Below are 47,878 nucleotides of genomic sequence, written 5' to 3' on the forward strand. Positions count from 1 at the left end.
GTACTTTCATTTTTCTTATTCATGTTCTTAGGTCATACGGATAAAGGTGCAAGTCTTTCAGCTATCCGTGAAGTCACAACTACGTTGGAAGCCAATTTTACAATTTCATTTTGGTCATTGATTCCACTTGTTTTAATGTTAGTATGTGCATGGCGAAAGGTACCAGCCATCTTAACCATTTTATTGAATATTGCTGTAGCAGTAGGAATGATTTTTATTCAAAATCCACAAACATCTGTGAATCAATTAGCTTCTGTAATTGAATCAGGATTTGTGGCAAATACTGGGAATGAGCAAATTGATGCGTTGCTAAGCCGCGGAGGAATCGAAAGTATGATGCCGACCGTTGCATTGATCATCTTGACTTTATCTCTAGGTGGTTTGTTAATTGAATTTGGGTTGATTTCAACTGTGATGGATGTTGTTTCTAAGCGAATGACCAGCACACCAAAATTGATTTTTACAACATTATTAACAAGTATTGGGGTCAATGTTTTCATTGGTGAACAATTCTTATCTGTCATTTTACCAGGAAATGCATTTAAAGATACCTTCAAAAAAGCTGGACTTGATCCAACCGTTTTAGGAAGAACACTGGAAGATGGAGGGACAGTTATTAATTACTTAGTTCCTTGGGGGATTGCCGGTAGTTTCGTGGCAAGTACGTTTGGTGTTCCAACGTTAACGTACCTACCATTTGTTTTCTTTAGTTTGTTATCGCCAGTCTTTTCAATGGTGAGTGCTTTCACTGGTTTAGGTATTTCAAAAATTGAAACAGAAGATGAAACAGAATTAGTTTCTGAATAAGAGCGGCATATTTAAAAACAGGAAGAATAGGTCGTGAAAAATAAGATTAGAGGGTAAAATCAAAAGTTGTTGATTTTACCCTCTAATTGTCTAGTAAAGTTGTGGTTCTAAGTGATTAGTTCCAAAAAAAAATGAGTGACTAGCAAAAATAGTTTTTTATATTTTGAAATGAATACAAGCGACATTGAGGAGTTACTTTTTAAACACCATTAAAGTAATTAGAAAAAAGAAGGATGACGAAAGGTTTGTCATCCTTCTTTTTTGTTAGGATTTATCAGATAAAGTTAAAGATTCCTTTGGTTTTCGATAGCTAAAGAAAATAATTAAGTAAAGTAAAGCAGTCAATAAAGTAACACCAAGTATATTGGTCATTAGGATACCAATGAAGATTAACGACAATGCAACTAACGCAAAAAGATTGAGGCTTTTATCGAACAAAGTACCTTTCTTTAGTGAAAGAACAAAAGCAGCAGAAACAATCATCAACCAAATGACTAAAACGGTGTAAGAAAGTGAGCCTGCTAGATAACCAAATAACTCATCACCAACAAAGTAAGAAAGGATGACACCAAGGTAAAGAACGCTGGTACAAAAGAACACTGAACGTTGAGGGACTTGATGTTTGTTTAAGACCGCAAATGTTTTTGCAGCACCTGTTTTATCCTTCAATCGGAAAAAGAGTGTACGTGAAGCTGCATAGACGCCTGAATTGATGGAAGAAAACAAAGCTAAAACGATGACAAAATTGACAATGTCCGCAGCAAATGGAATATTCATTTTTTCAAAAACCATTACGAAAGGGCTGACGTTGCTGTCAGCAAGTGTGTTCCAAGGGAAAATGATCAAAAGTAGAAATAAAGGAATAATATAGAAGGAAACAATTCGTCCCATCACACCTTTGACTGCTTTTGGGATGGCTTTTTTAGGATCGTCTGCTTCACTAACCGTAATAGCAATCAATTCAGAACCACCGTAAGAATAAATCACAACTAATAAAGAATTAATGACCCCTTTCATTCCCTGTGGAGCAAAGCCACCGTGGTTCGTCATTTGTTGTAAGGTGGGGAAAACGCCATGTCCAAACATCTGTTGTCCAACTAAATAAAGTCCGAAAAGAATGAGTGCAATAATGACACTGATTTTAGCAAAAGCTAGCCAATATTCTGTTTCAGCAAAAAGTCGCACAGAATAAAGATTAATCAGTGTTGTGAGGAGCGCTAAAACCAATACGAAGATCCAAGCAGGGACATTAGGAAACCAAAGTTGTAAAAAAGATGCCGCTGCGACTGCTTCTGCAATAATATTGATCATCCATAGTGACCAGTAAACCCAGTCAATAAAGTCGGCAGAGTGATCGCCAAGATAAGGGCGGATCAACCCAGACAAGCCATGTTGGTTCTCACCAGCTAAGACAAGTTTTCCTAAACCAGTCATAACAATAAATAAAACAATCCCACCAATAGCAAATGCTAATAAAACGGAAGGCCCCGCGATGCTGATGGCTTCGCCACTTCCCTTAAATAAACCTGCACCAATCGCGCCACCTAATGCCAGCATTGTAATATGACGTGAACTCATTTGTTTTTTTAATTTTGTATTTTCCATAAATAACCTCTTTTCTTTACATATTTCATGAATGAAAAATAACATTGCTTAATAATACCAAATATTCTGACAATTTCAACTATTCTAAAAATTTCTTTGGATACTTTAATCAAATCATCATAAAATTAAAAGATAAAAATGAAAAGAATTGATAAAAAGAGAAATTAATTTTTATCAATTCAGAGCATAATACTCGCTTTTCTATTTCTATAAGAGCTATGATTAGGAAAATTATTTATGGAAAGTGAGGAGAATAAAATGACTGACAATCATGAAATTTTACTTGTTGCAAAAGACAAAAACTTATATTTTTTTCCCTTCATTGATTCATTTGAAGTGATTTCTGGGAAAGAGCTATTTGACGAACAGTTTCTGCAAATAAATGCTGCTAAATTTCGCCAATATCAACTGATTATTTTTTTGGATTTTGGATTTGAGGTAGCGATGGCTATGCAAGTTCGTCCATTGACACGTGCAAAAATTGTCGTCTTTTTTTGGAATCACTTTAAAGAGGAACATTATGAATTATTGAGGCAAATACAAAACGAATCAGTAATTGATGAAGTTTATCATTTTGATGCGCTGGAAGCACATACGTTAGGTTTAAAACATAACAGCTCTTTTTACTCTGCCAATGTTCAATTACCACAGGAACAAATCACAACAGATTTATTTTTTGGCGCGACTGACAATGGTCGAAAGGAAATTGCAAAACAGTATCAAGCAGAATTTTCGTCAAGGGCGGTAACCACTAATTATTTTATTTTACCATTGAGAGGTAACGAACAAGCTGGTTATTTAAGTTACTCGGAATATTTGAGATTAGTGGCAAAAAGCCGAGGAATTTTGGAATTATTGCGCGCAGGACAACAGGGTGTGACATTGCGAACGTTTGAATCTATATACTTCCAGAAAAAATTAGTGACTGGAAACGATGTGATTTTTGATTATCAATGCTATCATCCAGATAATATCTTTTTATTGTCGCAACGGTCTTTGGATGAGTTACCCGAATTCCTTAACCAAGCTTATCAACCAATTGCGCCAGAAATTCTTGATTTCTTTGATGCGCCAAACTGGGCACAGCGTTTCTTAACTATTGATGAATCAATTTTTGAGCGCTACGAGTATCAAGCAGATTTGTTGGCAAGGTTGAAAAAGTGAAGGTAATTAAAAAGATACATTAAAAAGAGCGTAAGCCACTTGGTTTACGCTCTTTTTTTTATTTTGCGCCCAAAAGCCCTTCTTTTGCATGAACGAGTTGTGTTAAGAAAGCACAATAGGGTGTTTGTATACCATATTTTTGTCCTTTACGCCAAACAGCACCGTTAATGTAGTCGATTTCGGTCAGACGGTGATTTTTGATTAAATCTTGATACATTGAAGGATAATGAAGACCGATATTGGCAGGATCATAAGTTGCTGCAATATGCTCGTTGACTTCTGGTTGGTCAAGTTGAATACCTTCTTCAGCGGCAACAGCGGCAAATTCTGCAACAATCGTTTCAACGATGGCATTTGCGACAGGTTGTTCACCAAAGCCAGCGATGTTGGAATCTAAAATCGTACATAAGCCATTTAACGTACCATTGACACAAGCTTTACGCCAAATCGAATAACGAACATTTCGGCTATAAACAGGATTCAAGTTTGCTTCATCAAAAATGCGAACGATCTCATGCGCAAACGCTTCGCCTTCAGGTTCAAGATTTTCTAATTCGATTTCACCATTGCCTAATAATGTTACTTTTCCTGGTCCATCCAACCCGGCAGTCCACATCGTGATACCAAATAAAATATTTTTCTTCGGTACATATTTTTCTAACACGTCTTCATGTCCTAAGCCATTCAATAAACAAAGAACGTGGGTTTGCTCGGTAATAATTGATTGAATCGCATGAAACATGTCGTCTAATTGATTTGCTTTTGTTAAGGCAACGATCAAATCGACTTGTGTGTGACTTTCAATCATTTCTTCAGGTGAATAAATAGGAATTTTGGCAACAACTTCTTCCCCATTGAAGTCTGCAACCAAACCATTTTTGCGAATAGCTTCAATATGTGCAGGCCAACGATCAATCAAAATCACGTCATTCCCACTTTGATGAAGCATTAGTCCGATTCGGCTACCCATTGCGCCTGCACCAGCGATAGCAATTTTCATGTCAAATCTCTCCTTTGAAATTTGTTTCTTAAACAGTTCTATTCTAGTATATAGAAAAAGTGTAAAAATTAGGATTGTTTTGTTTGATAAAAACGAATAAAAGTGTCTAACTGAGAGAAAGAGAATCCCAAAATCGTACATTAGGAGGCGAAAGTAAATGAATATTTTAGTTGCAATTGATTCATTTAAGGGAAGCGCGACTTCATTTGAATTAAATCAAGCAGTCGCTCAAGGTTGGCAAGCTGTTCACTCAGCTGACCAGTTGGTGAACATCCCTATTGCAGATGGTGGAGAAGGAACAGCGCAGGCTTTGTTCCACTCGTTAGGCGGAAAATGGCAAAATTTTTCTGGAATCGATTTGTTATTTAGAAAACATGAAAGTCGCTATTTGATTACACAGTGGCAAGGGAAAAAAATTGCGGTGATTGAGTCAGCTGAAGTGATTGGAATTGATTTACTGAAACAGGCAACCGATCAGACGATTCGGCTAGCTTCTAGTTTTGCATTGGGAGAAGTGATTAAGGACGCACTAGCGCAAGAAGTCGATGAAATGATTGTTACACTAGGTGGCAGTGGCTGTTCAGATGGTGGGTTGGGCTTACTGCAATCTTTAGGTGCAAAGCTAGAAGGCATAACAGATGGCAACCCATTGCTTACAACGAAAAAAGTCGATCTTCAAGCAAGTAAAGCACACTTTTTCCGTACAAAATTATGGATTGCTGCGGATGTAACTAGTCCATATACCGGTGAATATGGAGCAGCAAGATTATTTGGGAAACAAAAAGGAGCGTCATCTGAAACAATTGAATTTTTAGATAAACAAGCAAAAAAGCTAGCAGAACAATGGTCCAAGGAATATCAAATTGATCTTGAAAAAATTCCGGGAAGTGGAGCAGCTGGTGGCATAGGTGGTGCGTTATTTTTGCTTGGGGCACAGATGATTAATGGCTTTGAATTAGTTAGCCAAATGATTGGATTAGAAGAAAAAATCAAACAGGCAGATTTGATTGTTACGGGTGAAGGAAGAATCGATCAACAGACAATTCATGGAAAGGTTCCTTATGGTGTCGCTGTGTTAGCAAAAAAATACAATAAACCGATTGTTGCTTTTTGTGGTAGTCGCCAGCCGGATCTAGGTGAATTAACCAACTATTTACCAGCAGTTTTTAGTATTCAATTAGGGCCAATTCGATTAGATGAGGCAATGGAACATGAACGAACAATGGAAAATATTGCTATTTTGGCAGGAAATATTTGTCACCTTATCCAATGTTAATTTTTTTGATTGACAAAAATTTAAATTCTATGTTAACGTAATAGGCAAATAAGCCAAAGTGAGGGATCCGTGCATTGAAAAAATAAGTCAATTGATTGAAGCTGCATTCAGACTGTACCTTGAGAAGACAAGGGAGCAGTGTGCAGATTTTCAGGATTGGCTAGTTTTTCAATGGAGGGGTCTTTTTTTGTGCCCATACCCTTGTGCCCAGTTCTGAGAATAGGACTGGGCTTTTTTTACGAGGTGAATGATTGATGTCTAAAATTGAAATAAAACAACTAACTTTTGGTTATGATAACCAAGAAACAACTATTTTTAATGAAGCGAACTTAAACTTCGATACACAATGGAAATTAGGATTGATTGGCCGAAATGGTCGTGGTAAAACAACGCTCTTAATGATTTTACAAAACAAATTACCTTATCAAGGACAAATCACCCATCAACAGGAATTTGTCTATTTTCCGCAAAAAACACAAGATACTAGTCGCTTAACTTATTATGTCTTGACTGATGTGACTGACTTTGAGATTTGGGAAATTGAACGCGAATTGAATTTGATGGGAACAAATCCGGAAATATTGTGGCGTCCATTTGATACTCTTTCTGGTGGAGAAAAAACAAAAGTCTTATTGGCATTGTTATTTGTAGACGAAGCGCACTTTCCTTTGATTGATGAACCAACGAATCATTTAGACTTAGCAGGTCGGCAACAAGTAGCAAAATACTTGAAGAAGAAACATCAAGGATTTATTGTGGTTAGTCATGATCGAACGTTTATTGACGAAGTGGTGGATCATGTATTGGCAATTGAAAAAACACAGTTAGAGCTCTATCAAGGAAATTTTACTGTTTATGAAGAACAAAAACGCCTTCGTGATGAATTTGAATTGGCGCAGAATGAAAAAATAAAAAAAGAAGTTAGTCGATTAAAAAAAACAGCTGCAGAAAAAGCAGAATGGTCTCGTTCCCGTGAAGGCGATAAAACGAAGAAGCGTGTTGGATTTGTTGATACGGAAGACCGCCGAAAAAACCTTGGAGCAATTGGGGCGGACGCTGCTCGAACAATGAAACGCTCGAAGGCAATCGTCAATCGAATGGAAACCCAGATTGGTGAAAAAGAAAAATTGTTAAAAGATATTGAATATATCGATGCGTTGACAATGAATTATCAGCCTTCCTATCATAAACGTTTGTTGAGTGTTGAAGATTTACAATTGGGCTATGAGTCACCATTGTTTAAAAAAATTAGTTTTGCGGTTGAACAGGGGGAACGAGTTGCATTAGCGGGACCAAATGGTGCTGGAAAGTCTTCAGTAATTTACTATTTGCTCGATCAATTTCAAGGAACTGCTGATGGAAAAGTGAGTTATCCTCAGAATCTTCGCATCAGTTATGTGCGCCAAAATTATGAAGATAATCGTGGAACACTTAGTGAATTTGCTGAAAAAAATCAAGTGGACTATCAAGCTTTCTTAAACAATTTGCGAAAATTAGGTATGGAACGCGAAGTCTTTCATAATAAAATCGAACAAATGAGTATGGGGCAACGGAAAAAAGTTGAGTTAGCGAAATCGTTAGCGCAACCTGCTGAATTATATATTTGGGATGAACCTTTGAATTATTTAGATGTGTTCAATCAAGAACAACTAGAGCAATTGTTACTCAGCATAAAACCAGCAATGCTCTTTGTGGAACATGACCAAACTTTCTTGAAGAAAGTCGCGAATCAAGTGATTACTTTAATGCCGATTAACTAGTTCTTATTTACTTGAAAGGTGGACGTTATTGCCAGCTTTTGGTATGTTGTAGGTAGTTTGTAAAAATCAAAGACAAAGAGCAAAGGGAGTTTTATGAGATGTTATATGTAACTAGGCATGGAGAAACTACTTGGAATGTTCAAGGACTTGTTTGTGGAAGAGCAGATGTTCCTTTAACAGAAAAAGGAAGACAGCAAGCAAAAGCATTAGCAGATAAAGTTGCGACACTTGAGGTGCCAGTAACTAAAATCATTCATTCGCCATTACAACGAGCAAAAGATACAGCACAAGCTGTTGCTGATAAAATAGATTTGCCACTAGTAGCTGACGCACGTTTGATGGAAATGGATTTTGGTGCATATGATGGCATGCCTAGTAATGAAACGATATTTCAAGAAGCACGTTTAGAATTTGGGGTACGATTTCCAGAAGGTGAGTCACTCTTTGATATGTACGCGCGTGTAGTACCAGTTTTACAGGAATGTCTAGCAGATGAAGAAAATACTTATCTGTTAGTCTGTCATAATGCGTTGATCCGGGCAATCAATGCTTATTTTACGCCAATGCCAAATGATAAATTTTTTGATTTCTTTGTGGAAAATACCGAATTACTATCTTACAACTAAATGAGTAAAAGTAGCGTGACAAAGAATAGTCACGCTATTTTTTTGTTTATTAAAGAAATAAAATTTAATTATTTTTACAAAAGCATTGAAATTTCATTTCTTAAGCGTTATACTCTGTTCATAGAAATGAAGACGGATACATAAAGCGAGGGATAAACATGTTTGGGTTTTCAATATTTATGAATGAGCCATTAACTCTGCAAAAGAAAGCGTACATTCATAAAATGGCAACTAGCGGTTTTATTGGTATCTTTACTTCGATGCATATTCCAGAAGATGACGTCAGTGCTTATCAAGCACGACTAAGGGAATTGGGTGAAGAAGCGAAAAAAAATCAGCTAGAACTAATGGTGGATATTTCAGGAGATGCGTTGAAGCGAGCCGGATTTTCGTTCACTGATCTAACACCACTAAAAGAAATCGGTGTAACCGGTTTACGAATGGACTATGAATTATCAAATGAACAGATTGCTGATTGGTCACATCAATTAAAGATTAGTTTAAATGCTAGCACGATCACACCAGAAGATATTAGCGAGTTAAAAAGGTATCAAGCAGATTTTTCTAATCTTGAAGCGTGGCATAATTACTATCCACGTCCAGAAACGGGCTTAGCTAAATCATGGTATCAAGAAAAAAATCAATGGTTAGCTGATCAAGGATTTACAATTCAAGGATTTGTTGCTGGTGATACTGATTTACGAGGTCCTTTATATCAAGGATTACCTACTTTAGAAAAACATCGTGGTGTACATCCACTAGCAGCAGCTCTAGAGTTAGCTGAGTGTAAAACGGATTTGATTTACATTGGTGATGCAGGTTTATCAGAAAGCGTGCAACGACAATTTGCAACTTATCAAAATGAACAAATGATTTCATTACAAGTAGAAGTAATTGATGAAAACTTGAGTGAATTAGTCCTAGGAACGCACGTTAATCGCCAAGACGAAGCAAGAGATGTCATTCGAAGTGCTGACGCACGATTTAAGAAAATCCCGCCAATTTCACCTAATCAAACGATTGAACGAACAGTCGGAAGCGTTACGATCGACAATGAGAATTATCTTCGTTACATGGGTGAGATTCAAGTAATCAAAAGAAATTTACCTGCTGATGAAAAAGTGAATGTCGTGGCTCAAGTGATTGCAGAAGACTTGCCATTGATTCAACAGATTCATGCAGGTACCAACTACCAACTAATTCGTAAAGAGGGAAGAAAAGATGAGCAAAATTAATTTAGAGAACTTAACAACAGAACGTAGAAACCAAGAAACATTTGGACTGGATGAGATGAGCGTAACCCAAGCGGTTGAATTGATGAATCGTGAAGATCAAAAAGTCGCAGAAGCAGTTGCAAAAGAACTAGGCAGTATTGAACCAGTGATTGCCCACACGATTGACTCATTTAAAAAAGGTGGACGTTTGATTTATATGGGTGCAGGTACAAGTGGTCGTTTAGGTGTACTAGATGCAGCAGAATGTGTACCAACATTTGGTGTTGAGCCAGAAATGGTGATTGGCTTAATCGCAGGTGGTGAGGCAGCAATGACCGTGGCTGTTGAAGGTGCAGAAGATTCATTCGAGCTTGGCGAAGAAGACTTGATCCATTTAAACTTAACGAAAAATGACATGGTCATCGGGATTGCCGCAAGCGGACGCACACCTTATGTCATTGGCGGTTTAGATTATGCACGTTCAATTGGTGCATTAACTGCAACGATTTCTTGCAATAAAAATGCTGAAATCAGTAAACATGCAGATTTCCCAATCGAAGTCGATGCAGGGCCAGAATTTTTGACTGGTTCAACGCGTCTGAAGTCTGGGACAGCTCAAAAATTGATTTTGAATATGATTTCAACAATCAGCATGATTGGTATTGGAAAAGTCTTCAATAATTTGATGGTCGATGTTAAACCAACCAACGAAAAATTAGTGGAACGTTCAAAACGAATTATCATGCAAGCAACAGAAGTTGACTATGAAACTGCTGAGCGATACTTTAATGAAGCAGAACAAAATGTTAAATTAGCAATCGTTATGATTTTAACAAATAGTGATAAAGAAACAGCGCAGGATAAATTAGTTGAGGCAAATGGTTTTGTAAAAGGAACCTTATAAGGGGGAGCAACTGATGGCTAAAAATGAATTGACTTTAGAAGAACTAGCAAAACGTATTTATGAAGAATCTGGTGGAATGGACAATGTTGAAAGCATTGTCCACTGCATGACACGCGTACGAATGAAAATCAAAGATGATGAACTCGTTGACATAGAAAAATTAAAAGCGATTCCAGGTGTCTTAGGTGTTGTTGAAGATGAACAACTACAAGTAATCATCGGCCCTGGGAAAGTAAACAAAGTTGCTCAACAAATGGTTGATCTCGCGGGTGTGAAATTAGGTGAAAAATTGCCAGAGCATGCTACAGCAGAACACGCAGCAAATTCAGGCAAAGATTTGGTGAACGAACGAGCACAAGCAATGAAAGCAGCACAAAAATCAAAACAGAAACCATCGAAAATCAAATCAATCTTAAAAGATATTTCTAATATCTTTGTACCAATGATTCCCGCTTTTGTTGGAACGGGGATTGTCGCGGGGATTGCCGCTGTATTGGCTAACTTAGTTACAGCAGGAAGTCTTGATGCAGCAACTTGGCAACAATATATCGATGTAATGAATATCCTGAAAAATGGAATGTTCAGCTACTTAGTCATCTACACGGGGATTAACGCAGCACAAGTTTTCGGTGCAACGCCAACTCTTGGTGGGGTAATTGGTGCCGTTGTGATGCTAACTGGAATGAATCCAGAAGCCCCATTGAAAAATTTATTTACTGGTGAAGCTTTGGCAGCGGGGCAAGGTGGGATTCTTGGTGTAATTTTTGCCGTTTGGTTACTTTCAATAGTAGAAAAGAAATTACACAAAGTGGTACCAGATTCAATTGATATCATCGTGACACCAACATTATCTCTGATCGCAATTGGCTTAGTGGAAATCTTCTTGATTATGCCATTAGCTGGATTTATTTCAGACGGCATGGTCGGCGGAATCGATTGGGTATTAAATGTTGGCGGAGCATTTGCAGGGTTTGTTCTAGGAACATTATTCTTACCAATGGTTATGTTTGGATTACACCAAATTTTGACACCAATTCATGTGCAAATGATTGATGAAACAGGTCGTACACTATTGCTTCCAATTCTTGCGATGGCAGGTGCTGGGCAAGTTGGTGCAGCGTTAGCTTTATGGGTTCGTTGTAAAAAAGATAAAGAATTAACAGAAATGATCAAAGGTGCTTTGCCGGTTGGTATCTTAGGAATTGGTGAACCACTAATTTATGGTGTAACTTTACCACTTGGTCGTCCATTTATCACTGCATGTATTGGTGGTGGTATCGGTGGTGCAGTGATTGGAATGATTGGTAATGTGGGTGCGATTGCTATTGGGCCTTCAGGTGCAGCATTGATTCCATTAATTTCAGATGGTAAATGGTGGGGCTATGTTCTAGGTTTACTTGCAGCTTATGCAGGTGGATTTGTGGCAACATTCTTCTTTGGAATTCCGAAAGAACAATTAGAAAAAGAAGCGTTAGCAGAAGAAACAAGTGGCAATGCAACAACAAATGAAGTTGTATTGACAGCAGTTGCTGATGGAACAGTTTTATCATTAGAAGAAGCAAGTGATCCTGTCTTTTCGCAAAAGATGATGGGAGAAGGATTTTTTGTTGAACCAACTAACGGACAAATTTATTCTCCAGTTGCTGGTACAGTTCAATCCGTCTTCCCAACAAAACACGCAATTGGTATTACAACACAAAATGGAATCGAAGTATTACTTCATATGGGAATCAATACTGTTGATCTTGGTGGGGCGCCATTTGATGTGAAAGTGACAGAAGGACAAAAAGTGACGACTGATACATTGGTAGCAAATGCTGATCTTGATGCAATCAAAGCTGCTGGAAAAGAAACGTCAATGATGGTTCTTTTGACAAATATGGATCATGTGGAAAATTTTGTTCTAGAAAAAACAGGTGAAATGAAGGCTAAAACAGCTGTGATGGATGTGAAAACAGTATAAGAAGGTTGTAGCTCCAAGCGATCAGCTCCGAAAAAATAATTGAGAAGCCACTCAAACTTTTTGATCTGAACAAACGTACAGTAATTCCAGCAAGCAACAAAGAAAAGAATCGCCCGACGACGCTTTTATAAGTGTCGTCGGGCGATTCTTTTTATCGTTAATTGGTTAAGTTTATTACCTAATCAATGTTCTTCTAGTTTATTGATTGTCAACAAACACTTGAGTCAATGTTTGATAGATTTGTGCCACATCAGTTGGTGTACCACGTAGTTCATAATCAGCTAAAAAAGGAAATCCAAACTGTTGCGCGTATTGTTTAGCTGTTAAACAATATTGATTATTGAAATTTTTGTTGCCGCTACCAACAACACCTAAACAATAGCGATAATTATTTTGAAATTCTAGATATTCACGCATCGTTTCAGTCAAAATTTCAGTATCACCATTATCAACTCCGTTCCCGCCTTCCAAATAAGTCGGAACAAATGTAAAGAAGGGTTCAGTTTCTTGTTCAAAATCACTATTTTCATGAATTTCTTTCAGCGTGATTTCAGGTAAAGTGTTATCTTCTTGATGTTGTTCTTGTGCATATTCCATCAAGTGACGAGCGAAAGCACGCGTATTACCAGAGATTGAGATATATAAAATGTTCATTTGAGTTCCTCCTATTCGTCTGTTTAGTATAGCATGTTTTTTAGGAAACAGAAGAAAGAAAAAGGCGAATGTTTATGCGGTGTTATGTGAATAATTAGAAAAAAATGTATAAAATAATAATTTTGTGAGAGTTTTGATGAAATGACGAAAAGCAACAGTGGTTTGTTATAATTTGATAAAAGCGGTTTTTTATTTGGAGGATACTTGCATGAATGAGATAGAGCGACAGAAAAAAGGGATCGGGCTAATTCCGTTAGCTGCCATGGTCATTGGTTCGGCGATCGGAGGCGGTGTTTTTGGTATCATGACGGACATCTCTGGTTCAGCAGGAGGTGCAGCGCTCTTTAGTTGGTTACTTGTCGGCTCGGCAATGTTGATGTTATCTTTGTCTATTAACAATTTGAACAAGAAACGACCAGATTTAGAAGGCGGAATCTTTAGCTACGCGGAAGCGGGCTTTGGTCGGTTCGCAGGATTTATCAGTGGTTGGGGCTATTGGCTGACTTGTTGGTTAGGAAATGTTGCCTTTGCAACGTTACTGATGAGTGCATTGGGCTATTTTTTCCCAGTATTTGCTGGTGGCCAAAATATTCCTTCCGTGGTGATGAGCACTCTTTTACTTTGGGGATATGCTTGGTTGGTCAATCGTGGCGTAGAAAATGCGAGTATCGTAAATGCAATCGTGACGATTTGCAAATTAGTTCCACTCTTTTTGTTCATTGTTGTAGCAATCAGTACGTTCTCGATTCAACAATTTATTGCAAACTTTTCAAGTGATATTATTTTGACAGCCAATGGGCAAGTTGTTCCATTTTCAAGTCAAATTTTAAGTTGTATCATGGTAATGCTCTGGGTCTTTGTCGGGATTGAAGGAGCATCTGTTGTTGGTTCGCGTGCAAAGAAAAAATCAGATGTTGGGAAAGCAACGATTTTAGGGATTCTTGGCTTAATTTTGATTTATGTGTTAGTTTCCATGCTTCCATACGGAACGATGCCCATGAAAGAACTTCAATCGATCCAAACACAACCAGCTATGGGATACGTGTTTGAGAAAATGGTTGGTAAATGGGGAGCCATCGTGATAAATGGTGGTTTGATCATTTCTTTATTTGGCGTATGGCTTTCGTGGACGATTTTGCCAGTAGAAACAATGCGTAATATGGCACAGGATGGTCTGTTGCCAAACAGTTGGGGCAAAGTAAATGCGCAAGGTGCGCCGACTTTCGCAATTGTTTTAACAACGTTATGTACAAATGTCTTCTTGTTATCACTTTTATTTACGGATAGTGCGTATAATTTTGCGTATACTTTGGGGACGGCAGCAATTTTCTTTACGTGGTTATTTCTTGGATTGTATCAAATGAAGTTGTCTTATCAACGTCGTGAAATCGGACAGTTTTTGATTGGATTATTAGCAAGTGCCTTTCAAGTTTGGGCAATGTTTGTTGTTGCTTTTAATGAAGTCATGCTCGTTTTAGTTCTTTTCTTGCCAGGTATTTACTTCTATCTTCAAGCTAGAAAAGAGCAGGAACAACCAGTCGACCATGTGAAAATCGATCGCTTCTTGTTGATTTTAGTCACTTTAGTAGGGGCCGTAGCCTTACTTCTATTTGGGACAGGAAAACTTCATGTGTAGTTGATAGCAAGTTCTTTAAAGAGTGAAAAAAGTTATGAATAGAAAGTCTTGAAATAATAAACAAAGAAGGTAGCTAAGGGGAAGAACCTTAGTTACCTTCTTCTTTGTTTAAAAGGGGAAAGCTACTTGCACACTATTAATAGCGTAATACAAATCAATAAAAATGATAGCTGTTTTTGACGTAACGTACGCAAATTGACCGAATTCATTTTTTTCTTTTTTAATGACCACTTGTCATTTTGATGCCAACGATACTAATCAATAAAAGTCCGACAAAAAGCCAAGTTGCTGTATTCAATTTGTCATGAAACAAGACAACACCGATGATAACGGAACCCAGCGCTCCAATCCCTGTCCAGATAGGATAAGACAAACTCATAGGTAGGTGTTTGATGGCTTTTGATAAAAAATAAAAACTGGCAATCATGCCAATAATCGTATAGATCGAATAATTGACTTTTGAAAAACCATCACTCCATTTCATCATTGTTGACCAGAATACTTCTAGAACCCCCGCTACAATTAATTCTAACCATGCCATAACCAATGCTCCTTTCTAAAATTTTGAACACAAAAAAGAGGAGGACCATTCCTTCAAAGACCTAACGGAATGATCATCCTCATATGCTACCCGGTGGCAGCTTTGTATTCGATTGATAGTGTCAGTATAGCACATTGTACATACGTTGGCATTTCTAAAGATAAAAAAACATTATCCAACAAAATTGTAAGAGAAATAATTGTTCTTAGAATGGTGACATTCCTTATTACTTAGTATACTTGACAAATGTTATTAAATAATGAAAATCGTTGGAGGTTCAAGAGTGGCTTTTAAAGGAATAAATAGTTTTCAATTAAAATGGTTCGCAATTGTTTTTATGGTCGTGGATCACGTAAATAGTTATTTTGGGTCACAGTTAGGTTTTCCCTTGTGGGTAGCTTGGTTAGGGAGATTTGTTGCACCATTATTTGTCTTCTTATTAGTAGAAGGGTTCAGGCATACACGGAGTCGAGCAAAGTATGCGAAGCGTTTGGGCTTGGCGGCACTTGTCACGGCAAGTGGAAATGTCGTGTATCAATTGCTGACAGGCGCTTATATTGATCCTTTGACACATCAACCTAATTACTTTTTGTTTTTAGGGCCGCATAATATTTTTCTTACGCTATTTCTTTTGTTTTGTATGATGTGGGTGCTAGCTGTCATGAAACAAAGCAGTGTAGGTCAAAGAACTATTTTGATTTTGACATTTTTAGTTTTGCTTGTACTCACGGCAGCATCAGAAGGAGGGATCTATCTGATTCCAATGATGCTTATGATGTTTGTTTTCCAAGAAGAAAGGCAAAGAAACAAATTATTCATCGGTATTTTTGTCTATACTATGATTTTACTTGGCCTAGCTATTGCTAGTTACGTCCAGATGCCGGTATATCAAAGTTTGTATGGTTATTTAACTTTTGATAACGAATTTATGATGGTGACAGTTATTCCATTAATTGGATTGTATAATGGACAATTAGGTGGAACAGGTAGTAAATGGAATAAATATTTCTTCTATGTTTTTTATCCTGTTCACCTTTGGATCATTTATTTTATCTTCTACTTGATAGGCTAAAGTTCTTATAAAAAACTGTAATCGTTGTGTGACTGATTACAGTTTTTTTGATTTTGACAACCAATTGACAGAATTTTCGCACATTGAAGTTTTTTCATTTGATTTCATCTATATTTTCATTCGGATTTGTTTTATAATTAAAAAATATCTTGTTATTTGGGGGATGAAAACAAATGGAGAATTATCTGAGCCTTTTAGGCGTTTTAATTGTTATTATTGGTTTTGCACTAAAATTAGATTCAATCTTGATTGTGATGGTTGCTTTAGTCGTGACTGCTTTAACAGGTGGTTTAGGGATTAATGGCATGCTTGAATTATTAGGAACCAGCTTTGTAAATAATCGAGGAATGGCTATTTTTATTATTATCATGTTAGCAACCGGAACGTTAGAAAGAAATGGGCTGAAAGAGTCTGCTGCCGCTTTGATCCAACGATTTAAAAAAGTTTCAGCTGGCATGATCATCGATATTTACGGAGTTTTCCGAATGATTTTTGCGGCATTTAATGTAAGCTTTGGGGGCGTTGCAGGTTTTGTTCGTCCAATTATTTTACCAATGGCATTAGGTACCGTTGAATCAAAAGGACTGAAAGTTCACCCAGAACACGAAGAAGAGCTTAAAGGAATGGCATCTGCTATGGAAAATATTTGCTGGTTCTTTGGACAAGTTTTATTTATCGGTGGTGCGGGCGCCTTGCTTGTACAATCAACACTAAAAGATTTAGGTTACGAAGTGACTTTAGGACAACTAGCCTTGGTTGAAGTACCAGTAGCCCTTACGGCATTAGTTGTTTCTAGCATTTATTTCTATTTAAAAGAAAAGAAATTAGCGAAGAAGTACTATTCTCAAGAAAAGGAGCAATAAGATGAATTTTTTTACGAATCCTGCTATTTTATTAAGTGATAAATTACTTGAAATTTTATATATCATCATGGGTCTAGTCTTGATTTATACAGGGCTACGAAATCTACTTGATAAAACGAATCCGCATCGCTATGGCTCGGCCTTTTTTTGGGCAACATTAGGTGTCGTGATTGCGGCTGGTCGATGGCTGCCACCGCTAGTAAGTGGTATCTTGATTTTTGCTATGACGATTCCGGCCATTGCGAAAAGAGTCAGCAAAGGTGACAGCCACTTGCCTTCAAAAGAATATATGGAAAAAATGTCAAGTAAACTAGGCATGAAAATTTTTATTCCAGCGTTAAGTATTGGGGTATTTGCAATTCTGTTTGCCTTGTTCACTAAGTTAGGTGCTTTAGTCGGTGTTGGTGTCGGCGTCTTTGCAGCGATGGCAATCTTGATGTTCTTTTCTCGCGACAATCAGCCTACCACGTTCTTAGATGATGCAGCTGATATGTTAGGAACAGTTGGTCCGTTGAGTATGTTGCCAATGTTACTTGCTTCATTAGGTGCTGTGTTTACTAGCGCAGGAGTAGGAACGGTGATTTCAAATGCTGTCGGTACGATTGTTCCTGAAGGAAACGTGAATATTGGGATTATTATCTATGCAGTGGGAATGGTTATCTTCACAGTAATTATGGGGAATGCCTTCGCAGCAATTACAGTTATGACGGTTGGGATTGGTGCACCATTTGTTTTTAGTCAAGGAGCAAATCCAGCGTTGATTGGAATGGTTGCTTTGACTTGTGGTTTTTGTGGGACACTCTTGACACCGATGGCTGCAAACTTTAATATTGTGCCAGTCGCTATGTTAGAAATGAAAGACAAGTACGGCGTAATCAAAAATCAATTATTTATTGCTTTATTTATGTTAGTATTCCAAATTGCTTATATGATTTTATTTAAATAATTAGGAGGAACAAAAGATGAAAGTATTAGTAACAGGTTTTGATCCATTTGGCGGCGATAAAGTAAATCCAGCATATGAAGCTGTAAAAAAAATGCCTGCAGAGATTGCGGGAGCAGAAATTATCAAATTAGAAGTACCGACTGTATTTGGCAAAAGTAGCCAAGTAGTTAGAGAAGCCATTAAAGAACATCAACCAGAAATTGTTATCTGTGTTGGACAAGCAGGAGGTCGCTCAGCCGTTTCATTTGAACGAGTAGCAATCAATCTAGCAGAAGCGCGTATTCCTGATAATGAAGGAAACCAACCATTTGATACGGTATTGGAAGAAGATGGACCAGCCGCTTATTTCACTACATTGCCAATCAAAGCAATGACTAAAAATGTTCACGATCACGGACTACCAGCATATATCTCTTATACTGCAGGAACGTTTGTCTGCAATGATATCATGTATCGTTTATTACATGTCCTTCACACAGAATTTCCGACCATTCGTGGTGGCTTTATCCATGTGCCATTTTCACCTGATCAAGTAATTGATCGCCCAGTAGGTACAGCTTCTATGTCATTAGATGATATTGCCGATTCATTAACATATGCGGTTGAAGCTGCAATTGAAAATGAACACGATATTTCTGGTAATGCAGGTACGACTCACTAATAATTAGTAATCAAATAGTAGAGGTAGAGGCTGGCAACTAACGAATCGTTAGTTCTCAGCTTCTTTTTTAAGGGGGAAACGTTATGGAAGAATGGAAAGCAGTGTTTGAAGAATGGTTTCCCAAAGAACTAAACAAAAAGAATTATCCAATCAAAGTATCAAAACAATATACCAGCAATCAACGCTTTGAAATTTATGAACGATTGACGAAACCACAACGCCAATTAGTTGATCAATATCGGCGCTATTTAATCAATTCACGCTTTATGGAAGAAAATTATTTAGCTGCTACAGACTGGGTATTTGCTGATTTTAAAATCAATCCTTTTTTTCGGACTTCCCGAAGACAAGAAAAGTTATATTGTGATTGTGGGCGAGAATTAAAAGTTCAATACATCGTTAAATCGCCAAAAACAGGAAAAATTCTAAAACTAGGAATCAATCACTTTGCCGAACATTTGCACGTTTCACCAACAATCGCGAGTTCAATCCATCAAGGGATGACAAAAGTTGATTTAGCATTGGATGAGCTACTATGGCTAAAACAACAAAATATCGAATTTCCAGAAGAGTTGTGGCAAGAATATCTCTTTTCTTTGTACCACAATCGACGAATAAAACGGCCGTATTTGCCAGACGTTCATCTGGCTAAACGAGTAGCAGATTTTCGACAAGCACAGATGCCTATTTATTTAGCAGACTATCAGGCACTAGCGCATGAAATCAAAAAAATGGGGGAACAGATTGCCAATCAACCAAAGAAAAGTCGAGCAAAGAAGGAATTATTTGAGGATTTTACAGAAGAACTAACGAGGGACGTTGAAGAATTTCTGACAAATTACCGTTCATTTTTGCGAAAAGATTGGCAAGTTGTCTTGCGAGATACAAAGGCGAAATTACCAGTCAGTTACTTTGACTCGTTGATTGCGGAACTGCGTTTGTTTAATCGAGAACAACCAACACATCAGTTAGCTGAAGCGAGGGAGTGTGCACAACAACAGCGTTTTATCCAACCGGCTATCTACACCTTGATTTGGGAAAAGTATGCTTGTTATGGATTTACAGAAGGTTTTTTTGATAGTTTGCCAAGAGTGATCCGTAATGGGTTTTTAAAAGCCCTACGTCGAGAATCCTCGCCGACCGCTAAAGTCAAATCAACCAGTAAACAGGTAGGCACACAAGAATGGAAAGGCCTTGCTCACTCGCTCCACAACCAAAAAATCGCTGAAGTGCTTGTTGATTTTGAACAACGAGAGTATGTTTTTTCAAAAGAACAAAAAAAAGCGTTAGATTATTATCAAAAACTAGAACATTCTCTTTACTTAGAAAAGCCAGAAGTTAAATCACTATTGAAAGAATTGTTATAAAAAAACTACTGTGACGAAAAAGTCACAGTAGTTTTTTTTTGTTTCAAGATGTTTTCAGAGTTGAACGTTTTGCGCCACAACCTTTATCCACGGTGTTCCCAAAACAACTCCTCAATATAGCTTGCATTCACATCAAAATATGAAAAGCTATTTTGAGTGTCTGTTCGCTATCTAGTCGGAGTTGAACGTTTTGCGCCACAACCTTATGCATGTTGATGCGTCTGATAATATTCTTCTTCCATTTTTTGCATTCTTTCACGTTCTTTTTGGTTGTACCAAGGAGAAACTGTAAAGGCCAAAACATCGTTTAATAAGTAAACAGAGCTGTTAACAAACATTGCTAGACTTGCAGAACCATGTGTAAACGATACATACCAAAGAACCATTTGAGCTAGACCAGAAGCTAACCACCAATAGTATTGATTGTTGTATCGCAAGAAGCTAATGATACCAGCTGAAAGACTGATTGAAAAAGCAATTGCATCAATCCAAGGACGAGGATCGTCAGTATAACGACCAATCAAGAAGCCTGAAACAAAATAAACAAGAATTGTGCCAATAATTGCGATGAACCAACTTTTACCAGTAAATTTACGAATTTTTGAAGCCATATTGTGGTTCCATTCTTTACTTAATAAAACCGGAATGTCCAAAGTCACCATATAAGCAATCTGTTCACCAATACTTAAATAATTTTTAGCTGAAAAGCCAACAATGATGAAACAAATGGCAGATAAAATGCCTAAGACACCATTCACAGATTTCGCAGCGTTGATCGATAGAATACATAAAACACCTAAATTAGTTCCGATAAAGGCAATAATCGATAGCCAAGTAATAGGGCTATTCACGAGTGTCATTATTTGACATCCCAGACTAAAAAAGAAAAGATAATAATTTTGTTGAGGCCAGCCTTTTAGCTGATGAGCTAGAAAATGAAAATATGATTTCATGTATAAGAACTCCTTTAGACACAAAATGTAGTGTCTCTAGATTTTTTTACCACAATCTATTGTATGCTTTTAAATGATAAAATCTAGTCTTACAATTAAAAAAAATCTGTGTTATGATATTTTTATTTTAAATTTCTGAAAAAAAGAAAACATTTCAAAGCATAGCTTAAACAAAAAAGCCAAGAGTCAATTACCTGACTCTTGGCTTTTCTTTTTATTGAAGTGAGAATGTCATCTGAACTGGATTATGGTCTGAGTAAGCAAACTGCGTATCAATTACTTGGATATTTTTGACTGAAAGATTGTCAGAAACCAAAAATCCATCAATTAACGTGACGAAAGTTTTGTTTGGCTGATAAGCTTCGTTTAAATTGCGTACAGAAGGAACTGCTTTTTCAGCTAAATTTTTGCGAACGATGTGCATGCCCTTCGGTAAAAGTTCTTCAGGGAATGCGTGTGTCCAACTTAGTTCTTCTTTTGCTTTGCCAAAAATTTTTTCGCTGTCAGGTAGTAGCGTATGATTATAGTCGCCTCCTACAATAACATAATTTTTTTCTGCTTGATCTTTTTTCAATTGTGCAGCTAGTTTTTTGATTTGTGCTTTTTGGATAGCAGGATCTTTTGTATAAGCCGAAAGATGTAAGTTATAAAGGGAAAGAAATCTGCCGTTTGCAACAGGAACCTTACTTACTGTAAATGCACGGTCTAAGTCAAAAAATTTATTGAATCCAGTCTCGATGGGTAAAGAATACCGTGTACTTTCAGCAATCATTCCTTTACTAAAAGTAACCAGACCGGATTGTGATTTACCAATCGGTTGCGTGATTGGATAAAAAAGATAAGCTGAGTTATAATTTTGACCATAAACAGATGAATAGTCGCTAAAATTTTGTGAAAGTGCGGTAACTTCATCCACGTTATAAGAACGAGTTGCCTTTTTGTCAACTTCTTGAAGGAAGGCAAAGTCTGGTTGTTGTTCTTGAATAACATCCTGAATTTTCTGTAAGTTATGTTGAACATTTTGTTTAGTAAATGCGCGTGACTCAGTGCCTCCATCCATGAAAAAACTATAATTAGGCGGATAGGCGGCATAACCAATATTATAGGTCATGATTCGATAATCTTGAGTTGTCTGGATATCTTTAGCTGCCCTACTTGACTGGATAGGGAGTACCTGATCATCGGCTTCTCGGTGATAACTTAGATACACATAGCCAACATAGACTGTTATAATAAGTGAAAGAATTGCGAGTATTGATAAAAGTATTTTTAGTGATTTTTTCATTTTTTCCTCCTTGAAACATCTTTATCTTAGCAGTAATTCAACTAAGAAGCGAGGAGTTTGTGATTATAATAAATAGATGAAATTATCATGATTCTAAAAGTTTTACTAACAAGTTTTTGTTTTAGTTAAGAAAGGAAAAAAAATAATGAACTTATCAACTATCCACCATGTAGCAATCATTGTTTCTGATTATCAAAAATCACGAGAATTTTACGTCGAAAAATTAGGCTTTGAAGTAATTCGTGAAAATTATCGTGCAGATAGAGATGATTACAAACTAGACTTAAGATTAGGAGAGACTGAATTGGAGATCTTTGGAATTGCTTCTGCACCAGCAAGATCCAATTATCCAGAAGCATGTGGGTTACGCCATCTGGCTTTTAAAGTCGATCGGATTGAACAAGTTATAGCTGAACTTCAGGAAATGGGGATTGAAACAGAGCCGCTTAGAACAGATACCTTTACAGGGGAAAAAATGACGTTTTTCTTTGATCCAGATGGCTTGCCACTTGAATTACATGAATAGATAACAAAACTGTCACTTCTTTTTCACTTGCTTCGATTTTTCCAAAAATAGAGTCTTGGTATACTGAAAAAAAATTGGGAAAAAGGAGTAAGCAAATGAAAAAAATCGTTCTTACTTTGGCTGCTTTAGTGTTCGTTGGTGTTGCGGGTGGAATGGGTTTGTTAAATGCGACTTTTCAACCAGATGATCTGAGTGAGCAAGATTATCAAATTTCTCTAGAACAAGCCATTTCAATTTTTGAAGAGGAAGCACACAGTCAGAAAGTAACAAGTATCGGCTTTTTTTTACCTGATGAAGTTAAGAGAACTGCTAGTTCAGCTTATAGTTATTTATTTGTAGACAAAGATCATGAAGTTGTTGTCAATCCAACGACAGGAAAAGCAACGATGAGAGCTGTTAGCCAACAAAAAAAACAAAATCAGAAACAATTAGATATAAAAAAACTGCGCAACGTCAAAAAACCACAAGTGGCTATGAAAGAGGCAATCGCTGTTTCTGGGAATAAACGAGCGAAAGTTCATGCTTGGGAAATTCTCGAAAAAGAAGGAAAGTTTTACTACAATATCCATCTTTTAGCTGAGAAAAAAATCCGACAATTTTTAATATCAACATAGTCCGAAAAGAGAAGGTTATCACTTCTCTTTTTTTGCATATAAGAGTAATCTAAAAGTGTGAAAACCGAAAGGAAGTTGAGATTATGGAAAAGATGGTGTGCCCACATTGTGGTAAAAGATTTGCGTATCATGAAGTTGGAAATGTTGTAGAACACGTGGATAAAGAGGTGCCAATTGTCTGTCCTTATTGTCGCGAAGAAGCAGCGAAACGAGTCTCTCACGGTTACTTTGTTACCCAAAAAATTGAAAATTATTTAAAATAACGAATTTTGCACTTTCTTTTTCCAAATGCTACAATGGCAAGAAAAGGAGAGAGAATAACTATGATTCGTTTTGCAAAAAAAGAAGACGGACCTGAAATTGCGCCGTTGATTTTGGTCATTTTGAAAGATATGGAGTTACCTTTTGTTCAAACCTTTGGTGAGCAAAAAACAATTGAAGTTTTAATTGATGCAATAGCTGATCCTAACTATCGTTATAGCTATACTCGTGGGATCGTTGAAGAAATAGATGGCAAAGTGGCAGGTATTGCTTTTGGTTACACAGATGAGGAAGAACCTGTGATTGATTTGCCTTTGGCTGATATTTTAGAAAAACATGGACTCCCACGTGATCAATATTTATTTATAGATAAAGAAACGCTTCCTAATGAATGGTATCTGGATACGATTTCTGTTTCTGAGAAATTTCGAGGAAAAGGAATTGGTTCTAAATTATTAGAGGCGTTGCCAATGTTAGCAGAAAAAGCGAACCGAGCAACCATCGGTTTGAGTGTAGACCAACAAAATCCACAAGCAAAAAAATTATATGAACGTCATGGTTTTAAGGTTGTTGAAGAAATGAAAATCAGTGGACATCAATATGAACACATGCAAAAAACAATATAAAAGTAGTTTGTAGATTGATTAGGTTTGAATAATAGAAAAAACTCCTGAGACACTCAGTATGTCTCAGGAGTTTTTTATTGAATGGATCTATTTGTAAATCGCACTAGTGTCTGTTGTGAAGAGTGTTTCGTTATCTGTTCCGATTATTGGATCAGTGATAACGTCCCACATAGCAGAATCGTATTTTAATTGTGCTTGGAACTCATATCCCATAGGTGCATCTGGGATTGGAAGCGTTGGGTATTGTGCTAAAAATCCACCGTAATCAATAGTGATATCGGCTGTTACATCTCCTTGACCAATCCAGAGTGAAGTTGGGACTGTAATCAAAATACGGTCTGAATAAGATTGAACGTTTTCTGGAGAAATTGGCTCAGTGTTATGTCCTAGAATTGTTTTTGCCGATACATTGCCTGTAATGTGTTTTGCAAAATCAGGTACAGAAGCCACGAACTTAAATTGTTCAGGTAGTTTAATCATTAGTACACCAATATCGCCATCAACAAAACCGTAGTTTTGAGCACTGTAGTGTAAATCCATTTTTCCTGTGAAATCTAGTCCTTCAATATAAGGAACCATTTGACCTTCTAAGTTTCCATTTGCAGCAACAATCAAAGTGTAAGGATCAATTCCAACGTCACCTTCTTTAACTGTTGATGTTTGAATAACGTTATTTTCTTGAACATCTGCGTGCACAAGTGGTGTTCCAAGTGTGCCAACTGCTAAAAGTAACCCTAATGAACTTGCTAAAACTGTTTTTTTCATTTCTCTACCTCACTTATTTTTTTGTTATATAAATTTTATTACATAACTGATGATACAGATGGTATGCGTTTTCGTCAAACAGCGATATATAACCATAACATCTGTGCTTTTACTAAATAAAAAGATTGTTGTGAAAAGAATAACATGTGCATTTTATGTTTTTTAAAATAACGTTTTTATTTTATGTTATGCTTTTTTTAGTTTATTTAATTTTGAAAATCAATCTTAAAAAATGAGGAATGTCAAGTGACGCAAGGAATCTAGCATTAAAATTGAAAAATAATAATAAAATAACTTTGACATTCATTTTTTTAAAAAATATTATTAAAGCATACTTAGTAAAGGGGATGAAAAAATGAAGAAACATTTGTATTGCAGAAGGATTTTGAAGGGTATTGTATCCGCAACAATGATTTTGACTTTAACGGGTCAAATCATCGGTAGTCAAACAATTATTACACACGCAGAAGAAGTTGTAGGTATTCAAAGTAGTTCGGGATTAACACAATATGTGGAAAATTTTACTCAGCTGAAAAATTATTTAGAGGGAAACAACAATATCACAAATGTGATTGTTAAAAATGATATTGTGATGACTTCTGGGATCTCAATCAGTAAGAATAAAGCATCGGTAACAATTGATTTTCAAGGACATAAGTTGACAGAAAAAAATTCCTCAAGTCTTTATGATACAATTCACGTTTCTTCTAATACAGGAACAAAAGAAGTTAATTTGAAAAATGCAGTAATTGAAGGAAAAAATTACTATGGAACGATTGGGATTGCTGAAATTGCTAAAAATGTGACAACAAATTTTGAGAATATTAGCTATACTGGACCACAGTTCCTTAGAAATTCTGGTGGAACTGCGACTTTTTTTGGAAATAATACGTTTGAAATCGCAAATGTTGATTCTGTTTCTCCAGTCAAACAATTTGCGGAAGTTGCAAATATGTCGATTGCAGGTAATTTTGATGTGAAGCATGTTGGAAATACAGATACAACCTTTAATTTTACTTCAGCTCATCCTTCCTTGACCATCAATGAAGATGCACAGGTGAATATTTTGAATGAAGGTGCCCAAGCATTCCAAAATAGTGCTGGCAACTTGGATTTAAGTATCAAATCTGGTGCACAGGTAAAATTTATTTCTGCTGCAGAACTTAGTAAAGATAATGGTTTTAGTACAGTAACAATTGATCGTAATGCGTTGCTATCAGTCAATCGTGAAAAAACAATCCACCCAGGATCACCAACACTCATTGTTAATAAAGAATTAGTAGCTAATCCTGAATCAAGTATTGTGATTGACCATAATGAGAATGTCCATGCAGATGTTATCAAAACTGGACCTGACGTGACTATGACTTTTAATGGAATGAAAAAGCTTGAATTAAAAGGGATTTTGGGGGATCTTGCGACGAACTTTGGCGAAAGAGGGATTCTTAATCTTACAACTGATCATATTGCTGGTTGGGAGACATCTATAACTGAAAAACCGGATTTCGCAGTTAATGAACACTTGGAAGCTAGCTTTAACATGAAAGGCGGTAGTATTGGAAGTGTGATCCAGTCGAATATCGCGGATATATTAAGTAAGCTAACGTACAAAAATCCTTATAAATTAGTAATTGGTGATGACATCGCAGAAGAAGTTCCTAAACCTTCCTTTAATGAAGTTTATGACAGAGATAACAAAATAACTGGGATAGGTGTTCCCGGAGATACGATCATCGCAACCATCAACGGTGTTGAGATTGGTCGAACTGTGGTAGGCTCGGATGGAAAATGGTCAATTGATATTACACCACAAGAGGCTGGAACGGTTATTACAGTGGTACAAGAAAAAGATGGGCAACAAAGTGAGCCTGTTGATCAAGTAGTGAAGCATTTAGATGTCGAAACAATTAATCACTTCAAATTAGGTTATTGGCAATCTTATGGTCTGATCTTGGAAGGATCCATTGATAATGCTGATTACGACTTGACGAATTCAGATAATGTTCATAAAGTGATGTCTTTATATGATGCTGAGAATAATGCGGTATTTTCAGTGAACTGTGTTAATACAGATTGGTATAATACAGGAGTGTACAATGGTTATCAAGCAATCATTACGAAAGATGACTTAGCTCAACTTCCATCAGGCACATATAAATTGGTTATCTCGATGTCAATAGGTGATCACTATGATTCAGAAGATTTAGATGTGACGCCAGGTTCTGGACAAAATCCAGATCCGAATTATCATACGATTTTTAAAGAAATTGGTTCTACTACATTACCAAGTAATACGACAGCGACACCAATCAATCAAGGAAATGTTGGTTATATCCAAATTGGTTGAGACGCATGCGTACGAAAACTAAAATGATCCACTTAAAAGATGTATTTGGAAATCTTCTACGGTTTCTGGATATGTCTTTTTGTTATTTTAATTTTGGGATAATCATATTATTTTCCAAAATTTTAATTGCGATTAAGAATTTAAAAAGGAAATCTGTTTTTTGATGGTGTTAAGATGTTCGACAGGATCAAAGAGGTAGAGAATTTTACGAGGGGGGAAAAATCATCATAGAGATTTTAGCATAAAGATATCTCTTATCCATATCTGAAAAGTTTGAGGAGTGTAACTATGTTTGTTTTACCAGATATTGTTTTTAATGCACTGAGTTTTATTTGTGTCTGCCTGATTATCTTAGTGTTTGGAAATTTGATTTTTTTTACAACATTATCTATTTTCGGCATAAAAAAACCAAAAAGAGATTACTCAATTGTCTCTCCAACGAAAAAATTTTTGTTTTTAGTCCCAGCGCACAACGAAGAAGATGTAATTGGAGATACGGTTCAAGCCCTATTGAATCAGCAATATGATTATGAACTTTTTGATATTGTCGTAATTGCTGATAATTGTACGGATAATACAGCGAAAGTTGTGAGTGAATTAGAAAATGCGTTAGTTTTTGAGAATCATTCAAAACCGGATGAACCAAGAGGAAAACCACATGCAATCGCGCGATATATCGAGACAAATCACTGGAAAAAGTATGATTATATTGCCTTTATTGATGCAGATAATATTGTTGATGAAAATTACTTAACCGAGATGAATTCACAAATTATTGCCCATCCAGAGTTTGTTGTTATCCAAGGATATTTAGGAATGAAAAATGTTGCAACTTCGATTACTGCTTCAGGCTATGCTGCTGTGTATTTTATTACAAATAGAGCTGTTCAATACGCTAATTATTTGCTCGGTTGGAATGCAGCAATTGGTGGAACTGGATTTATCTTGGATACGATCTACTTAGAACAACGTGGTTGGAACCCCAGAAGTTATACGGAAGATTTTGAGCTACAAGTAGAGCTTTCTATCGAAGGGAAAAAAAGTGGTTGGAATCATTTTGCAGTGGTTCATGATGAAAAGCCAAATTCATTTAAAGCTAGTCATAATCAACGGACAAGATGGGCACAAGGACATTGGTATGTTGCATTTTCGACAACATTCAAGCAAATTAACTCCTTATTTAAAGTAAAGTCAATCAATGAATTTATGAGCAAATTTGAAACGTTGTTTTATTCTTATTCAATGGTCAGACCAGTTGCATTTTTGATTATTTTATTTTTTAGTCTTCTTGATTTTAGGTTATTAGGTTATTTGCCACAATTATTCTCACTATTGATTTTTTGGGTAGGGATGGAAGCATTCAACTTTCTTTTGATTCCCACCTTGTATTTTCTTGAAGAAGCGGAACCGTATTTTAAAGCAAAGAAAACTTTGATGAGTAAAGTCAGCTTTTTCTTAAGACTTGTTTATAGTTTTATATACAACTCTTTGACATATATGATTGCGCAAATTGTTGGATTCTTTACATGGTTCAGACCCCAAAATAAATGGAATAAAACAGTTCATTCAGCCAAATTTGAAAAGGTGGAGTAATCAATGGTACGGAAAAATAAACGAAAAATTTATAGCAGAAATCTTTTATATTTACTGATTGTTTTTGGCATATTAGCTCTTTTTTTACTATCAGTATAAAGGAAATGGAGAATGAAATACATGAAAAAAATCCTGATAATTTTCGGGACCCGTCCTGAAGCAATCAAGATGATTCCGTTAATTTTAGAAATGGAATCAAGTAAAATGTTCAAACCAATCGTTGTTGTAACTGGTCAGCATCGAGATATGTTGGATCAAGTCTTAGAGTTATTCGAGATTACGCCAGCATATGATTTGAACATTATGAAAGAAAACCAAACATTAGCAGATACTACCCAAATGATCTTAGAAAATTTAGGGGATGTTTTAGAAATAGAGAAACCAGATATGGTATTTGTACATGGTGATACGACGACTACTTTTGCTTCAGCGTTAGCAGCGTTTTATAAACAAATACCGATTGGTCATGTTGAGGCAGGTTTACGAACGTGGGATAAACACAGTCCGTTTCCAGAAGAGATGAACCGACAAATGACGGATGTTCTTAGCGATATTTATTTTGCACCAACTACGATCAGTAAAAAAAATTTAGTAAGAGAAGGGCATATCGAAAAGAGAATCTTTGTCACGGGAAATACAGCAATTGACATGATGAATTATACGATTCAGGAAAAATATGAGAATTCAATTTTAGAAAAAGGAAAGCGAACAATTTTAGTCACGATGCACCGAAGAGAAAATATCGGTCAGCCTATGATCGACGTTTGTCAAGCAATCAATGAACTGATTGCTGAATTTCCAGATGTTAATGTCATTTTTCCCATTCACAAAAACCCTAAGGTACGAAATTTAGTTGCTAGTCATTTAAGTCAATCGAAACAAGTGAAGCTGATTGAACCATTATCTGTTAATGATTTTCACAATGTGCTTAGTCGTTGTTATTTAGTTCTTACTGATTCAGGTGGAGTACAAGAAGAGGCACCCTATACAGGTGTTCCTGTTCTTGTGTTGAGAAATACAACGGAGCGCCCAGAAGGTGTAGCTGCAGGAACCTTAAAATTGATTGGAACTCAGAAAGAAATGGTATACAAAGAAGTTAAAGAACTACTTGTGGATGCTTCTGTGTATGAAAAAATGAGTGGGGCAACCAATCCATATGGAGACGGCCACGCGAGCAAATATATCCTTGAAGCATTAGCAAATTATTTTCATTTTTGATTTTTTTTATAAATTCAAAATGGCTTTTGAAAAATAGAAAAGAAATCATAGTGAGAAGAAGGTATTCTAGATTACGAAAGGGGGCGTTATTTTCTAAGATGATAGAAAGGGGAAGGAGGGAAGCAAACTTGAAAAGAATCAAAAAGAAGACATTTAAAACGATTGGAATCAGTTCGATGTTACTTCTAAGTGTATCTTCCAGTTTAGTAGGCTCAAGTGTCTCGGTAGTTGCTGAAAGTTCAAAAGAAGTCGTTGAAAAAACGATTAGTAGTACGGATCCGACAAATGAAAAAGTAACAGTTGATACGACAAGTACTAGTGAGACGTCAACTTCAGAAACGAAAACTAGCACAGACCCAACGACAGACAAAACTGTAACAACTGATACAACTACTAAAGCAAGTGACGATGATCAAAAAATCAATACGGTATCTCTTGAAGATGGAAGTGTTTCCTATAGTGCAGATGCTAATGAATATTCTAAGGGTGGAAGCTATGAAGGAAAGGTTCATCTAACAAATAAAGACGGTAATTCGATTCCAATTGGAACAAAGATCGTTATCACATTTCCGTTAGATGGTATTGATATCAATGGTTTAGTCCTTTCAGATCCAATAATTGCGGAGTACTTTAATGCGACGAAAGATCCTGCTACTGGAGTAGTGACTTTTGAGCTGAAAAAAGAAATTGTGGGGAATGCAGATATTTCATTTGTTGTTGCAGGAACAATCATTGGCGAAGAGGGGAAAAGCTATAACGTGAATATTACTTCTACTGATCCAGACGGTACGACGCACGCTGTTAACAATGCGAATCCTAACTTTAAAGTAAAAGATGATGGAGAAAATCCGCCACCTGCTTACGGACTGGCAAATGCCTTTTGGGGAATCTCGACAGAAGATGCTGGTAATTTTATTGGTAAGAACGGCACAGAGGTTGAAGGTCTTCCAACAGGAATGTTTGGTCGTGGAAGTGACGTAATCCAAAACTTTGTTGAGGCCAATCCATTGATTAACTACGAGCTAGGACCAGACGATTTCTATACGATCATTTGGCAAATAATTCCTTACGATGGTGAAGGAAATCGAGTAACCGATGCGAATATCTCAGTTGATGCCAGTGATTTTAAGTTATATAACCGTTGGTCAACTGGCAAATTACAAGCAATTGATCCCAGTGAATATAACTTACGAATAGAGCCTTCTGGAGGTATTCAAAAAGTAACTGCTACATTTAGAACGAAAAATGAAGGTAGTTTACTTGGTAGCAAAGTCAGAGTCTTGATGTCAGCGCAAGCACATGTTGATAGTGATTCGCTTACTTATCATACAAGTGCATGGGTTTATAAAACGAATAAAGCTACTAGTGAAACAATAACCGATAGATTTGACTTAAATAACTTATTTAGCAGTGAAGGTGAAAGTACAATTTTTCCAAATATAAAGGCTGAAGATAAAACCTTCTATACAGGTTATTTGAATGATTCGAACATCAAAGAAGAAATCATGAAGAATATCACGGCGAAAGACACGAATGATGGTGATATCACTAAGGACATCACGGTTGATTACTCACAAGTCAATCCGAATGTAGTGGGTGATTATCCAGTTGAATACACAGTAACGAATTCAACCAGTCATACTACTAAAAAAACAGCGATAATTCATATTATCGAAAAAGCAGCAGCAGCCCCCATTACAGTGATGTACCTTGATGAAGATGGCAACGAAATCGCACCTAACAAAGTGCTCACTGGAAAAATCGATGACCCTTATCAAACAGAGGCGCTAACGATCGACGGGTATCAGCTATTGACAACTCCAGATAACGCAACCGGTAAATTTACGGATCAAGCACAGACCGTTAAGTATGTCTATCGTGGAAATTTGTTATTTGTGGAAGCACCTGAAACAATCAGCTTTGGTGAACACCCTCTATCAGGAAATGATGAAACGTATCCTATACAAGACAAAAAGAATGATTTGAAAATTCAAGATTTCCGAAAATTAGGCTCTCAATGGAGCGTAACTGCACAACTCACGCAAGAATTTACTGGTAAACAAACGGGTAGAAAACTTGATGGAACACTGAATTATAAGGATGAAAACGGTGTGGTACAAACTATTAATTCAGCTAATTCTGCAATGATTTACTCAAAACAAACTGAAAACCATGAAGTGACGGATATTTCTCAAAACTGGAATGATGACTTTGGACTATTCCTTCACGTGAAGTCGGGTGGCGCAGTGCTTGATGAATACGATGCAACGATACAATGGACTGTTGAAGATACAGTTTCCAATAACTAGGAGAGGCGATCGAGATGAAAAAAATGAAATTACTGACATTAATCGCTTCCGTTTTTATGATATTTGCTTGTTCATCACGAATTACACTCGCACGAGAAGTTGACAAACAAGATTCTCAAGCTGTTGTCGGCTTCTACAAAACTTCTGACGATAATTCGAATAGTAATTCATCAGATCAACCAGATACTTCAGGCAAGATTAATGATCAGCCACAAGAAAAAACAGAATCACCAAAAATTGACCAAAGTTCAGGAAAAAACCTTCCAAAAACAGGGAGTCAAGATGAACGTTATTTATTTATTATTGGGTTAGCCATAGTTTTATCTATGTTAATTATATTTTTAAAAAAAAGAAAAGAGGACGAACAAAAATGAAAAAACTTTTATTATCAACAGCAATCTTATTCGGTACTTTAACAATTGGTGGGACTACAATCCATGCTGACGCAGTGGATTCGAAAACAACTGACGGAAATGTCGGCTTTACTACACCTGCTGATGGATTGAAATTAATCGAAGCAGCAAACTTAGATTTTGGTAATCATCCAATTTCTGCAAACGACGAAAGTTATAAATCTGAAACAGATACAAAAGCAACTGTTCAAGATATTCGTGGAACACTAACAGGTTGGAATTTACAAGTTGCTCAAACAGGCCAATTTAAAAATGGTGAAAATGAATTGACAAATGCACAAATCACATTAGATACACCAACGTTAGATGCATCATCAACTGCGGTTGCAAACGTTAAAACAGGCATTGCATTGAAACCAACAGGAGAAGCAAGCTTAGTTATGGATGCTCAAAAAGGTGAAGGGAATGGTACAGCAGTTGAAAACTTTGCGAAAGGTTCTTCAACATTAAGTGTTCCAGGTGCTACTGTTAAAGTCCAAGGACAATACAAAACAACTTTAACATGGACATTGAATGATACAGTTGAAAATAACTAAAACTGTATAATTTAACCATTGATATAGCAAGATGACTGCCAAAAGTCATCTTGCTATCTTTTGTAATTTTGGAGGAGAGTGCAATATGAAAAAAATAATAAGCTACCTGGCAATTTTAGGGATTGCTTTATTCGTTACTCTGATTAGCTTTAATCCAGTCTATGCTTCAGGTGTAGACTATACAGTTCAACCACAGTCATCTGATAAACAAGTTGATCCAGCACTTACGTATTTTGATTTGCGACTTGAACCTAAAACAAATGACAAACTCAACGTGGTAGTCAAAAACGCTAGTGATCATGAAATCACTGTGTATACTTCTGTCGATGTGACTTCTACCAACTCAAATGGAGTGGTTGAATATAAAAATAGTAAAAATTTCCAACATACTCAGTTAAAAAATAACTTGTCAAAGATTATTCAACCAGATGTGAAAGAGATAAAATTGAATGCAAAAGAATCAAAGATTGTCTCTTACACAGTTAAGATGCCAGAAAATGAATTTGATGGTGTGTTAGCTGGAGGAATCAATTTTATTCAAAAGAACAGTGACGACAAAGATGAAGAGAACAAAAATGGGATGGCAGTTAAAAATGAATATGGTTATACGATTGCTGTGGTTTTACATGGAAAGAACAAAATCACAAAAAATAATGTCACTTTGAGCAAAATCACGCCAAATCAAATCAATGGACGAAATGGGATCAAAATTCCAATCCAAAATGAAAGTGCCGCTTTTTTGAATAAAGTTCAAGTGAAAGCTGCAATCTATACAAAGGGGACTGACGAAAAGAAGTATGAGACAAATGTGTCAGGTGCCCAAATTGCCCCCAACTCTGTGTATGATTTTGATTTAAGTTTGAATGAGAAAAAATTAGAGCCGGGTAAGTACACTGCCAAAGTCACTGTATTATCAAAAGAGCAAAAATGGGCATTCACACAAGACTTTACGATAAAAAAAGAAGTTTCGCAAAAATTAAATGAAAAAGCCGTTGTGAGGGCCGAGGACAGTTACACGTTATATATCATCATTGGTATCATTCTATTCGTATTACTTTTATTGCTTTGTATCTATCTTTTTGTTCGAAAAAATAGGGAAATTAAACGGTTGAATAACCAATTAGAAAATAAAAGAAAAGTTAAGTGAAGTGATGAAGACAATATTTTCTGATAGTGAATTTGATAAGTTAAGAGTGTTCTCCTTCATAGAAAATGCCGAAAATGAATTCGTATCTGTCAAAGATGTTGAATCAAAATTTGATATGACTTATTTTATTGCGAATAAAGTAATTAATTCATTGGTCAGTGACTTAGAGTCAATGGAGCTAGATGAATTTTTCTTTATTGAAAAAGTAAACAATAAGTACCGGTTTCAGAAGAATGGGTTAGATTCAATCAACAGACTTATTTGGAAATATGGAAGAGAATCCTTTGTTTTCTCATTACTTGATTATTCGATCCAGTTTCCAGAAAAAACAATTGAAGATTTCTCGTTTGATTATTATACGAGTTTATCAAAGGCTTATAAAACTAGGACAGAATTGATTGAATTTTTTGCTCAGTATTCGATTGATTTCTTTTCACATGACTATCTTGAAGAAGAATTCAGATTTTTAGTGGCGCAATTATATGCAGGCATCTTTAAATTTTATGAATATCCGTTCGGGGCAGATATTTTAGATCAAGTAACAGATATCATCGAATTTTTAAAGACCAAAAGAATAATTATAGATATCAATGGATTTGAAAAACTAAATTTAGAGATGTATTTGGGACTGTCCTTATTAAGGATCAAGGAACAGGTTTCAACAGACAAAACAACAAAAAAGTTGTTTGAGTTGAAAAGAGAAAATTTAATAGATATCAAGAACTACATGAAAGAAAAATCATTTAGTGAAGAAGATATAGAAATGTTATTCAACTTCCTTTATGTTAATCAGTTCATTGATAAGGATTATAATCGTTTGGATATCAATCCAGAACTGAATAAGAAGATGAACTTTATTTTAGAGCATTTTTTTGCAATTCCTGAGATTCAAGTAGAAAAAGAACGTTTAGTTGATCCCATACGTAGCATTCTGTTAAAACACGTAGTATACAAAGGATTAATAATGGATCAGCAAATTTTTAACTACTTGAATGTTTTGGAAGAAAATTATGGTGAAATCATTCAAGTAGTGAATCATTTTACTAAGAACGTGGAGATAATCAAGATTATTGGAAATCAAACAGAAAATAAATCACTCTTACTAGAGCTTACTTTTTGTTTGATCAATAAAATATCATGGAGTGCATTAAGAAAAGTAATTACGATATCTGTCGATTTTTCAATTGGTCCTGAATATAACTGTTATATTATGGAAATGATTGAAAATCTACCGTTTGCTAATTTAAATGTGAATAATATTTTTAATGAAGAAACAGATATTTATGTATCAGATGTCTTGGGAGATAATCTCAACACACATTACATCATTTGGAACAGTCCGCCAACAGCAAAAGATTGGAAAGTGTTCGGCGATTTAGTCACAGAGTTAAAGGATAAAAAATAATGAAAAAATATATGTTGATCGTATTATTTAGCAGTTCTTTGTTAGCAATCGCTAACCAGGTAAATGGTCAGACAAATGCTGATTTGACTTCGCAAACAAAGAATCAAACCGTTGAACAAGTCCATGAGCATCAGGATGTGACGGATGTGACTAGAATCGGATTTTATAGAAAAAGAAGAGAACGTTCTCCGTTATTAAATCAACCAGTCCACTTTGCACCAAGGCATGAACTTAAACCAGTCGTTACGAAATTGAATGATGGTGGCTTGCAAAGCTCTTCGTTGGGTAATATCTATAGTTCCATTTCAGGTACATTGATATTTGGTCAAAAGAGGTTGCTGAAATGATAAAAAAAGTAATCCAAATTTGTCTATATAGTATTGTTTTTTTATTTGGTTTAGGGCTGATTTTTCATCAGCAAATTCAGAATTATTTTATGGTAAAAATGGAAACAGAGTATAATATCAATCATTTTTCTAAAGAAGAAATCAAAAAAAATGAGCAAAGACAGGATCAAAATTATGATTTTGCAAACGTGGAATCCATTGGCTATGGAGAAATATTAAAATCAAGGTTAGGAAAAAATAGTTCAGACCTACCAATTATTGGTGGTGTCGCGATACCTAATATAGAAATTAATTTGCCGATTTTCAAAGGTATTTCCGAGTACTCACTTTTATATGGTGCAGGTACTTTATTTGAACAAGAAAAAATGGGAGAGAAAAATTATATATTAGCTAGTCATCGAGCCTCTAATCCTAAATTATTGTTTACACCGCTTGAGAGGATTACTCTCGGAGACAACATTTATATTACGGATTTAACAAATATCTATATTTATAAAACAACGAGTAAGAAAAAGGTACCACCCTCTGATACATCTGTATTAGCTGAGCCAGAAAATCAAAAAATAATTACATTGATTACTTGTGGCGATATGCAGGCAACAACTCGATTAATTATTCAAGGAACTTTGGTTTCTAAAATAAAAATTGATAAAAAAAGTGAATCTTTACAGCGTATATTTGATGCACCTGTTCGAACCTTCTAACATATATCAAAAAAGAAGTAGACAATGTGCTTTCCTTTCGACGAATCGTTTGTTTATTCACACATAACTTGAAATTTTGAGTTGGCGAATGTCTACTTAGTCCATCATAATAAAAAAACAAAGCATATACTTGCCTTCACTCAAGGACTTTTGCCTAAGTTTGAAGGCAGTTTTTTTGTTCATTGTAGTGAAAAAAAGCTGAATTACTAGTGGGATTCACGAATAAAATCATTTTTATAATCTCGGACATATTCTTGGATGGTTCGTGGCGGAGGATGTAATACCTGTTCAATCGTGCTCGTCACTTTTTTAGCATTCCCTAACTGAGTAATCAGATAAAGCATTACCATGACATGTACATAGTCTTTTGGTATACCACGCTGAATCAGCACTCGACGAAGTTTAAATAAAGTTGGTTTACTGTAAGTGATTTTTGTGCCCAAAATCGTGTCATTACTTCAGTTATCTCGTCATAAGTTAGTACTCTTGCTCCAGTGAGTTCTAACTCTTGGTTCAAGTAAGCATAATTTGTTAAGCAATCAGCAGCTACTTCACCAATATCTCTGGTATCAATAAAATTTGTTTTTGAATGACCAGCTAGAATAAACAGAGCATGGTTGTTCTTGATATCATTCTGATATGTCGTGTTTAAATTTTGGATGAAGAAATTAGTATGGATAAAAGTATGAGATATCTCTGCTTCACGAATCATTTTTTCAATTTTATGATGAGGAGCCACCAGATTTTTTTCAACACCAATTAAAGAAACGAAAACGATTTGCTCGATATTTTGTTGTTTGGCATAGGCTAAAAAAGAAGGTATATCTTCTTTTGGTTGTAGAAGACTACATGAAAATTTAAATTGTGAGAGAAATCAACAATTTTTATAGTAGATTAGTTATTTTAAATAAACCAAAAGTGATTTTTTAGCTTATTTAAGTTATCTATTGTTGGAATATGGGAATTAACATTTTCTATTGTTGTTATTTGATGGTAAACTATTTTTGAAATCAGCTGAATTCAAAAATAATATTTACAGGGGGAACAATAATGCCCAAAAAAGTATTTGTACTATTTTCTGTACTGTTAGTTTTACTTAGTGTAGTAGTGCCTGCATCGGTTTCAGCTCAAACCATCGAGAAAAATCAGCTATCAAAGGTAGAATTAAGCGAAAGCATGAATTTCCAAAAAGGAATTAAAAAATCAAAGCTGGTTTTTGCTAATTTATCTAATCAGCAAAAAAAAGTAGAGATAGATAAATTAGCCAGTGAATTAGAATTTATGTTTACACAAGCATTACTAATAAATGAACAAGGAGATATTGTTGGTATTGATTATGCGAAGCTAGAAGAGAAGTATGGGACAAAGCGAACTAATTCTCAGGGGTACTCCGAAATAAAAGATTTCAGTTTAGTACGACAAAATAATTTGGTGCGTGGTGCATTTTTAGATTGTATGTCAAGCTCGATAAAAGATTTCATTGGTGCAACTTTATGGTCTGCAATTATTAGTGCCGGTGTTATGGGGTTCATTAAACAAATGGCATGGCGTGAAGTAGCTGCTTTAATTGTTGAATTCGCTGGTGCAGAATTTACAGTAATAGCATTGGTAGGAACATTATCATGGATGGCAATAAACTGTGCATAAGAGACTCTACTGCTTACCATTCATTGTTTCGTTTGTTGTCATTTTCGGAGGTTATGGGGGAGTTGATCTGATTACTTCTCATACTTATAACATCATCAGATACATAAACTTGTTCATCACTATAAACATATTCATGACAATTTATATGCTAGCAAAATTATCAAAAGAAGAAAAACAGAAAAAAAAGTGGTTTTTATTTGGGTATCTTTTTATTCTAATTCTTTGTAGCGTATTCGCTCATGCAAAATATGACCATTCAATGATTCCGGTTGAATCGTTTACAAATCAACAGATGTTAATAAATGTAGATAAACGCGACTTGGAACTGACAAAAGAAAATAAACGATTTTATAAGAAACATACAGAAAAATTTACGAATATTTCTTCTGATTTCTCTTTATCTAATCTCAATAAAAAAACTGGATATCTTTATGTTGGAAGAATCACTTGCGAGTTTTGTCGGTCCTTCATACGCTATACTGCTTATACGAACCAAAAGATAGATCAGCCTATCTTTTATATAGATACTGATAGGTTGACATTTCAAGAAAAGCAGATAATGTATGCTAAGTTAAAGATTTCTGGCGTACCATCTTTTTTTAAAATAAAAAAGGGGAGTTACACACGATTTCAGGGCAATACTATCGCTGATTTTAATTATTTTGTTCAGGGCAAGTAAGTTACCTAGAATTCAATTTTGAAAGGAGGGATGACACAAGTTGTCATCCCTCCTTTTTTGATACCTCGGTCCTTTTTTAGAGTTAATTGCTTGAACAAAATCTTATTTCACAATGGCGCTAGTATCTGACGTAATATAAGTTTCCTCTACGGTTGCATTCAGAGGCTCTGTTTGTTCGTCCCATTCTTGTGCACTATATTTTAATTTTGCTTGAAACTCATAGCCAATCAAGGTATCTGGAATGGTCACATCTGGTCGCTCAGCTAAAATTTGTCCATAACTGAGTACAAAATTTAAAGAAATAGTTCCTTCATCTAATTCACCAGTTTCTCCTTTCCAAAATGTGTCGGGTAGGTGTACAATAATACGATTGTCAGAGACATCCATGATTTCGGTAGTCAATTTTGCTTCTTCATGACCAAATATTGAAGAATAAGAAACATTTCCACTAATAAATGTTAGAAAATTTGGTAAATGAGTAATCTGAGTGAATTCTTCAGGGATCTGGAGAAGAATAGCAGCGTTGTCGCCTTTGATAAAATCAGTATTCTTTACTGTATAATGAAGTGTTTGAGTGCCTGTAAAAGGTAATTCTTGAATGTAAGGAACCATTTGACCAGCTAGTACTCCACTTGTTCCTTCTTTTATTTCAGTTTGTTCCTCAAGCGTTGTAGCGAACGAATGGGTTGTAGTGTCGCTGACTTGTGCATAGGCTACTGGACCAGTCAGAGTTACAATGAATAATGTAGTAAGTAAACTTGTTTTTAATAACGATTTCATTTTTTATACCACCTTTATTTAATTATTTTTAATCATCATATCACTAATATACACGTGCTTTTTATTTGGATTTTAAATGGACTTTAGAAAAAATAAATAACAAAAGTTTTTTTTGTATATTAAAAAATAGATTTGAAAAATAAAAAGGAGGAAATAGTGAATCATTGCTAAATTAAAGGTGTAAAAAATAAACATAGAGGAGGAACGTATAGTATGGATGATGAAAGGAAGAAAGAATTAGATACCACAATTATAGAAAATAAACGATTTTGTAAAAAATTATTGGATAAAAATTTAGCGGATTTAGAAAAATTGATAGAAAATTATCAAGAAGAAAAGGGATATTCAGAAATTTTATTGATTGAAAGAATCAAAGATATTACGAAAAATTTAGAGGATATTTCAATTGATATTTATACGACTGATGAAATTGAACGCACGTTGTTCACGCTTATCTGAAAAAAAGTCTGGGACGCATTTATACGCCCAGACCTTTACTTGATTGGAGGCTGTTTGCCTAGAAACTGTTGTAGTTTTTTCCAATCATTAATACTTGGTGGATAAGCCCATGAAACAATTTGTGTACAGTCTTCAGATGATGTTTCGAAATCTTTGAGCCGGTCAGTGATGAGAATATCAGGATGATCAGTGGTCAATTTGATACTTGAATGACTGTTTAGACTTAGTTTTGAAAGAATCAACCTTTGGTATTTTGAACCACCAATCAAATCTAGTTTAAGCTTGATTTCACTAGTAACAATGTTTTCAAATAGTTCATCAAGAATAAGTAAAAAGATAAAAATAATATAGCGGTTTTGACTATTGAACATATCAAAAGAGTCATCAAATAATAAATGAATCAATTGAACTTTATCGGGAAATAACTCAATTAAGTAAAATTGTTCAACAAAAAATAAAGCATCTACCCGTTTACTATAGATTAAGAAAACATCTTGGATAAAGTTTTTCATTTTGAAAAAACCATAATCAGGATTGATTCGATTTTTAAATGAAAGATTTTGTTGATCTAATCTATCAATTATACGAACTGTTTTGGTATAGGCGACTGAAACTAACTCAGAATTAATAATTGTTGTCGACATGAGGAGGATGTTTTCTACTTCTAAGAAATATTTAATTTCCTGATACCAAGTTAACGCAGTCTTTTCAGAGAGAGCAAATCTTTTTTGCAAGTCTTGGGTAAATTGATTTTCATAGCTAGTATTTGTGAAAATCGAATCAACTAAATAATAATTTCCTTTCATTCTGATAATGCCAATTGTGACATAGTATTTAATTTTTTTCCTATCTTGTGAAGAAAGATTTGCTAGCTTGAAATGAGTTTCGATTTTTCTGGTCAGATTCTCAGCTTCCATTTCCAATTTATTGGAAAAAACATAATCTTCATTTCTAAAAATGTTGATATAGATGGAATAAAAAAGATTTCGAATACTCAATTCATCACCAGAAATACATAAATTTTCGTCCAGTTTTAAATGATAACCATTTAAAAATTTGTCTAATTTGTTAACGATGCTATAGGCATAGGAAAGGCTTAAGAAATTGTCATTCGCAAATTTAGTTACACTATACTCTTTTTTCAACAATATACGATCGAGCAGTTTGAAAGCCATATTATTTTTACAATAGTTTTGAATGAGAAGGTTAAAAAGAAAACTTGAATTTGCTTTGATGAAAACACTACCACGACTACTTTTATCAATCAAAGTAAAATCACTACGATAATAATATTTGACATCATCGTTTAAATTATCTACCAATTTAGATACTTTGTAATAGGATAATCCGCTATACTTTTCAATCTCTTGGATGCTTCGTTCCTTATTTGAATTGATTAGATAGAAAAAAATCCTTATCTTAGATTGTTCTTCTTTCGATAGTAAACTTTCCATTTTCAAGCTCCTTTTGATAAAAACAATACAAGCACTATTGCCTTTACTATAAAATAATAGAATTATAAAAATAAAATAACTCTTTTGTGTTATATATAAGAGTTAAATTGTTATAATATATTATATAAATATTATAACAATAATTAGTATAACATAAACAAAAATAACATCTTTTTTAATATTAAAATCCTGTTTTAAATAATAAAAAAGACCGTTGTATGTACGTTATAGTAGAATTTATTACAATTATTCATCCGCTGTTTATCTCAAATAAATGATTTGATTGTTGAATTATGCTGAGAATGAAAAATCAAAAAATAGTTTCCTGTTGTGTTAAATTCTGTAACATAGCAGTTGTTTTCTAATGGATTCAATCTTTAATGTTGTTATCAAAAGAGGAATTTAAATAAAATAATCATCCGATTTTTTATTTTTTAAATCAAAAGTGAAAATAAAAAAAGTATTTACTTGTGTGTTTTGCTATACTTTTTTTGTGTTGATCACAAATAGAGTAATGCCCAATTCTATTTACACTTCCATCAAACCCAGATTTATTCCAATAGCCATTAACGCTTGGTTCAGCAAAGTGATCATTGCTGGACTTTTTTTCTTTCATTTTTTACTTCATACAATACGGATAGATGAATTATTTTTGTCTGGTAGCTAATATTATTCTTGTTGCTTTCATTAAATGGAGCATTTGAACGCTGTTATTACTATTACTTAGGCTGTTTCTCTGGCTAGTCAGATCATTAATAAAAAGCCCTCCCAAAAAGATTAACTTTTGAGAGAGCTTTTTATTTGTTGAAAGGAGCTAATTCAAATCCAACCGAAAATCAAGTGGACGCTCCTTATTTTTGCTTTTATGATAGAGCCAATAATCTAAAACAGCAGCAATACAAATGCAAAGTGGCGCATCTTCATCCTTGGTCACATCTAGTACATAGTAATCACCAGTAAACAACGTAGCTTTGTTCATCGCCATGATTGGCTGATTGAAATGATGGATGTGGTAACGATGATTGTAAATATCACCTTGAACTGTCCAATGAAGGTGACGAATATAATAAAAATCACCTGGCCAATTAAAAATTTTCTGCATGGTGCCAACTTTTTCAAAATCTTTGTAAAGTTCAAAGCGAGTACCAAATGTCAGGCTGACTTGCTTGATGTGCGCAACGAGTTTTCCATTCATTGAATAAAGCGAAAGTGCATCGCCTTTCGTTCCCCAACGACCAACCATTAAGAAAAGTGATTTTCCATCCTCATTTTTAACGATTGTTCGAGTCGCACGACTAAGCTGTTTTTCTTGAATGAAAAATTCTGACATCGTTATCCCTCTTTTCTAACTAAGAACTATAAGTCTTCAGCAATCGCACGTAAAATTGCTTTGCCAACGCCAGATTCTAAATTCGTTGCAGTTGTGTATTTTGCATATTCTTTCACGTCGATTTCTGCATTTCCCATAGCGAAGCTCACGCCTGCTACTTGTAACATACTGACATCATTGAAATTATCTCCGATAGTCATAACATCGTCTAAAGAAATGCCACGGTCGTTTGCTACGTGGGCAACAGCAATCCCTTTTTGGGCGTTTTTATGATTGACTTCAATATTATTTTGACCAGAAGAAGTAACTGTTAGATTACCAAGCTCGTCAATTTGTTTGCCGACAGGGCCCAGAACACTTGGTCCTTCAGTATGGAAACAAATAATTTTTAAGACTTCAATTTCCTCATCTTGTTGTAAAAGATTGCGAATACTATCGATGTAATTAATATGAAGTAATTCTAAATTTGCAGAAGCCATTGCGATGGCCATTTTGTAAGTCAAATGTGGTAAGTGCGTTGCAACCATGGAAGCAAAACTTTCAATTCTTTTTGCTTGGCTTTCAGAATATAAGCCTTTATTTGTCGAAACTTCATAATAGATGTTGTTTTGATCTAAAATGTCTAGTACAAGTGTTGCTTCTTGATTGGGGATAGCAACTGTAAAAAGAGAATTGCCTTCTTTATCAAAAACTTGCGCACCGTTTAAAGTAATCATTGCACAATCGATACCAACTTCGTCTAACGCTGCACGCGCTTCCTGATAATTACGACCAGTGGCTACCATGAATTCGATTCCAGCTTTTGTGGCAAAGCGAATCGCTTCGGCATTTTCCGGTGTCACGCTCATGTGTGAATCTAATAATGTACCATCCATATCGGATGCAATTAGTTTGATCATAATTGTTTACCGTTCCTTTCTAATTCTTCTTCTTAGTTTACCATATTAAGGAGGCGAGGCGGAGAAGATTGTCCCTTGTTTAAGAATAATTTGTAGGTTATCCTTTGAAAAGGAGGTGGAGGATTTTGAAAGAAATCATTCATAATAGTTGGCAAGAAATCTTAGCAGCTGAATTTGAAAAACCTTATTATCAATCTTTACGTGAATTTTTAAAAACAGAATATCAAACACAAAAGATACATCCCGATATGTATCATATTTATGAAGCATTAGAATTAACGCCCTATGAAAAAGTCAAAGTAGTCATTTTGGGTCAAGACCCTTACCATGGTGTAAATCAGGCACATGGTTTATCTTTTTCAGTACAACCAGGCGTGAAGACACCGCCCTCACTGGTAAATATTTACAAGGAAATGCAGTCGGATCTGGGAATTTCACCAGTCCAGCATGGGAATCTAGTCTCTTGGGCAAAGCAAGGCGTTTTATTGTTAAATACCGTCTTGACTGTTCGAGAAGGACAAGCCTATTCACATCGTGGCAAAGGCTGGGAACAATTGACGGATCGGATCATTGAAAAATTAAATGAACGAGAACAACCAATCGTCTTTATTTTATGGGGGAAACCAGCTCAAGAAAAAATCAAGATGATTGATCGTAGCCGTCATATTGTTTTGACTTCTCCACATCCAAGTCCATTGTCAGCACATCGTGGCTTTTTTGGCTCGAAACCATTTTCAAAAACAAATGATGCGTTGGTAGCTTTAGGTGAAACACCCATTGAATGGCAACTACCTGAAACAGTGTGATAAAACAGCGCTTTCCTGTTATAGTGCAGTTGTATATATATGTGAAAAACTTCATTTTTATAGCATTTATGACTAATACAGATAAAATAAACTGTTCTTTTTTTTGAGAATAGTGTATGATTGGATATATAAAATATCTGGAGGTCATCTCGTGGAATTGTTTGATAATTTAAGATTTAAAATTGTTCGTCGTGGTATTAAAATCGTTTTTCCAGAAGCAACTGATGCAAGAATTTTGGGAGCTGCCGCTCGTTTGAAAGCAGAAGAATTGATGGAACCAATTTTGATTGGTAACCCAGAAGAAATCAAAAATGCAGCTCATGCACGCGGTATCAAGGCTTCAGGTTTTACAGTCATTGACCCTGCTAATTATGCACAATGGGATGAAATGGTTGATGCTTTTGTTGAGCGTCGTAATGGAAAGGCATCCAAAGAACAAGCACAAGAAATTTTAAAAGATGTCAATTACTTTGGTACAATGCTGACTTATATGGGAATTGCTGATGGCATGGTTTCTGGTGCTATTCATTCGACTGGCGACACAGTTCGTCCAGCTTTACAAATCATCAAAACAAAACCTGGTGTGAGTCGTACAAGTGGTGCGATGATCATGGTTCGCGGAAGAGATCAAGAAAAATATGTCTTTTCTGACTGTGCAATCAATGTGAACCCAACGGCTCAAGAATTAGCTGAAATCGCGGTAGATTCAGCGAAAACAGCTGAGTTATTTGACATCGAACCAAAAGTTGCGTTGATGAGTTTTTCAACAAAAGGTTCTGCTAAAGCAGCTGAAGTAGATAAAGTCGTAGAAGCAACAAAAATTGCGAAACAATTAGCACCTCAATATATGATTGATGGTGAATTACAATTTGATGCTTCTTATGTGCCCGCAGTTGCACAATTGAAAGCACCAAATTCGGATGTTGCAGGACAAGCAACTGTTTTCGTTTTCCCAGAGTTACAATCTGGAAATATTGGGTATAAAATTGCGCAACGTTTTGGTAACTTTGAAGCAATCGGCCCAATCTTACAAGGACTAAACAAGCCAGTTTCTGATCTGTCACGTGGGGCAAATGAAGAAGATGTTTATAAATTGTCTATTATTACTGCAGCGCAAACTTTGATGGACTAATAAGGTCGCGAAAAAGGGTGTGGTACCAAGCGTTCATTTTCAGATAAAGAATGAACAACTGGCTCCAACAAGCAAGTCAGCGACCGTTTTATTTTCAAACATTTGATTCTTGATAAGGGTGTATGACCTCGGTCGTGCACTCTTATTTTTCTTTAAAAATTGGCTGTTCCGCGTTATACTTGCACATAGAAACAGGACGAAGCATAGAGGATAGAAAGTAGAGAAGAGAAATGATTGAATTAACAGGATTAGAAATGACGGAAGAACTTGCGAAGGTAATTGGACAAGTTGCTGAAGCTGGTGATAATTTGATATTAACGGGTGATCTTGGTGCTGGAAAAACGACGATGACTAAGGGAATTGCTTTGGGATTAGGCATTGATCAAATGATCAAAAGTCCCACATATACAATCATTCGTGAGTATGGACAGGGAAGATTACCGTTGTATCATATGGACATCTATCGTGTGGCGGCAAGCGGTGCAGACTTGGGATTAGATGAGTACTTTGAAGGTGATGGACTATCTGTTATTGAATGGGGAAATTTATTGGAAGAAGCTGTGCCAGAAGATTATCTGGAACTGATTTTAGAAAAAAGTGATACAGATTTGAACAAACGCTATGTGAAATTTCGCGCATATGGTAGTCAAGGAGCAGATTTTGAAAAAAGAATACGAAATGGATGGGAAAAAATCAATGGCTGAGGAAATTAGTGTGGTAATCCGTGAGGCTACTCCAGAAGATGCGCAAGAAATTTTGACAATGAGTAAACAGGTTGGTAGCGAAACAGAGTTTTTAGTGATGGATGAAGAAGGATTGCAGTTATCACCAGAAAGACTGGCTTTAGAACTAGGTTATTTGGCTGAAAGTACGAATAATTTGTTGTTGGTTGCTTTAGTTGGGGAAAAAATTGTTGGGACAGCTTCCGTAAAAGCTACTAATGAATATCGAATCGCTCACATCGGAGAAATTGGAATTAGTTTACTAAAAGAGTATTGGGGATTTGGATTAGGAACATTGCTGATTGAAGAAATTATTGATTGGGCAAAGAACAGTAAAAAAATTTTTCGCTTAGAGTTACAAGTTCAAGTTCGAAATGAACGAGCAGTACATTTGTATCAAAAATTGGGGTTTGAAATCGAATCAACGATGCCAAGAGGTGCGAGAAGTGATGCAGGTGAATTTTTAGATGTTTATCAAATGAGTTATTTGGATTTATAATATTAGATCTGTTTCTGCTAAAATAATCAAATCAAGTGTGGGCACAAAAAGACGAGTTTTATCAATAAAATTAAAAACAGGAGAACAACAATTGTCAAAAGCTAAAAAAATTTGCTTATCATAGGAATAGGAATTGTTGTTTATTTGCTTACCGTATATCTTTATAGACACATCATTTTATTTGCAGATTCTTTCGATCAATTGTATCAATCTGATTCAGGGATAATTAAAAATTTTAGTAGTGTTTTGCTAGGGTTATTGTTTACCCCAGCGCTCAGACTTATGAAAATTATTGTATGAATAGTTCTTCTGGTTATTGTAAATAAAAATAAGAAAAAATAAGAAAAAATAAGAACCTTGTTT

Annotated in this window: 47 protein-coding genes (1 of these 47 running past the window's edge); 35 read left to right on the forward strand and 12 right to left on the reverse strand. The window is 35.5% G+C overall.

What is annotated here, in order from left to right; genetic code table 11:
- On the forward strand, positions 1-807 hold the 3' portion of the coding sequence (gene nhaC / locus DOK81_RS10360; protein ID WP_206910595.1) for a Na+/H+ antiporter NhaC. 597 nt of this gene lie to the left of the window's left edge; only the last 807 of its 1,404 coding nucleotides appear in the window; its start codon lies off the left edge, out of view; the stop codon is at positions 805-807.
- Positions 808-1,071: 264 nt separating this feature from the next.
- Here the strand turns inward: nhaC and DOK81_RS10365 are convergent, their stop codons facing one another.
- Positions 1,072-2,412: an amino acid permease gene (locus tag DOK81_RS10365; protein WP_206910596.1), complete on the reverse strand. Its 1,341-nt coding sequence runs from the start codon at positions 2,410-2,412 to the stop codon at positions 1,072-1,074.
- Positions 2,413-2,670: 258 nt separating this feature from the next.
- Here DOK81_RS10365 and DOK81_RS10370 point away from each other — a divergent pair, with 258 nt between their 5' ends.
- Positions 2,671-3,576, forward strand: a complete 906-nt coding sequence (locus tag DOK81_RS10370; protein WP_206910597.1) for an oligosaccharide biosynthesis protein Alg14 — start codon at positions 2,671-2,673, stop codon at positions 3,574-3,576.
- Positions 3,577-3,634: 58 nt separating this feature from the next.
- Here the strand turns inward: DOK81_RS10370 and DOK81_RS10375 are convergent, their stop codons facing one another.
- Entirely contained in the window at positions 3,635-4,576 is a 942-nt protein-coding gene (locus tag DOK81_RS10375) for a 2-dehydropantoate 2-reductase (RefSeq protein WP_206910599.1), read from the reverse strand.
- Between the two features lie 157 nt (positions 4,577-4,733).
- On the opposite strand from DOK81_RS10375, the gene DOK81_RS10380 reads away from it, so the two are divergent.
- From DOK81_RS10380 to DOK81_RS10405, 6 genes are all read left to right on the forward strand, one after another.
- Positions 4,734-5,852 carry a glycerate kinase gene (locus DOK81_RS10380; protein ID WP_206910601.1) on the forward strand — a complete coding sequence of 373 codons (1,119 nt, stop codon included), beginning with the start codon at positions 4,734-4,736 and terminating at the stop codon, positions 5,850-5,852.
- Positions 5,853-6,106: 254 nt separating this feature from the next.
- Positions 6,107-7,612, forward strand: a complete 1,506-nt coding sequence (locus DOK81_RS10385) for an Lsa family ABC-F type ribosomal protection protein (RefSeq protein WP_206910604.1) — start codon at positions 6,107-6,109, stop codon at positions 7,610-7,612.
- A 98-nt stretch (positions 7,613-7,710) separates the two neighbouring features.
- On the forward strand, positions 7,711-8,238 hold the full coding sequence (locus tag DOK81_RS10390; RefSeq protein ID WP_206910607.1) for a histidine phosphatase family protein: 528 nt from the start codon (positions 7,711-7,713) through the stop codon (positions 8,236-8,238).
- 158 nt (positions 8,239-8,396) lie between these two features.
- Positions 8,397-9,473, forward strand: coding sequence for a MupG family TIM beta-alpha barrel fold protein (locus DOK81_RS10395; protein ID WP_206910611.1), 1,077 nt, complete (start codon positions 8,397-8,399; stop codon positions 9,471-9,473).
- Positions 9,460-10,356, forward strand: a complete 897-nt coding sequence (gene murQ, locus DOK81_RS10400; RefSeq protein WP_206910613.1) for an N-acetylmuramic acid 6-phosphate etherase — start codon at positions 9,460-9,462, stop codon at positions 10,354-10,356. The genes DOK81_RS10395 and murQ overlap by 14 nt, the downstream gene beginning before the upstream one ends.
- A gap of 13 nt (positions 10,357-10,369) precedes the next feature.
- On the forward strand, positions 10,370-12,319 hold the full coding sequence (locus DOK81_RS10405; RefSeq protein WP_206910615.1) for a glucose PTS transporter subunit IIA: 1,950 nt from the start codon (positions 10,370-10,372) through the stop codon (positions 12,317-12,319).
- A 198-nt stretch (positions 12,320-12,517) separates the two neighbouring features.
- On the opposite strand, the gene nrdI is transcribed toward DOK81_RS10405, so the two are convergent.
- Entirely contained in the window at positions 12,518-12,973 is a 456-nt protein-coding gene (nrdI, locus tag DOK81_RS10410) for a class Ib ribonucleoside-diphosphate reductase assembly flavoprotein NrdI (protein ID WP_206910617.1), read from the reverse strand.
- 208 nt (positions 12,974-13,181) lie between these two features.
- On the opposite strand from nrdI, the gene DOK81_RS10415 reads away from it, so the two are divergent.
- Entirely contained in the window at positions 13,182-14,609 is a 1,428-nt protein-coding gene (locus DOK81_RS10415; protein ID WP_206910619.1) for a basic amino acid/polyamine antiporter, read from the forward strand.
- Between the two features lie 220 nt (positions 14,610-14,829).
- Here DOK81_RS10415 and DOK81_RS10420 read toward each other — a convergent pair whose 3' ends face one another.
- Entirely contained in the window at positions 14,830-15,150 is a 321-nt protein-coding gene (locus DOK81_RS10420; RefSeq protein ID WP_067485163.1) for a multidrug efflux SMR transporter, read from the reverse strand.
- 283 nt (positions 15,151-15,433) lie between these two features.
- On the opposite strand from DOK81_RS10420, the gene DOK81_RS10425 reads away from it, so the two are divergent.
- The 5 genes from DOK81_RS10425 to DOK81_RS10445 all read left to right on the forward strand — a co-directional run bounded on the left by DOK81_RS10425 (position 15,434) and on the right by DOK81_RS10445 (position 20,059).
- Positions 15,434-16,222, forward strand: coding sequence for a TraX family protein (locus tag DOK81_RS10425; RefSeq protein ID WP_206910621.1), 789 nt, complete (start codon positions 15,434-15,436; stop codon positions 16,220-16,222).
- A gap of 173 nt (positions 16,223-16,395) precedes the next feature.
- Positions 16,396-17,085, forward strand: a complete 690-nt coding sequence (locus DOK81_RS10430; protein ID WP_206910623.1) for a DUF969 domain-containing protein — start codon at positions 16,396-16,398, stop codon at positions 17,083-17,085.
- 1 nt (position 17,086) lies between these two features.
- Positions 17,087-18,031 carry a DUF979 domain-containing protein gene (locus tag DOK81_RS10435; RefSeq protein ID WP_206910625.1) on the forward strand — a complete coding sequence of 315 codons (945 nt, stop codon included), beginning with the start codon at positions 17,087-17,089 and terminating at the stop codon, positions 18,029-18,031.
- A gap of 16 nt (positions 18,032-18,047) precedes the next feature.
- Positions 18,048-18,692 carry a pyroglutamyl-peptidase I gene (pcp, locus tag DOK81_RS10440; RefSeq protein WP_206910628.1) on the forward strand — a complete coding sequence of 215 codons (645 nt, stop codon included), beginning with the start codon at positions 18,048-18,050 and terminating at the stop codon, positions 18,690-18,692.
- 83 nt (positions 18,693-18,775) lie between these two features.
- A complete protein-coding gene (locus tag DOK81_RS10445) occupies positions 18,776-20,059 on the forward strand; it encodes a hypothetical protein (protein WP_206910631.1) in 1,284 nt (427 codons plus the stop codon).
- A 203-nt stretch (positions 20,060-20,262) separates the two neighbouring features.
- Here DOK81_RS10445 and pnuC read toward each other — a convergent pair whose 3' ends face one another.
- Both pnuC and DOK81_RS10455 read right to left on the reverse strand, forming a co-directional pair.
- Positions 20,263-21,012: a nicotinamide riboside transporter PnuC gene (gene pnuC / locus DOK81_RS10450; RefSeq protein ID WP_206910633.1), complete on the reverse strand. Its 750-nt coding sequence runs from the start codon at positions 21,010-21,012 to the stop codon at positions 20,263-20,265.
- A 214-nt stretch (positions 21,013-21,226) separates the two neighbouring features.
- On the reverse strand, positions 21,227-22,297 hold the full coding sequence (locus DOK81_RS10455) for an endonuclease/exonuclease/phosphatase family protein (protein WP_206910637.1): 1,071 nt from the start codon (positions 22,295-22,297) through the stop codon (positions 21,227-21,229).
- Positions 22,298-22,442: 145 nt separating this feature from the next.
- Between DOK81_RS10455 and DOK81_RS10460 the strand changes: the two genes are divergently transcribed.
- The 4 genes from DOK81_RS10460 to DOK81_RS10475 all read left to right on the forward strand — a co-directional run bounded on the left by DOK81_RS10460 (position 22,443) and on the right by DOK81_RS10475 (position 24,324).
- Positions 22,443-22,823, forward strand: a complete 381-nt coding sequence (locus DOK81_RS10460; protein ID WP_206910639.1) for a VOC family protein — start codon at positions 22,443-22,445, stop codon at positions 22,821-22,823.
- A 95-nt stretch (positions 22,824-22,918) separates the two neighbouring features.
- Complete coding sequence (locus tag DOK81_RS10465; protein WP_206910641.1) at positions 22,919-23,437, forward strand: PepSY domain-containing protein; 519 nt, start codon at positions 22,919-22,921, stop codon at positions 23,435-23,437.
- Between the two features lie 83 nt (positions 23,438-23,520).
- A complete protein-coding gene (locus tag DOK81_RS10470) occupies positions 23,521-23,700 on the forward strand; it encodes a hypothetical protein (protein ID WP_206898682.1) in 180 nt (59 codons plus the stop codon).
- Between the two features lie 60 nt (positions 23,701-23,760).
- The gene (locus DOK81_RS10475; protein WP_206910643.1) at positions 23,761-24,324 is read left to right on the forward strand and encodes an N-acetyltransferase; all 564 of its coding nucleotides are present in this window, start codon (positions 23,761-23,763) and stop codon (positions 24,322-24,324) included.
- An 87-nt stretch (positions 24,325-24,411) separates the two neighbouring features.
- Here the strand turns inward: DOK81_RS10475 and DOK81_RS10480 are convergent, their stop codons facing one another.
- Positions 24,412-25,089: a hypothetical protein gene (locus tag DOK81_RS10480; RefSeq protein ID WP_206910645.1), complete on the reverse strand. Its 678-nt coding sequence runs from the start codon at positions 25,087-25,089 to the stop codon at positions 24,412-24,414.
- 355 nt (positions 25,090-25,444) lie between these two features.
- On the opposite strand from DOK81_RS10480, the gene DOK81_RS10485 reads away from it, so the two are divergent.
- The 10 genes from DOK81_RS10485 (at position 25,445) to DOK81_RS10530 (ending at position 37,108) form a co-directional block, all read left to right on the forward strand.
- Positions 25,445-27,436 (forward strand): Ig-like domain-containing protein, encoded by a 1,992-nt coding sequence (locus DOK81_RS10485; RefSeq protein ID WP_206910647.1) that lies wholly within the window; start codon positions 25,445-25,447, stop codon positions 27,434-27,436.
- Positions 27,437-27,724: 288 nt separating this feature from the next.
- Positions 27,725-29,029, forward strand: coding sequence for a glycosyltransferase family 2 protein (locus tag DOK81_RS10490; protein WP_206910649.1), 1,305 nt, complete (start codon positions 27,725-27,727; stop codon positions 29,027-29,029).
- Between the two features lie 120 nt (positions 29,030-29,149).
- On the forward strand, positions 29,150-30,247 hold the full coding sequence (gene wecB / locus DOK81_RS10495) for a UDP-N-acetylglucosamine 2-epimerase (non-hydrolyzing) (protein WP_206910651.1): 1,098 nt from the start codon (positions 29,150-29,152) through the stop codon (positions 30,245-30,247).
- Positions 30,248-30,375: 128 nt separating this feature from the next.
- Positions 30,376-32,556, forward strand: coding sequence for a MucBP domain-containing protein (locus tag DOK81_RS10500; RefSeq protein WP_206910653.1), 2,181 nt, complete (start codon positions 30,376-30,378; stop codon positions 32,554-32,556).
- Between the two features lie 14 nt (positions 32,557-32,570).
- Positions 32,571-32,930, forward strand: coding sequence for an LPXTG cell wall anchor domain-containing protein (locus DOK81_RS10505; protein WP_206910656.1), 360 nt, complete (start codon positions 32,571-32,573; stop codon positions 32,928-32,930).
- Positions 32,927-33,505: a WxL domain-containing protein gene (locus tag DOK81_RS10510; RefSeq protein WP_206910660.1), complete on the forward strand. Its 579-nt coding sequence runs from the start codon at positions 32,927-32,929 to the stop codon at positions 33,503-33,505. Before DOK81_RS10505 ends, DOK81_RS10510 begins: the two co-directional genes overlap by 4 nt.
- Positions 33,506-33,590: 85 nt before the next feature.
- Complete coding sequence (locus tag DOK81_RS10515; protein ID WP_206910663.1) at positions 33,591-34,652, forward strand: DUF916 and DUF3324 domain-containing protein; 1,062 nt, start codon at positions 33,591-33,593, stop codon at positions 34,650-34,652.
- A gap of 4 nt (positions 34,653-34,656) precedes the next feature.
- Positions 34,657-36,057, forward strand: coding sequence for a hypothetical protein (locus tag DOK81_RS10520; RefSeq protein ID WP_206910666.1), 1,401 nt, complete (start codon positions 34,657-34,659; stop codon positions 36,055-36,057).
- The gene (locus DOK81_RS10525; RefSeq protein WP_206910670.1) at positions 36,057-36,404 is read left to right on the forward strand and encodes a hypothetical protein; all 348 of its coding nucleotides are present in this window, start codon (positions 36,057-36,059) and stop codon (positions 36,402-36,404) included. Before DOK81_RS10520 ends, DOK81_RS10525 begins: the two co-directional genes overlap by 1 nt.
- Complete coding sequence (locus DOK81_RS10530) at positions 36,401-37,108, forward strand: class A sortase (RefSeq protein WP_206910673.1); 708 nt, start codon at positions 36,401-36,403, stop codon at positions 37,106-37,108. Before DOK81_RS10525 ends, DOK81_RS10530 begins: the two co-directional genes overlap by 4 nt.
- Before the next feature lie 385 nt (positions 37,109-37,493).
- On the opposite strand, the gene DOK81_RS12335 is transcribed toward DOK81_RS10530, so the two are convergent.
- Complete coding sequence (locus tag DOK81_RS12335) at positions 37,494-37,847, reverse strand: NmrA family NAD(P)-binding protein (protein ID WP_347401445.1); 354 nt, start codon at positions 37,845-37,847, stop codon at positions 37,494-37,496.
- Positions 37,848-38,158: 311 nt separating this feature from the next.
- Here DOK81_RS12335 and DOK81_RS10540 point away from each other — a divergent pair, with 311 nt between their 5' ends.
- Both DOK81_RS10540 and DOK81_RS10545 read left to right on the forward strand, forming a co-directional pair.
- Complete coding sequence (locus DOK81_RS10540) at positions 38,159-38,755, forward strand: hypothetical protein (protein ID WP_206910674.1); 597 nt, start codon at positions 38,159-38,161, stop codon at positions 38,753-38,755.
- 145 nt (positions 38,756-38,900) lie between these two features.
- Entirely contained in the window at positions 38,901-39,434 is a 534-nt protein-coding gene (locus DOK81_RS10545) for a hypothetical protein (RefSeq protein ID WP_206910676.1), read from the forward strand.
- A 102-nt stretch (positions 39,435-39,536) separates the two neighbouring features.
- Here the strand turns inward: DOK81_RS10545 and DOK81_RS10550 are convergent, their stop codons facing one another.
- Positions 39,537-40,214, reverse strand: a complete 678-nt coding sequence (locus DOK81_RS10550) for a hypothetical protein (protein ID WP_206910678.1) — start codon at positions 40,212-40,214, stop codon at positions 39,537-39,539.
- Between the two features lie 213 nt (positions 40,215-40,427).
- Here DOK81_RS10550 and DOK81_RS10555 point away from each other — a divergent pair, with 213 nt between their 5' ends.
- On the forward strand, positions 40,428-40,673 hold the full coding sequence (locus tag DOK81_RS10555; protein WP_206910679.1) for a hypothetical protein: 246 nt from the start codon (positions 40,428-40,430) through the stop codon (positions 40,671-40,673).
- 35 nt (positions 40,674-40,708) lie between these two features.
- Here DOK81_RS10555 and DOK81_RS10560 read toward each other — a convergent pair whose 3' ends face one another.
- The 3 genes from DOK81_RS10560 to DOK81_RS10570 form a co-directional block, all read right to left on the reverse strand.
- Positions 40,709-42,127, reverse strand: a complete 1,419-nt coding sequence (locus tag DOK81_RS10560) for a helix-turn-helix domain-containing protein (protein WP_206910681.1) — start codon at positions 42,125-42,127, stop codon at positions 40,709-40,711.
- Between the two features lie 814 nt (positions 42,128-42,941).
- Positions 42,942-43,457 carry a hypothetical protein gene (locus tag DOK81_RS10565; protein ID WP_206910683.1) on the reverse strand — a complete coding sequence of 172 codons (516 nt, stop codon included), beginning with the start codon at positions 43,455-43,457 and terminating at the stop codon, positions 42,942-42,944.
- 26 nt (positions 43,458-43,483) lie between these two features.
- Positions 43,484-44,356, reverse strand: coding sequence for a Cof-type HAD-IIB family hydrolase (locus DOK81_RS10570; protein ID WP_206910685.1), 873 nt, complete (start codon positions 44,354-44,356; stop codon positions 43,484-43,486).
- 125 nt (positions 44,357-44,481) lie between these two features.
- Here DOK81_RS10570 and DOK81_RS10575 point away from each other — a divergent pair, with 125 nt between their 5' ends.
- The 4 genes from DOK81_RS10575 (at position 44,482) to DOK81_RS10590 (ending at position 47,515) form a co-directional block, all read left to right on the forward strand.
- Positions 44,482-45,162: a uracil-DNA glycosylase gene (locus tag DOK81_RS10575; protein WP_206910687.1), complete on the forward strand. Its 681-nt coding sequence runs from the start codon at positions 44,482-44,484 to the stop codon at positions 45,160-45,162.
- 151 nt (positions 45,163-45,313) lie between these two features.
- Positions 45,314-46,294: a phosphate acetyltransferase gene (gene pta / locus DOK81_RS10580; RefSeq protein WP_071868813.1), complete on the forward strand. Its 981-nt coding sequence runs from the start codon at positions 45,314-45,316 to the stop codon at positions 46,292-46,294.
- A gap of 230 nt (positions 46,295-46,524) precedes the next feature.
- Positions 46,525-46,998, forward strand: a complete 474-nt coding sequence (gene tsaE / locus DOK81_RS10585) for a tRNA (adenosine(37)-N6)-threonylcarbamoyltransferase complex ATPase subunit type 1 TsaE (protein WP_206910697.1) — start codon at positions 46,525-46,527, stop codon at positions 46,996-46,998.
- The gene (locus tag DOK81_RS10590; protein WP_206910714.1) at positions 46,991-47,515 is read left to right on the forward strand and encodes a GNAT family N-acetyltransferase; all 525 of its coding nucleotides are present in this window, start codon (positions 46,991-46,993) and stop codon (positions 47,513-47,515) included. The genes tsaE and DOK81_RS10590 overlap by 8 nt, the downstream gene beginning before the upstream one ends.
- The last annotated feature ends 363 nt before the right edge of the window (positions 47,516-47,878 follow it).

Origin of the sequence: Enterococcus sp. DIV0660C (assembly GCF_017316125.1) — a bacterium.
In the GTDB taxonomy this organism is placed as follows: Bacteria; Bacillota; Bacilli; order Lactobacillales; family Enterococcaceae; genus Enterococcus_B.

Coding starts and splice junctions, on each gene's coding strand:
- DOK81_RS10365 (WP_206910596.1), bottom strand. CDS start 2,412: ATGGAAAATACAAAATTAAAAAAACAAATGAGTTCACGTCATATTACA.
- DOK81_RS10370 (WP_206910597.1), top strand. CDS start 2,671: ATGACTGACAATCATGAAATTTTACTTGTTGCAAAAGACAAAAACTTA.
- DOK81_RS10375 (WP_206910599.1), bottom strand. CDS start 4,576: ATGAAAATTGCTATCGCTGGTGCAGGCGCAATGGGTAGCCGAATCGGA.
- DOK81_RS10380 (WP_206910601.1), top strand. CDS start 4,734: ATGAATATTTTAGTTGCAATTGATTCATTTAAGGGAAGCGCGACTTCA.
- DOK81_RS10385 (WP_206910604.1), top strand. CDS start 6,107: ATGTCTAAAATTGAAATAAAACAACTAACTTTTGGTTATGATAACCAA.
- DOK81_RS10390 (WP_206910607.1), top strand. CDS start 7,711: ATGTTATATGTAACTAGGCATGGAGAAACTACTTGGAATGTTCAAGGA.
- DOK81_RS10395 (WP_206910611.1), top strand. CDS start 8,397: ATGTTTGGGTTTTCAATATTTATGAATGAGCCATTAACTCTGCAAAAG.
- murQ (WP_206910613.1), top strand. CDS start 9,460: ATGAGCAAAATTAATTTAGAGAACTTAACAACAGAACGTAGAAACCAA.
- DOK81_RS10405 (WP_206910615.1), top strand. CDS start 10,370: ATGGCTAAAAATGAATTGACTTTAGAAGAACTAGCAAAACGTATTTAT.
- nrdI (WP_206910617.1), bottom strand. CDS start 12,973: ATGAACATTTTATATATCTCAATCTCTGGTAATACGCGTGCTTTCGCT.
- DOK81_RS10415 (WP_206910619.1), top strand. CDS start 13,182: ATGAATGAGATAGAGCGACAGAAAAAAGGGATCGGGCTAATTCCGTTA.
- DOK81_RS10420 (WP_067485163.1), bottom strand. CDS start 15,150: ATGGCATGGTTAGAATTAATTGTAGCGGGGGTTCTAGAAGTATTCTGG.
- DOK81_RS10430 (WP_206910623.1), top strand. CDS start 16,396: ATGGAGAATTATCTGAGCCTTTTAGGCGTTTTAATTGTTATTATTGGT.
- DOK81_RS10435 (WP_206910625.1), top strand. CDS start 17,087: ATGAATTTTTTTACGAATCCTGCTATTTTATTAAGTGATAAATTACTT.
- pcp (WP_206910628.1), top strand. CDS start 18,048: ATGAAAGTATTAGTAACAGGTTTTGATCCATTTGGCGGCGATAAAGTA.
- DOK81_RS10445 (WP_206910631.1), top strand. CDS start 18,776: ATGGAAGAATGGAAAGCAGTGTTTGAAGAATGGTTTCCCAAAGAACTA.
- pnuC (WP_206910633.1), bottom strand. CDS start 21,012: ATGAAATCATATTTTCATTTTCTAGCTCATCAGCTAAAAGGCTGGCCT.
- DOK81_RS10455 (WP_206910637.1), bottom strand. CDS start 22,297: ATGAAAAAATCACTAAAAATACTTTTATCAATACTCGCAATTCTTTCA.
- DOK81_RS10460 (WP_206910639.1), top strand. CDS start 22,443: ATGAACTTATCAACTATCCACCATGTAGCAATCATTGTTTCTGATTAT.
- DOK81_RS10465 (WP_206910641.1), top strand. CDS start 22,919: ATGAAAAAAATCGTTCTTACTTTGGCTGCTTTAGTGTTCGTTGGTGTT.
- DOK81_RS10470 (WP_206898682.1), top strand. CDS start 23,521: ATGGAAAAGATGGTGTGCCCACATTGTGGTAAAAGATTTGCGTATCAT.
- DOK81_RS10475 (WP_206910643.1), top strand. CDS start 23,761: ATGATTCGTTTTGCAAAAAAAGAAGACGGACCTGAAATTGCGCCGTTG.
- DOK81_RS10480 (WP_206910645.1), bottom strand. CDS start 25,089: ATGAAAAAAACAGTTTTAGCAAGTTCATTAGGGTTACTTTTAGCAGTT.
- DOK81_RS10485 (WP_206910647.1), top strand. CDS start 25,445: ATGAAGAAACATTTGTATTGCAGAAGGATTTTGAAGGGTATTGTATCC.
- DOK81_RS10490 (WP_206910649.1), top strand. CDS start 27,725: ATGTTTGTTTTACCAGATATTGTTTTTAATGCACTGAGTTTTATTTGT.
- wecB (WP_206910651.1), top strand. CDS start 29,150: ATGAAAAAAATCCTGATAATTTTCGGGACCCGTCCTGAAGCAATCAAG.
- DOK81_RS10505 (WP_206910656.1), top strand. CDS start 32,571: ATGAAAAAAATGAAATTACTGACATTAATCGCTTCCGTTTTTATGATA.
- DOK81_RS10510 (WP_206910660.1), top strand. CDS start 32,927: ATGAAAAAACTTTTATTATCAACAGCAATCTTATTCGGTACTTTAACA.
- DOK81_RS10515 (WP_206910663.1), top strand. CDS start 33,591: ATGAAAAAAATAATAAGCTACCTGGCAATTTTAGGGATTGCTTTATTC.
- DOK81_RS10520 (WP_206910666.1), top strand. CDS start 34,657: ATGAAGACAATATTTTCTGATAGTGAATTTGATAAGTTAAGAGTGTTC.
- DOK81_RS10525 (WP_206910670.1), top strand. CDS start 36,057: ATGAAAAAATATATGTTGATCGTATTATTTAGCAGTTCTTTGTTAGCA.
- DOK81_RS10530 (WP_206910673.1), top strand. CDS start 36,401: ATGATAAAAAAAGTAATCCAAATTTGTCTATATAGTATTGTTTTTTTA.
- DOK81_RS10540 (WP_206910674.1), top strand. CDS start 38,159: ATGCCCAAAAAAGTATTTGTACTATTTTCTGTACTGTTAGTTTTACTT.
- DOK81_RS10545 (WP_206910676.1), top strand. CDS start 38,901: ATGCTAGCAAAATTATCAAAAGAAGAAAAACAGAAAAAAAAGTGGTTT.
- DOK81_RS10550 (WP_206910678.1), bottom strand. CDS start 40,214: ATGAAATCGTTATTAAAAACAAGTTTACTTACTACATTATTCATTGTA.
- DOK81_RS10555 (WP_206910679.1), top strand. CDS start 40,428: ATGGATGATGAAAGGAAGAAAGAATTAGATACCACAATTATAGAAAAT.
- DOK81_RS10560 (WP_206910681.1), bottom strand. CDS start 42,127: ATGGAAAGTTTACTATCGAAAGAAGAACAATCTAAGATAAGGATTTTT.
- DOK81_RS10565 (WP_206910683.1), bottom strand. CDS start 43,457: ATGTCAGAATTTTTCATTCAAGAAAAACAGCTTAGTCGTGCGACTCGA.
- DOK81_RS10570 (WP_206910685.1), bottom strand. CDS start 44,356: ATGATCAAACTAATTGCATCCGATATGGATGGTACATTATTAGATTCA.
- tsaE (WP_206910697.1), top strand. CDS start 46,525: ATGATTGAATTAACAGGATTAGAAATGACGGAAGAACTTGCGAAGGTA.
- DOK81_RS10590 (WP_206910714.1), top strand. CDS start 46,991: ATGGCTGAGGAAATTAGTGTGGTAATCCGTGAGGCTACTCCAGAAGAT.